This window comes from Eggerthella lenta DSM 2243 (assembly GCF_000024265.1).
GTDB classification, from domain to species: domain Bacteria; phylum Actinomycetota; class Coriobacteriia; order Coriobacteriales; family Eggerthellaceae; genus Eggerthella; species Eggerthella lenta.
In genome coordinates, this window is the sequence record NC_013204.1 from 752501 (window position 1) to 810171 (window position 57671).

The 57671-nt window shown below is 63.8% G+C and carries 43 protein-coding genes, 2 rRNA genes and 1 other RNA gene (2 of these 46 running past the window's edge); 40 read left to right on the plus strand and 6 right to left on the minus strand.

Annotated elements, in window-relative coordinates:
• The 6 genes from ELEN_RS02970 to hisS all read left to right on the plus strand — a co-directional run.
• Nucleotides 1-2129 (plus strand): 23S ribosomal RNA (locus tag ELEN_RS02970) (it extends 842 nt beyond the left edge of the window).
• Nucleotides 2130-2249: 120 nt separating this feature from the next.
• Nucleotides 2250-2364: ribosomal RNA gene (rrf, locus tag ELEN_RS02975) — 5S ribosomal RNA — on the plus strand.
• A gap of 344 nt (nt 2365-2708) precedes the next feature.
• Nucleotides 2709-3122 (plus strand): PadR family transcriptional regulator, encoded by a 414-nt coding sequence (locus ELEN_RS02980; protein ID WP_009609487.1) that lies wholly within the window; start codon nt 2709-2711, stop codon nt 3120-3122.
• A gap of 34 nt (nt 3123-3156) precedes the next feature.
• Complete coding sequence (locus ELEN_RS02985) at nt 3157-3537, plus strand: NifB/NifX family molybdenum-iron cluster-binding protein (protein ID WP_015760050.1); 381 nt, start codon at nt 3157-3159, stop codon at nt 3535-3537.
• Nucleotides 3538-3654: 117 nt separating this feature from the next.
• Entirely contained in the window at nt 3655-6345 is a 2691-nt protein-coding gene (locus tag ELEN_RS02990; protein WP_009305175.1) for a hypothetical protein, read from the plus strand.
• 66 nt (nt 6346-6411) lie between these two features.
• A complete protein-coding gene (hisS, locus tag ELEN_RS02995) occupies nt 6412-7785 on the plus strand; it encodes a histidine--tRNA ligase (RefSeq protein WP_009609493.1) in 1374 nt (457 codons plus the stop codon).
• Between the two features lie 93 nt (nt 7786-7878).
• Here the strand turns inward: hisS and ELEN_RS03000 are convergent, their stop codons facing one another.
• On the minus strand, nt 7879-9645 hold the full coding sequence (locus ELEN_RS03000; RefSeq protein WP_009609476.1) for an FAD-dependent oxidoreductase: 1767 nt from the start codon (nt 9643-9645) through the stop codon (nt 7879-7881).
• Between the two features lie 239 nt (nt 9646-9884).
• Between ELEN_RS03000 and ELEN_RS03005 the strand changes: the two genes are divergently transcribed.
• The 4 genes from ELEN_RS03005 (at nt 9885) to aspS (ending at nt 14280) form a co-directional block, all read left to right on the plus strand.
• Entirely contained in the window at nt 9885-11366 is a 1482-nt protein-coding gene (locus tag ELEN_RS03005) for a helix-turn-helix domain-containing protein (protein WP_009609499.1), read from the plus strand.
• A gap of 178 nt (nt 11367-11544) precedes the next feature.
• Nucleotides 11545-11937 (plus strand): ribbon-helix-helix domain-containing protein, encoded by a 393-nt coding sequence (locus ELEN_RS03010; protein ID WP_009609486.1) that lies wholly within the window; start codon nt 11545-11547, stop codon nt 11935-11937.
• Entirely contained in the window at nt 11934-12347 is a 414-nt protein-coding gene (locus ELEN_RS03015; protein ID WP_035577846.1) for a type II toxin-antitoxin system VapC family toxin, read from the plus strand. Before ELEN_RS03010 ends, ELEN_RS03015 begins: the two co-directional genes overlap by 4 nt.
• A 154-nt stretch (nt 12348-12501) precedes the next feature.
• Complete coding sequence (gene aspS, locus ELEN_RS03020) at nt 12502-14280, plus strand: aspartate--tRNA ligase (RefSeq protein ID WP_009609490.1); 1779 nt, start codon at nt 12502-12504, stop codon at nt 14278-14280.
• A gap of 85 nt (nt 14281-14365) precedes the next feature.
• Here the strand turns inward: aspS and ELEN_RS03025 are convergent, their stop codons facing one another.
• Nucleotides 14366-15826: a radical SAM/SPASM domain-containing protein gene (locus ELEN_RS03025; RefSeq protein WP_009609472.1), complete on the minus strand. Its 1461-nt coding sequence runs from the start codon at nt 15824-15826 to the stop codon at nt 14366-14368.
• Nucleotides 15827-16149: 323 nt separating this feature from the next.
• On the opposite strand from ELEN_RS03025, the gene ffs reads away from it, so the two are divergent.
• From ffs to ELEN_RS03090, 14 genes are all read left to right on the plus strand, one after another.
• An RNA gene (gene ffs / locus ELEN_RS15830) (signal recognition particle sRNA small type) lies at nt 16150-16245 on the plus strand.
• Nucleotides 16246-16281: 36 nt separating this feature from the next.
• Nucleotides 16282-17121 carry a VTT domain-containing protein gene (locus ELEN_RS03030; RefSeq protein WP_009305167.1) on the plus strand — a complete coding sequence of 280 codons (840 nt, stop codon included), beginning with the start codon at nt 16282-16284 and terminating at the stop codon, nt 17119-17121.
• A gap of 20 nt (nt 17122-17141) precedes the next feature.
• Complete coding sequence (dnaX, locus tag ELEN_RS03035; protein WP_015760051.1) at nt 17142-19349, plus strand: DNA polymerase III subunit gamma/tau; 2208 nt, start codon at nt 17142-17144, stop codon at nt 19347-19349.
• A gap of 66 nt (nt 19350-19415) precedes the next feature.
• On the plus strand, nt 19416-19757 hold the full coding sequence (locus ELEN_RS03040) for a YbaB/EbfC family nucleoid-associated protein (protein WP_009305164.1): 342 nt from the start codon (nt 19416-19418) through the stop codon (nt 19755-19757).
• Between the two features lie 24 nt (nt 19758-19781).
• Nucleotides 19782-20378 (plus strand): recombination mediator RecR, encoded by a 597-nt coding sequence (gene recR / locus ELEN_RS03045; RefSeq protein WP_015760052.1) that lies wholly within the window; start codon nt 19782-19784, stop codon nt 20376-20378.
• A gap of 145 nt (nt 20379-20523) precedes the next feature.
• Nucleotides 20524-22044: a response regulator transcription factor gene (locus tag ELEN_RS03050; protein WP_009305162.1), complete on the plus strand. Its 1521-nt coding sequence runs from the start codon at nt 20524-20526 to the stop codon at nt 22042-22044.
• A 224-nt stretch (nt 22045-22268) separates the two neighbouring features.
• The gene (locus ELEN_RS03055) at nt 22269-25001 is read left to right on the plus strand and encodes a molybdopterin-containing oxidoreductase family protein (RefSeq protein WP_015760053.1); all 2733 of its coding nucleotides are present in this window, start codon (nt 22269-22271) and stop codon (nt 24999-25001) included.
• Entirely contained in the window at nt 25001-25582 is a 582-nt protein-coding gene (locus tag ELEN_RS03060) for a 4Fe-4S dicluster domain-containing protein (RefSeq protein WP_009305160.1), read from the plus strand. Before ELEN_RS03055 ends, ELEN_RS03060 begins: the two co-directional genes overlap by 1 nt.
• Before the next feature lie 2 nt (nt 25583-25584).
• Entirely contained in the window at nt 25585-26400 is an 816-nt protein-coding gene (locus ELEN_RS03065) for a dimethyl sulfoxide reductase anchor subunit family protein (RefSeq protein ID WP_009305159.1), read from the plus strand.
• Between the two features lie 65 nt (nt 26401-26465).
• A complete protein-coding gene (locus tag ELEN_RS03070; RefSeq protein ID WP_015760054.1) occupies nt 26466-27095 on the plus strand; it encodes a 4Fe-4S dicluster domain-containing protein in 630 nt (209 codons plus the stop codon).
• A 20-nt stretch (nt 27096-27115) separates the two neighbouring features.
• Nucleotides 27116-27997, plus strand: coding sequence for a 4Fe-4S binding protein (locus ELEN_RS03075; RefSeq protein ID WP_231566146.1), 882 nt, complete (start codon nt 27116-27118; stop codon nt 27995-27997).
• Entirely contained in the window at nt 27994-28650 is a 657-nt protein-coding gene (locus tag ELEN_RS03080; protein ID WP_009305156.1) for a hypothetical protein, read from the plus strand. The genes ELEN_RS03075 and ELEN_RS03080 overlap by 4 nt, the downstream gene beginning before the upstream one ends.
• Nucleotides 28650-29327: a TorD/DmsD family molecular chaperone gene (locus tag ELEN_RS03085; protein WP_015760056.1), complete on the plus strand. Its 678-nt coding sequence runs from the start codon at nt 28650-28652 to the stop codon at nt 29325-29327. Before ELEN_RS03080 ends, ELEN_RS03085 begins: the two co-directional genes overlap by 1 nt.
• A gap of 195 nt (nt 29328-29522) precedes the next feature.
• On the plus strand, nt 29523-30641 hold the full coding sequence (locus tag ELEN_RS03090; protein WP_009307321.1) for an IS256-like element ISEle1 family transposase: 1119 nt from the start codon (nt 29523-29525) through the stop codon (nt 30639-30641).
• A gap of 269 nt (nt 30642-30910) precedes the next feature.
• On the opposite strand, the gene ELEN_RS03095 is transcribed toward ELEN_RS03090, so the two are convergent.
• On the minus strand, nt 30911-32299 hold the full coding sequence (locus tag ELEN_RS03095; RefSeq protein ID WP_015760057.1) for a helix-turn-helix transcriptional regulator: 1389 nt from the start codon (nt 32297-32299) through the stop codon (nt 30911-30913).
• A gap of 285 nt (nt 32300-32584) precedes the next feature.
• Between ELEN_RS03095 and ELEN_RS03100 the strand changes: the two genes are divergently transcribed.
• Nucleotides 32585-34441, plus strand: a complete 1857-nt coding sequence (locus ELEN_RS03100; protein ID WP_009305152.1) for an FAD-binding protein — start codon at nt 32585-32587, stop codon at nt 34439-34441.
• Nucleotides 34442-34520: 79 nt separating this feature from the next.
• On the opposite strand, the gene ELEN_RS03105 is transcribed toward ELEN_RS03100, so the two are convergent.
• Nucleotides 34521-36038: a helix-turn-helix transcriptional regulator gene (locus ELEN_RS03105; RefSeq protein ID WP_015760058.1), complete on the minus strand. Its 1518-nt coding sequence runs from the start codon at nt 36036-36038 to the stop codon at nt 34521-34523.
• Between the two features lie 228 nt (nt 36039-36266).
• On the opposite strand from ELEN_RS03105, the gene ELEN_RS03110 reads away from it, so the two are divergent.
• The 5 genes from ELEN_RS03110 to ELEN_RS03130 all read left to right on the plus strand — a co-directional run bounded on the left by ELEN_RS03110 (nt 36267) and on the right by ELEN_RS03130 (nt 43638).
• Nucleotides 36267-37505 (plus strand): cysteine desulfurase family protein, encoded by a 1239-nt coding sequence (locus tag ELEN_RS03110; protein WP_114513659.1) that lies wholly within the window; start codon nt 36267-36269, stop codon nt 37503-37505.
• A 25-nt stretch (nt 37506-37530) separates the two neighbouring features.
• Nucleotides 37531-40266: a molybdopterin-dependent oxidoreductase gene (locus tag ELEN_RS03115; RefSeq protein WP_015760060.1), complete on the plus strand. Its 2736-nt coding sequence runs from the start codon at nt 37531-37533 to the stop codon at nt 40264-40266.
• A 24-nt stretch (nt 40267-40290) separates the two neighbouring features.
• On the plus strand, nt 40291-40896 hold the full coding sequence (locus ELEN_RS03120) for a 4Fe-4S dicluster domain-containing protein (RefSeq protein WP_009305148.1): 606 nt from the start codon (nt 40291-40293) through the stop codon (nt 40894-40896).
• A gap of 234 nt (nt 40897-41130) precedes the next feature.
• Nucleotides 41131-42468 (plus strand): molybdopterin-guanine dinucleotide biosynthesis protein B, encoded by a 1338-nt coding sequence (mobB, locus tag ELEN_RS03125; RefSeq protein WP_015760061.1) that lies wholly within the window; start codon nt 41131-41133, stop codon nt 42466-42468.
• 24 nt (nt 42469-42492) lie between these two features.
• Nucleotides 42493-43638, plus strand: coding sequence for a 4Fe-4S binding protein (locus tag ELEN_RS03130; RefSeq protein ID WP_015760062.1), 1146 nt, complete (start codon nt 42493-42495; stop codon nt 43636-43638).
• Between the two features lie 92 nt (nt 43639-43730).
• On the opposite strand, the gene ELEN_RS03135 is transcribed toward ELEN_RS03130, so the two are convergent.
• Complete coding sequence (locus ELEN_RS03135; RefSeq protein ID WP_227101377.1) at nt 43731-45029, minus strand: IS256 family transposase; 1299 nt, start codon at nt 45027-45029, stop codon at nt 43731-43733.
• Nucleotides 45030-45336: 307 nt separating this feature from the next.
• On the opposite strand from ELEN_RS03135, the gene ELEN_RS03140 reads away from it, so the two are divergent.
• From ELEN_RS03140 to ELEN_RS03160, 5 genes are all read left to right on the plus strand, one after another.
• The gene (locus ELEN_RS03140) at nt 45337-45801 is read left to right on the plus strand and encodes an RrF2 family transcriptional regulator (RefSeq protein WP_015760063.1); all 465 of its coding nucleotides are present in this window, start codon (nt 45337-45339) and stop codon (nt 45799-45801) included.
• 9 nt (nt 45802-45810) lie between these two features.
• Entirely contained in the window at nt 45811-47148 is a 1338-nt protein-coding gene (locus ELEN_RS03145; RefSeq protein ID WP_015760064.1) for a redoxin domain-containing protein, read from the plus strand.
• A 208-nt stretch (nt 47149-47356) separates the two neighbouring features.
• Nucleotides 47357-49045 (plus strand): FAD-dependent oxidoreductase, encoded by a 1689-nt coding sequence (locus ELEN_RS03150; protein WP_015760065.1) that lies wholly within the window; start codon nt 47357-47359, stop codon nt 49043-49045.
• A 4-nt stretch (nt 49046-49049) separates the two neighbouring features.
• The gene (locus ELEN_RS03155; protein ID WP_015760066.1) at nt 49050-49427 is read left to right on the plus strand and encodes a cytochrome c3 family protein; all 378 of its coding nucleotides are present in this window, start codon (nt 49050-49052) and stop codon (nt 49425-49427) included.
• A 147-nt stretch (nt 49428-49574) separates the two neighbouring features.
• Nucleotides 49575-50231 carry a TetR/AcrR family transcriptional regulator gene (locus ELEN_RS03160; RefSeq protein ID WP_009609474.1) on the plus strand — a complete coding sequence of 219 codons (657 nt, stop codon included), beginning with the start codon at nt 49575-49577 and terminating at the stop codon, nt 50229-50231.
• Between the two features lie 81 nt (nt 50232-50312).
• Here the strand turns inward: ELEN_RS03160 and ELEN_RS03165 are convergent, their stop codons facing one another.
• Nucleotides 50313-52112, minus strand: a complete 1800-nt coding sequence (locus tag ELEN_RS03165) for an FAD-binding protein (protein ID WP_015760067.1) — start codon at nt 52110-52112, stop codon at nt 50313-50315.
• A 282-nt stretch (nt 52113-52394) separates the two neighbouring features.
• Here ELEN_RS03165 and ELEN_RS03170 point away from each other — a divergent pair, with 282 nt between their 5' ends.
• The 5 genes from ELEN_RS03170 to ELEN_RS03190 all read left to right on the plus strand — a co-directional run.
• Nucleotides 52395-53876, plus strand: coding sequence for a helix-turn-helix transcriptional regulator (locus ELEN_RS03170; RefSeq protein ID WP_227110638.1), 1482 nt, complete (start codon nt 52395-52397; stop codon nt 53874-53876).
• A 279-nt stretch (nt 53877-54155) separates the two neighbouring features.
• Nucleotides 54156-54860, plus strand: a complete 705-nt coding sequence (locus ELEN_RS03175; protein WP_015760069.1) for a sugar transferase — start codon at nt 54156-54158, stop codon at nt 54858-54860.
• Between the two features lie 35 nt (nt 54861-54895).
• Nucleotides 54896-55960, plus strand: coding sequence for a glycosyltransferase (locus ELEN_RS03180; protein WP_226844230.1), 1065 nt, complete (start codon nt 54896-54898; stop codon nt 55958-55960).
• The gene (locus tag ELEN_RS03185; protein ID WP_009306541.1) at nt 55957-56958 is read left to right on the plus strand and encodes a glycosyltransferase family 2 protein; all 1002 of its coding nucleotides are present in this window, start codon (nt 55957-55959) and stop codon (nt 56956-56958) included. Before ELEN_RS03180 ends, ELEN_RS03185 begins: the two co-directional genes overlap by 4 nt.
• A gap of 47 nt (nt 56959-57005) precedes the next feature.
• Nucleotides 57006-57671 carry the 5' portion of an O-antigen ligase family protein gene (locus ELEN_RS03190; protein ID WP_229079642.1) on the plus strand. The gene runs 531 nt beyond the window's last position, so the window shows 666 of its 1197 coding nt (coding positions 1-666); the start codon lies at nt 57006-57008; the stop codon falls past the right edge of the window.

A 57671-nucleotide genomic window follows, 5' to 3' on the forward strand; every position in this document is an offset into this window, starting at 1 on the left:
AGGGGATGACCCGTGGATAGGGGTGAAAGGCCAATCAAACCCGGAGATATCTCGTTCTCCCCGAAATAGCTTTAGGGCTAGCCTCGGCCGTTCTCCGACGGCGGTAGAGCACTGGATCGTCGAGGGGGCTTCACCGCCTACCGACACGAACCAAACTCCGAATGCCGCCGGATCAGAGGCCGGGAGTCAGAACATGTGGGCTAAGCTGTGTGTTCGAGAGGGAAACAGCCCAGACCGCCCGCTAAGGTCCCCAAATCCATGCTGAGTGGCAAAGGATGTGCGTTTGCCTAGACAACCAGGATGTTGGCTTAGAAGCAGCCATGCATTTAAAGAGTGCGTAACAGCTCACTGGTCAAGTGGACATGCGCCGACAATTCACGGGGCTAAGCATGGTACCGAAGCGGCGGACTAATCTATATTAGTGGTAGGGGAGCTTTCCCCGCAGCGGAGAAGCCGAGAGGGCGACCCTCGGTGGAGCGCGGGGAAGTGAGAATGCTGGCATGAGTAACGAGAGCGGCGCGAGAAACGCCGCCGCCGTAAGCCTAAGGGTTCCTGGGCAAGGCTAATCCTCCCAGGGTCAGTCGGGAGCTAAGGCGAGGCCGAGAGGCGTAGCCGATGCGCAACAGGCGGACATTCCTGTACCGCCTGCGGACCGCTATCACCGACGGGGTGACGGAGAAGGGTAGCCGAGCGGGGTTCTGGACGTCCCCGTGAAAGCGCGTAGGGAGCATCGCATGGAAATCAGCGGCGCATATATCCTGAGACGCGAGACGAAAGCTTATGCTGAAGTCGGCGAGCCCATGCTTCCGAGAAAAACCTCTAGGAAGGGACGCAGGCGCCCGTACCAAAACCGACACAGGTGGGCAGGTAGAGCATACCGAGGCGATCGGGAGAACCATGGTTAAGGAACTCGGCATACTGACTCCGTAACTTCGGGAGAAGGAGTGCCCCTGGCGGTGACGGGACTAGCTCCCCGAGCGGCCGGGGGTCGCAGCGAAACGGCCCAAGCGACTGTTTATCAAAAACACAGGACTCTGCAAAGCCGTAAGGCGACGTATAGGGTCTGACGCCTGCCCGGTGCTGGAAGGTTACGCGGATGGGTCAGCCGCAAGGCGAAGCTCTGAAGCCAAGCCCCAGTAAACGGCGGCCGTAACTATAACGGTCCTAAGGTAGCGAAATTCCTTGTCGGGTAAGTTCCGACCTGCACGAATGGCGTAACGATTTGGGCGCTGTCTCAACCATGGACCCGGTGAAATTGTATTATTCGTGAAGATGCGAATTACCTGCGGAAGGACGGAAAGACCCCGTGAACCTTTACTGCAGCTTGACATTGATCGTTGGCTCGGCGCGTAGAGGATAGGCAGGAGGCTGCGAAGCCCGGGCGCCAGCCCGGGCGGAGCCGACCTTGGAATACTGCCCTCGTCGCGTCGGCGATCTAACCCCCGGCCGTGATCCGGCGGGGGGACCGTGTCAGGCGGGTAGTTTGACTGGGGCGGTCGCCTCCCAAAACGTAACGGAGGCGCGCAAAGGTCCGCTCAGAACGGTCGGCAACCGTTCGCAGAGCGCAAGAGTACAAGCGGGCTTGACTGCGAGGCCCACAAGCCGAGCAGAGACGAAAGTCGGTTCTAGTGATCCGGCGGCACAGAGTGGAATGGCCGTCGCTCAACGGATAAAAGGTACTCCGGGGATAACAGGCTGATCTTGCCCAAGAGTCCACATCGACGGCAAGGTTTGGCACCTCGATGTCGGCTCATCGCATCCTGGGGCTGAAGTCGGTCCCAAGGGTATGGCTGTTCGCCATTTAAAGCGGTACGCGAGCTGGGTTCAGAACGTCGTGAGACAGTTCGGTCCCTATCCTCCGCAGGCGCAAGAGGATTGAGGAGGTCTGCCCCTAGTACGAGAGGACCGGGGTGGACGGACCTCTGGTGCAGCAGTTGTCGACCAACGGCACGGCTGCCTAGCTACGTCCGGCACGGATAACCGCTGAAAGCATCTAAGTGGGAAGCCGTCTCCAAGATGAGTCCTCTTTCCGGTAAGGGCCCAGGCAGAACACCTGGTCGATAGGCCGCAGGTGCAAGGCGTGCGAGCGCCTCAGCCGAGCGGTACTAATAGCCCGAGCTCTTCTTCGCATGCATATCCCTCGGGTTGCGCGATCGAAAGTCACGAGCGCTGTGCAACCGCCAGGGTGGCGCGGGGGGATCCCGCGGCCCTGACGGGGCCATACAGGCCCGCGCGGGAACGCCCTGCGCGAGCGCGACCATGGAGGCGGGGATCACCCGGTCCCATTCCGAACCCGGCAGTTAAGCCCGCCATCGCCGAAAGTACTGCAGCGTCAGGCTGTGGGAGGATAGGGCGTCGCGCTCGCGGAGGGCGTTTCGGCATGCGGAGGCCCCGCCCCCCTCGGGAGGCGGGGCCTCCGCGCGTTCCGGGGCTCCGCTCCCCTAGGAGGCGCGTGGCGTTCCGTGTCCGGGGTCTTGAGGCTCATCCCGCTCGGGAGCTGGATCGCGAAGCCTTCGAGTAATCCGTCTCCGGCCTTATTCGCCCTCTTCTTTCTCCCATTGTCTACTGCTTCCCTTTTCCTTGCGTTCCGCATGCGCCGAAGCGCCGTTGGGACAACTCGCTTGCTATATATGTTGACAACATGCATGCTTAAGGAGTATAGATGTTATTAGCATATAGAGGCGAGCTTGCGGAAGGAAGTGGGGCCTATGCCGAGAGACGATTGCGGCGGAGAGGGTGCGGCGCGTCAGCCGTGTTGTCGACGCCGCGGAGGCGGCGGCGGGGCGTTGGTCGAGCCTGCCGCCCTTGCAGCATTGCTGTATGCGGGCGGATATGGCTACGACATGCGCAAGGCGATCCTCGAGCGTACGAATGGCGAGGTGGATGTCGACGTAGGCGGCTTGTACCGGTCGCTCAGACGGCTCGAGGACGAAGGTGCGGTGGCATCTCGATGGTGCGACGAGGACGTTGGGCCGCGCCGTCGCGAGTACGAGCTGACGCAGCAGGGAGTCGAACTGGCCGAACAGTGGCTCGATGCGCTTCGGGCGCGACGGCGCCTCGATGATTTGCTGGTCGAGTTGCTGGAAGGCGGCTTGGCGGAGCTGAAACGAAACGACGTTTGAAGTATTATCCGGACATGAATGAAAGAAGGGCGAGATGGGCGAGACGATGAAGCTTGCGGTGCCGACGATGGGCGAAGCGGGGTTGGAATCCGAGCGCGCGGGGCATTTCGGCCACTGCGACTGCTTCACTGTGGTGGAGATCGCCGATGGCGAGATCACGGGTACGAGCGAGGTGGCCAACCCTCCGCACGAGGAAGGCGAGTGCATGCGTCCGGTCGGCTTGTTGGCCAAAGCCGGAGTGGACGCTATCGTGGCGGCGGGCATGGGCATGCGCCCGCTCACGGGCTTCAACCAGGCGGGCATCACGGTGTACTTCGAAAACCAGACGCCGATCGTGGGTGATGCGGCGAAGCTGGTGGCTGCGGGCAGCGTGCCGGTGATGAGCGCGGACAACGCGTGCAACCATCACCACTGATCACCTGTTTGACGAGGTCGTTCGAACACCCTCGAAGCTTGGGCTTCGAGGGTGTTCTTCTTTGCGCGTTTGAAAGGTCATGCTATGCTGCAAGGAAGCGAATGAAAGGACGAAGCGGTGCGGCAACTCGATGAAGAAGGCAGATATCGTCTCGGGGCAGCGGACCTTCTGACGTCGAAGCGCTGCGTGCTGGAAGGGGCGGTGCCTCCGATCGCTATCACGCAGGAGGAGCCTGTTCGGTCGTACGGTTGGGTGAGCAAGGGGCTGCCGACGCCCGCCACGGGCGGACTCTATGTTGTCGAGTTCTTCGGAAAAAGCGATATCGCGATCTTGGCTTATATCGATCCGTTCGGGCGCGTGTTTTCGACGAGCGAAGCGTCTGCCGTGCCTCCGGCGAGGACTCCCGATCTGACGTTCGCGAGGGTTCCCCAGCAGGCTGCCGGAGAAGAGCTGGGGTGCGTGTACGTCCATGAAAGCGACGGGTCGAAAAAAGATGTTGCCCAGTACCGCTGCGCAAGCGGCCGCTATGCGCTGTTCGATTCTTGGTACGACTTCGGCCCGTACGACATGAACTTGACGTACGAAGACGCGATGGCTCGGGCGTATTTGGCGTTCGTGCTGCGTCCTTCGCTCGGAGCGCCGTCGGTACCCGAGCGCGGCATCGGCGGCGTGTTCGAGCGGCTGAAGGGTGACAAGCCCTTGACGGCGATGCGATCCATCGTGGAGGACGCGCGCTGTGCCGAGGACGATCCGGTGTGCAAGCCTCCTGCGCTCGTCAGCTGCTTGGCGCACTGGCTGACCGAGGCGGGGCTGGACAAACTGGCAGGGGTCAAGGACGAGGCGCTGCGCTTGGTTCGCACCGTGCGCTACGCCAACACCTATTATCTGGGCGTGGAAGACGGGGAAGCTCCTATCACGATCGAGACGGTGTGGGCGATCGAGGCTGCGCTCAATCGGTTTCTGCTGGTAAGCGAGGCGTTCGGCGATCGCGCCTCGATGGCAACGGAGGCGGATTGCGCTCGGTGGGACGCCTATCTGCTGGAAACGGTGGCTGCGCAGCGTCCAGTGATGGACGGGCCTGCGGATGCGCCTGCGGCAGAGCGGGCGGGCGAATGGAGCGTGCGGTGCGCGATAGGGGCGATGCTCGAGCGGTTGCGGCTTCCGGTGCGTTTGGACGCGTCGATGCGCTTCGACGTGGAGGCGGGGGCGGCGGCGTTCGATCTGAAGGTTCCGGGCGCGTCGCTCATGCCGTCGTGGGCGTGGCGGGAGGAAAGCGGCTGGGTGCAGGCGAGCGAGCGCGATCGGGACGCGCAGGCGCATCGCTACGCGCTGCATCTGGGGCTGGTGCTGGCTGCTGCTGCATTCGACGCTTCGTCTGGAATCCGACGCGTCGACATCGTGGCGCGGCCGTGCGAGAACGCGGCGCCGAGCTCGAGCGACGAAAGTAAGGGAGAGTTTCCGCGCGAGTCGTCTGCGCGGGCGTTCGTGCAGACGACGTTCGCTCGGGAAACGTACGAGGCGTTCGGACGCTTCGAGGATGCGCGCGCCGGCGACCCGTTGCCGCCGTATGCGGCGAGCGGGGCGATCTTCGATGTGGAGGCGGCCGAAGCGTTCGCGTACGTCGACGCCCTTCCGTCGCACGAGCTGCGTCTGCAGATGCCGGAAGTGGTCGACGGGGCGTTGGCGGACGACATGCGCGTCCAGCTGGGCGCCGAGCGATGCAAGGACATGCGCATCACCTTTCATGCTGCGCGTCGCCGCATGGCCGAAGGCCTTGCCGACGAGATCGTGCGCGCTTCGAGCACGGCGGACGCCATCCGGCTCGTTCGCGCGGCGCAGGAGGAGGCGGCAGTCCAGGACGACGACCGTACGGTAGCGTCGTGCACGCGGCTCATGGCGGCGCTTGCCGAAGGCGAGATCGGCTTGGGCGATCAGAACGCAGTGGTGGCGCGCTTCCTCGGAGAGGATCGGTGCCTTGCGGCGCTCGGACGTGCTCGGTCGTTGTCTACGAGCGGCGACCAGGAGACGGCGGTGCAGGTGCTCATCGATGCCGTAGGGGAAGCGGCGGCCCTCGACGGGTTCGTGGACGGCGCGACCACCGTGTACCGTTCGTTCGACTCGTACGCGTCGCGCGTGCTGTACAACCGTGCGCGGGCGGGTGCGGGCGCTCCGTCGCGCGCTTCGGCGGATGCGGGCAAGCGGGTGGAGGTGGTCCCCGATTCCTACTACCTGTGCCATCTGGAGATCACGCAGCTTTTGGAGCACTCGTTCGAGCGTACCGAAGAGGCGTTGCGGTTCGGCCAGCGCGCCATCGAGCTGGGGCCTGCGACGGCAGCCGGCTACCGTCAGCTGGGTCGCGCTTACATGTTGGTGGGCGACATGGAGAACGCCGCCGCGGTGCTGGAGGAGGGACTGCTGATCGCCGTGCAGCCCAGCGACATCGCCATGGCGTACTACCAGCTTGCGTACGTGCTGTGGAAGGCGGGACGGCCGCAGGCGGGCGCGGCATGCTACCTTAAATCGCTCATGACCTCGTCGTCGATGGCGATGCAGGCCACGGCCGAACTCCAGGAGCTGGTGGAGGAGACGGGCGTGGCGCTGCCGCCGAGGGAAGTCGTCGACGAAGAACTGGCGAAGCATGCGGTGCCGGTGGCGCCTACCGCCGAGGTGCTCGAAGCGTTGGGCTCCGGCGCGTCCGCTGCCGTCGATGTCGGGATGTTCCCCGTCGCACGCAACCTGCTGGCCCTGCGCCTGCGCTACCGTCCGGACGACGCGCTGGTGAACGTGCTCCGTTCGTTGGGCGAGTGATGGCGGCTTCGCGGGTGTTTGCGCTACAATAGACCGATTCAGAATGCGAGAGACGAAGGATACGCCATGGCTTTGCAAGCTCCCGAAGGAACGAAGGACCTCCTGCCCGACGAGGCGAAATTCTGGGCGCACTTCAAGGCGACGGCCGCCGACATGTTCGGTCGCTACGGCTATGTGACTATCGAGACGCCCGTCTTCGAGCAGACCGAGCTGTTCGTGCGCGGCATCGGCGAGGCTACCGATGTCGTGTCGAAGGAGATGTTCACGGCGATCTCGGGCGAGAACCTGAACAAGCTTCTGGGCGGCGGCACCATCAAGGGCAAGAGCCGCCTGTCGCTGCGTCCCGAAGGCACGGCGGGTGTGGTGCGCGCGGTGGTGCAGCACGATCTGGTGCCGCAGGGCGCGGCTCCGGCGAAGCTCATGTACGCAGGCCCGATGTTCCGCGCCGAGCGTCCGCAGAAGGGTCGCCAGCGTCAGTTCAACCAGGTAGGCGTCGAGTGCCTGGGCGCCGAAGATCCCAGCGTGGACGCCGAGGGCATCATCATGCTCATGCGCTTCTTCGCCGCCATCGGCATTCCCGTGGACGCCACGCGCCTTCTGGTGAACTCTATGGGCTGCGAGCAGTGTCGCCCGGCGTACCGCGATGCCGTGAAGGCGTACATGGACGCGCATGCGGACGAGCTGTGCGACGAGTGCAAGCGCCGCGCGGAGATCAACCCGCTGCGCGCGTTCGATTGCAAGAACCCCGACTGCGCCGCCGTGATGGCCGATGCGCCGAAGATCACCGAGCACCTATGCGACGACTGCCGCGAGCACTACGACACCGTGAAGGCGTACCTCGGCGGCGCGGGCCTTTCCTTCGAGGAGGATCCGAAGCTGGTGCGCGGCTTGGACTACTACACGCGCACGGTGTTCGAAGTGCAGGTGACCGAGGGTATGGGCAGCCAGAACGCCATCGGTGGCGGAGGGCGCTACGACAAGCTGGCCGAGGAGGTGGGCGGGCGCCCCACGCCCGGCTTCGGCTTCGCGCTGGGCTACGAGCGGTGCGCGTTGGCGCTGCAGGCGGCGGGCTACGAGTTCCCCGCGGCTCGGCGCTGCGACTTCTTCGTGGCCTGCGTGGACGACTCGGTGCGCGCGGAGGCGTTCTCGCTCGTTCAGGCTTGCCGCGACGCGGGGCTCATCGGCGAGATGGATCATCAGCATCGCAGCTTGAAGAGCCAGTTCAAGCTGGCCGACAAGCTGGGTGCCGTGGTCGTTGCGGTGCTGGGTCCCGACGAGCTGGCCGCCGGCCAGGTGAAGGTGCGCAACATGCGGACGCACCAGGAGAGCGCGGCGGATCTCGCCGCGCTGAAGAAGCTGCTGGCGCATTTCGGCGGCGAGCCGTTCGGTGGAGAGGCGGATTCCCTCGAGGCTGTGCTGGGCAAGCTGGAAGCCCGATAGCCGTCAGCGTGCGGGAGGGGCGATAGCGAGCAAGACGACGAAGGCGGCCGAGAGGCCGCCTTCGCTTGGGAGAGGGAGGATCTTGTTAGAGGCTTACCATTTCCCGGCGCTCAGGTTCTTGCCGAGCAGGTAGCCGAAGGTGGTGCAGGCCCCGCCCAGGTTGATGCCGGGCACCTTGTAGTCGTACACGTCGCCGTACATGTCTCCCACGACGGTGCCCACGCCGTACAGGCCGGGGATGGGGTCGTTTTGGTTATCGCACACGTGCATCTGGATGTCGGTGTTGAGGCCTCCTGTGATGCATAGCGTGTAAGGCTCGTTTTTGATGCCGTAGAACGGGGGCTGCTTCACTGGCAGCAGGAAGCGCTTGTCCTTGTGGAACTCGTCGTCGAGGCCCGTCTCGCAGTACGAGTTGTACCGTTCGACCTGGGCGAGGAACTCCTCGCGCGGCAGACCCAGACCGTCGGCCAGCTCTTCGAGCGTGTCGGCCTTCACGGCGTTCTCGGCCATCGTGGCGTCGAAGCCGGCGTACTCGTCGGTGGTGGTCCAGTCGGTGTTGGGGTCGAACAGCGCCTGGATGGCGTCGTAGACCTCCTGCGTGTCGCGCGGCTCGCCGCCCACGCGGTCGCTCTGCCAGGGGGCGGAGTCCTGCACCCAGTTCTCGTCCCAGATGAGGAACGCGCATCCGTCGGGCTGCACGCGCTGCGGATAGGGCATGTAGCCGTACGTGCAGTTTTCGTTGGAGTAGCGCACGCCCTTCTTGTTCACCAGCAGGCCGGGGAACGTGGTGAGCGCGCCTTCCGCCCACCAGCGGCAGGGCAGCACTTCGTCGCCCATCGTGGCCAGCATGGGGGCGTTCGGCGTGTACTTCTGCCAGGACGCGCCGATCCACAGCGCCAGCTTGAGGCCGCTGCCGTCGTAGACGCCGCCGTAGCCGAAGGGCAGCGCCATGGGGCAGTACTTCGCCACCATGTCCTTGTCCTGCGAGAAGTCGCCCGTGGCCAGCACGACGCCCTTCGTGGCCTTGTAGCGGGTGTACTCGCCGTCGCGCTTGGCCACGCAGCCGGTGACGCGGCCGGTGTTGTCGCCCTCGCGGTCGAGCTGCACGGCGGTGGTGCTGAAGAAGACCTGGCCGCCGCCCTTCTGGATTTCCTCGGTCAGCGCTTCGACGACGATCTGCTGCGACGCGCCGGCCGCTTGGGCACCCTCGGCGACGAAGGAGTGGGATACGTTCAGCGTTTTGAGCGGGCCGCCGTCCCACCAGTCGGTGCCGCCGTCGCGCTGGTTGTTCTCGATGACGGCGGAGATGCCGTAGGGCTCCATCTTGTCCATGAGCCAGTTCATGGCGTTGCCGGACTCGTTGTAGACGAGCCACCACTTCTCCTGGTCGAGGCGGAAGCTGTTCGACGCGAAGATCTCCTGGAAGATGGGTTCGATCTCCTCGCGGGTGAAGTCGAGGCCCAGCTCGTGGGTGAGGCGCGTGTTGAACGCCGCGTTGGAGCCGCCGCGCGACACGGGGCCGTCGCTCGAGGCGATTACCACGACGTCGGCGCCTTCCTCGACGGCGGACGTGGCGGTGACGAGGCCGCCCACGCCGGCGCCGATGACGAGGATCTCGCATTCCACGGTGTTTCCGATCTTGCTCTCGTCCACGGGCTCGGGCGGAATCTCGAAGTTCCACTTCGCGTTCGTGAATTTCTCGGCGTCGAGCACGAGGTCGCCCGATGCGGCGGCGACGGTTTCCTTATCCTGCGGCGCGCATCCGGCCAAGCCGAGCGTGCCCGCTGCGGCCGCGGCGGCTCCGGCCACCGTGGCGCCCTTCAGGAAGCTGCGACGATCCATCGACCTTGCTGTTCCCATGTTCCCTCCTTCGTTCGGATGATCCCCTGCCGAGCGCTGCGGCGACGTCTTTCGCTTCGTCTTGCGCGACGCTCGACGGGATGTAGCGTATGCCCGATCGGGCCGGCGCGCGTCACTCAAAACGTGGCATTGGCGGGTTCGAAGGCATGCGGGCGCGCATCTCACTCGAAATGCGTTATTCCTTGGCGGCGCTGTCATTTATACTGGCACCATGGCATCGCGTCCATGGAAGGGGAATCATGGAAAAGGGGAGGGCCGATACCGAAGGAGGCTCCACGCTGTTCGTCCGCCCGACGGTGCTGGACGCAGGAATCGGGGTGCTGTACTTCTTCACGTCGCATATGGTCATCCGGGCGATGTACTCGATCGGGGTTGATCGCACGTCGACGGAGCTGTCCGTGTTCTTCCTCGTGGTCATCGCATCGGTCATCGCGGCGCATCTGCTGTCGAAGCCGCTGCTGCGGGCGCGCCGGTTCGCGGAATCGGCTTTGGGGATACCGGCGGTCAGCGTGACGGCGGCGTTGGGAGCCACGCTCGCGCTCGTGTCGATGCTGCCGGTGGTGGGCGTGGGGCTGTTCTATGCGTCGGGCGCCTTGCTGGGGCTTGCGTGCGGGTGGATCATCGTCATCTGGACGTCGACCATCCACGCTTCGCGGCCCGAGAGCGCCTCGTTCTACCTCGATCCGGCGCTCGTGGTGGCCGTCGTGTGCTATTTTCTGTTCCGCTGCGTCAGCTCGTTCTCGGACACGATCGCGCAGGGGTTCCTGCTCGCGCTGCCGCTGGTGACCATCGCGTGCATCATCCGCGCCGCCAAGCCCGCCGACGAGGGCGATGCGCCCGCGCTGGGCGAGGGGACGCAGGCGCTGCAAGTGCTGGTGGCGGTTGCAGCGGCGTTCGCCATCGGCTGCAGCGTGACCGTGTACTTGGCGGGGCGCGAGAACGACGTGTTGTCGTCGGGGCTTAACTACATGGTGCTGTTCGAGGTGCTGGCGGTCATCCTCATGGCGTTCTGCTGCTGGCTGATGAGCCGGTTCTCGCAGCAACGGGGCGCGCTGTCGCCGCGCGGCACCGCGGTGCTTTCGTTTTGCGTGTGCTATCTGCCCCTGTTCTCCATCGGGCTGGTGATGGGCGGGGCGGCCATCCCGTCGAACGCGCCGGACGCGCTGTGGGAGAGCAACGTGTGGGTGCTGCTCATCGCCATCTTCGCTTACGACATCCGCGATTCGGTGTACGCCATCCGCGGGTTGGCCGTGGGGCTGATGTTCGAGGCCATGTGCATCGGCCAGCTGATCGCGCGCGTGTCCACGCTGAGCTTCTCATCGTGCGCGCTTGCGGTGGCCGGGGCGCTGACGGCGCTGTACTTCTTCAGCGTGGGAAGGCAGCTGCTGCGCGGGGTGCCGAAGAGGAAGCAGCCGCGCGAGGAGGAGAGGCGGGCCGAGGAGCCGCGGGCGCGCGCCGAGGCGGAGACGGAAGACGAGGCGATGCCGTCCGAGATGCTGGCGTACTGCCGCAAGCTCGCGCTGGAGAACGGCTTGACGCCGCGGGAGGCCGAGATACTCGGGCTCATCGCCATGGGGCGCAGCGCGAAGTACATCGCCGAGGAGTTGACGATCTCGCACAACACGACGCGCACCCATATCAAGCACGTGTACGAGAAGCTGAACATCCACTCGAAGCAGGAGCTGCTCGACCTCGTGCTGTTCGGGTCGGGATTGATATGAGGCGCGCCCGCGCCGCCGGGGCGGGCGGCGTGTTCGCGAGGGGCGGGATAGGCAAACGTCTTAAAAGGCGGCTGCCCCTATTTACGGCATTGATCGGTGTCGCGTGGGGCGCCGGTGGCGTTTGAGTGCTCGGTCATGTATACTACATGCATATCGCAGTTTCATGAAAGGAGCCCTCATGCCGGCGTTGCAGGTGCGAGATTTTCCCGACGATTTGTACGAGCAGTTGAAGGCGTATGCGGCCAGCCAGCATCGCAGCATCGCGCAGCAGACCATCGTGGCGGTGGAGCAGATGCTGGAGGCCGCCGACGCGCAGCATTATTGGGACGGGCATGACCTGCACCGCCTGGAGCGGCGCCCGCGTTACTTCGACTTCGACACCGAGGCGAAGCGAGCCGTGCGCATCGAGAAGCGCAAGGAGCTGTTCGCGGAGATCGACAAGCTGCCGAAATTTGACGTTCCGGATGATTTTCCGGACACGGTGGAACTCATACGCCAGGGTCGCGAGGAGCGGGATGCGATTATCGACGCGATGATTGCTGCCGAGAAGCAGAAGGCGGTCGAAGCATGATAGTCCTTGATTGTTCTGCGGCGGTTGACATGGTAAGGGAGACCGAAGCCGGTCGAGCTCTGAGGCAATTGATGCTTGAAGGAGAAGAGGTAATCAGCTCTCAGCTCTTTCTCATTGAGGTGTCGAATGCTTTTTGGAAATACCATAAAGCGGGTCTTCTTGATGAGAAAACGGTATGCGCCAACATCGAGAAAGCGATCGCTCTCGTAGACGAGTTCTGTGATCTTGATAAAACCCAGTGCTGCGAGGCCACGAAAGAAGCGATGCGCTTGCGCCATCCCGTTTACGACATGCTGTACTTCGTGCTCGCGCGGCGCAATGCGGCCACGTTGTTCACGCTGGATCGCAAGCTGCAGCAGCTGTGCTTGGACAACGGGGTGGACTGTGTGCTGACCGATACGAACTTCTAGCGGGTCGTTCGCGCGCATTTTGCATGAAACCGGATACCTGTTTCGACCCGCGCGCCTTCGATACTGTACAATGGCTAAGTTTGAGTAACGTTTGCCGCGTCACGGAGGGGCGGCGAATGCAGATAGCAGTGCTGAGGAGCAAGGAACCAACGTTATGACGGACTTCATGAACGAATACTGCATGCACACCGCCACGTGCGGCGAGCTGCGCAAAGGCGACGTCGGCCGCGAGGTCGTGCTGTGCGGCTGGGCGTGGCACAACCGCGACCACGGCGGGCTCATCTTCGTCGACCTGCGCGACCGCGCGGGCTACACGCAGGTGGTCGTCGATCCCGACTGCGTGAGCGCCGACGACTTCGCGAAGGCCGAGCACCTGGGCCGCGAGTACGTGCTGAAGATCGCCGGCACCGTGCGCGAGCGCGGGGCGGAGGCCGTGAACCCCAACATGGCCACGGGCGAGATCGAAGTGCTGGCGAAGTCCGTCGAGGTCCTGAACACGAGCGTGACGCCGCCGTTCTCCATCGAGGACGGCATCGAGACGGACGAGACCACGCGCATGAAGTGGCGCTACCTGGACATCCGCCGTCCCGAGATGTATCAGGCCCTGCACTTGCGCCACAAGGTGGCCCAGGCCATGCGCGGCGCGCTGAACGAGCGCGGCTTCCTGGAGGTGGAGACGCCCATCCTGGCGAACTCCACGCCCGAGGGCGCACGCGACTACATCGTGCCGAGCCGCCCGAACCCGGGCCGTTTCTACGCGCTGCCTCAGAGCCCCCAGCAGTTCAAGCAGATGCTGATGGTGGGCGGCATCGAGCGCTATTACCAGATCGCCCGCTGCTTCCGCGACGAGGACCTGCGCGCCGACCGTCAGCCCGAGTTCACGCAGGTGGACATCGAGATGGGCTTCGTGCAGGGCGAGGACGTGATGAACCTCATGGAGGACGTCATGGCCGAGACGTTGGCGGCCGTGGGCGTGGAGCACGCCTTCCCGCTTCAGCGCATGCAATACCGCGAGTCCATGGACCGCTTCGGCAACGACCGCCCCGACACGCGCTTCGGCATGGAGCTGGTGGACATCACCGACATCGTGAAGAACACGGGCTTCAAGGTGTTCTCGAGCGTGGCGCAGTCCGGCGGCGTGGTGAAGGCCATCAACGCGAAGGGCGCGGGCGACTGGAGCCGCGGCGACGTGGAGAAGCTGGCCGACATCGCAGCCGAGAACGGCGCGAAGGGCATGGCCTGGATCGCGTTCACGACCGACGGCAAGGAGAAGAGCCCCATCATCAAGTTCTTCAGCGACGAGGAGTTCGCCGCGCTGAAGGAGGCCATGGACGTGGAGCCGGGCGACCTTCTGCTGTTCGCCGCCGACACCTACGAGGTGGCGAGCGCCGTGCTGAGCGCTCTGCGCCTGCACATGGCCGATGCGCTGAACGTGCCGCGCGAGGGCCATCAGCTGCTGTGGGTGGTGAACTTCCCCATGTTCAAGTACGACGAGGACGAGAAGAAGTACGCCGCCGAGCATCATCCGTTCACCCACGTGCTGGACGAGGACGTGGACAAGATCGAGAGCGACCCGCTGGCATGCGGCAGCTACAGCTACGACCTGGTCATGGACGGCTTCGAGGTGGGCGGCGGCACCATCCGTATCCACAACGCCGACGAGCAGCGCGCCGTGCTGCGCACGTGCGGCTTGACGGACGAGGAGATCGAGGAGAAGTTCGGCCACCTCATCCACGCGCTTGAGCTGGGCGCCCCGCCGCATGGCGGCATCGCGCTGGGCCTCGACCGTCTGGTCATGCTGCTGGGCGGCAAGGCGTCCATCCGCGACGTCATCGCCTTCCCGAAGACGAGCTCCGCGAGCGATCCGATGACCGGCGCCCCGAGCGCCGTGACGGGCCGCCAGCTCAAGGAAGTCAATCTGCGCACGCTGTAGGGAAGCGAGCGAAAGAACGCATCGAGGGGCCCGTTGATCTCAACGGGCCCCTGTTCTATCCGAATGCGTTGTCGTCTGCGCCGGACTACGCCGCTGGTTCGCCGGTCTGGGCCTTGTCTTCCAAAGGCTTGCGCTGCCGGTTCAGGCGATCGAACTTGTTCTTATCGGTTTCGGCCATGCCTTGGCCGGGATCGTGACGTTTATCGAACAGCGGATCGGCGGGGTCGGTCCAGATGCGCTCGGCCACAGGTTCCCATTCCTCGATGGAACGCGTGCACTTGGCGCACAGGTCGCGCGCGCTTTCCTTCGCCTGCAGGTCGGTGGAGTGGGCGCCGGCGGTTTCCACCATGTCCGCCAGCACGTCCCGGTTCTCCAAGATGGGGCAGGGACGCAGCAAGTTGTCGTTGAACGGCTGCCGCTCGTAGTACTGCATGAAGATCGGAGATTTCAGGGCATCGAGCAACGTCGTCTCGCGTATGTTCGCGTTGGCGTAGTGCGCGAACACGCACGGCTCCACGTCGCCGGCGGCGTTGATATGCAGATAGCGTCGTCCGCCGGCGATGCATCCGCCCACGAACTCGCCATCGTTTTGGAAGTCGAGGGTGAACAGCGGTTTCTTGCTGCGCATCTCGCGGACGAAGCGGTAGAGGCGTTCGCGCTGGTCGGCTTGCACCATGAGTTCGACGGGCGCGTCCACGCCTACGGGCATGTAGGTGAATATCCAGGCGAATAGGACGCCCTGGCCGATCATCCAGTCGAAGAACTCCTCGGAGGCGATGGAATCGGCGTTGGCTGACGTGTAGCAGCACGAGACGCCGAAGGGGAGCCCGTGCTGTTTGAGCAGGCGCATTGCCCGGACGACCTTTTGGTACGTGCCCTCGCCGCGGCGTCCATCGGTTGCTTCCTCGAAGCCTTCCACGCTGATGGCGGGGATGAAGTTCTTCACGCGCAGCAAATCTTGGCAAAACTCTTCGTCTATGAGCGTCGCGTTGGTGAACGAGAGGAACGAGCAGTCGGAATGCGCTTCGCAGAGCGCGATGAGATCCCGCTTGCGCACGAGCGGCTCGCCGCCGGTGTAGATGTACACGTAGGTGCCGAGCTCGGTGCCTTGGCGGATAATGGAGTCCAGTTCGTCGTAGGAGAGGTTTTCCTGGTGACCGTACTCGGCGGCCCAACAACCGGTGCAGTGCAAGTTGCAGGCGCTCGTAGGATCCATGAGGATGGCCCAGGGCACGTTGCAGCGGTGCTTCTCGCGCATGGTCTCCTGCTTTGGCCATGCCATGAGGTTGCCGTCAACGAGGAACGTCTTGATGAAGTCGTTGCGCATCACGGGATTCAGCTCGAGCAAGCGCGTGATGAGCTGGTACCAATTGCTCTGCTGGTCGATAGCGTTGCGGAAGGCGGTCCTCTGACTGGGGAACAAGTCGGCAGGTGCTACCTTGTCCAGCATATCCATGATCTTGGTGGCGTTGCGCTCGGGGTCTTCCAAGAGATAATCGAGCGTCTTCTCGAAGGCCGCGTGCTTGATCTGATCGGTTGCCTTCATCGCTTCCTCCTCTAATGCATTGATTGTTCCACGAATGCCGAATAATCATCTTACGTAGATTCCGGTAACGAAATGAAGAAGGGCGATCGCCAAGTTGGAAACGAATGGATCTATCTGGGTGTTCTGCAGAGGATCGGGTTCGATCAACTTAGCTGGAAAGACGACGGCTTGCGACGGCGCGGCACCGCAAGGCAAAGGATTCCTGCGGTCTCGACGGCGAACGCGATGGTCGAGACTGTGTGCTTTTGGTTGCTTCAGAGGGTTGGGGTTCGACCGGATTTTGCGCTTCCTTTATACTGGAGCGGTTGTTGTTTTGAGTATCTCGAATGGGCCGGGGCGGCGCCATGTTCCGAACCTGGTCAGGTCCGGGAGGAAGCAGCCATAAGGGACCGCTGGCGAGCGCCCCTGCCTATTCGAGATACTTTTTTGTATCGGGCTGTGACCGCGAGGACGACATGGACATCATCAATTTCTTCGTCAACCTGCTCTCGGATCCGCGGGGGGCTATCGCGGGCTGGATCATCGCGCTGGGGCCGCTGTGGGTGTACTCGCCGCTGTTTCTCATCGTGTTCGTGGAGACGGGTCTTGTGTTCTTCCCGTTTTTGCCGGGCGATTCGCTGTTGTTCGCGGCGGGCGTGTTCTCTGCCGACGGTGGAGGGTTGAACGTCTGGGCTACGCTCATCGTGTTCTACGTTGCCGCTATCTTGGGCAACACGTCGAATTACTGGATCGCGCGGTTCTTCGGCGCGCGCATCATCGATTCCGGCAAAGTGAAAGCGCTCACGCCTGAACGCATGAGCAAGCTCGACCATTTCTTTGCCAAATACGGCGGGCTCACCATCGTCATCACGCGCTTCATGCCGTTCTTCCGCACGTTCGCCCCGTTCATTGCGGGTACCGGCCATATGAACTTCGGCAAGTTCACGCTGTTCAACTGCATCGGCGGCATAGCCTGGGTCAGCCTGTTCGTTTTGGTGGGATACTTCTTCGGCGGTATTCCGCTCGTGCAGGATCACTTCGAGGTCATCGTGCTGGGCATTGTCGCCGTGTCGGTGGCTCCGGCTATCATCGGCGCCGTCAAGGCCGCTATGAGCTCGCGCAAGAAGAAGACGGCTGACGGACGCACGCAGGCCCAAGCCGGGATCGATGCCGAATTGGTCGAGGAGCTCGAGCTGCGCGGCGCTCATGCGGCAGTCGAAGAAGGGCTCTCCGGCAAGCATGCGGCCCCTGTCGCGAAGGCGGTTCAGGAGATGCCGCACGGCGCTCATGCGAAGGCGGAGTCCGAAACGGAGTAGCAGGGAAGAGGGCGTACGCGATGGCAGAGGCACTTTACCGTAAATACCGGCCGCAGATCTTCGAAGACGTCGTCGGTCAGGAGCATATAGAGCGCACGATCAAAAACGCGATCGAACAGGACAAGGTGAGCCACGCCTACCTGTTCACGGGTCCGCGCGGCACCGGCAAGACCACCACGGCTCGTCTGCTGGCGAAAGCCTTGCTGTGCGAATGCGGCCCTACCCCCGAGCCTGACGGCACGTGCGATGACTGCGTGATGATTGCGAACGGCGAACATCCGGACGTCTACGAGCTGGACGCCGCGTCGCGTACGGGCGTGGAGAACGTGCGTGAGGAGATCATCGGTCGCGTCCAGTTCGCTCCTACGCGCGGGCGCTATAAGATCTATATCATCGACGAGGTTCACATGCTTTCGACGGCGGCGTTCAACGCGCTGTTGAAGACGCTCGAGGAGCCGCCGAGCCACGTGGTGTTCATCCTGGCCACCACCGATCCGCAGAAGGTGCCCGAGACCATCCATTCGCGTTGCCAGCGGTTCGACTTCCGCCGCATCTCGGCCGAGTCCATCGTGTCGCGCCTGGGTGCCATTTGCGTGTCCGAGGACGTGGAGTTCGAGGGCGAGGCGCTCGATCTGATCGCCCATCGCGCCGAAGGCGGCATGCGCAACGCGCTGACGTCGCTCGAGCAGCTGATCGCGTTCGGCGAGGGCAAGGTGACGATGGAGGTGGCCGAGAGGCTATTGGGCTCCATCGACACGAACGACCTGGCCGAGATCGTGCGCGCAATCGGTACGCGCGACGTGGCCTCGTGCTTCCGCTGGACGGCGGAGTACGTGGAAACGGGTGCGGATCTGGCGCAGTTCGTGCGCGATTTGGCCGAGCATATGCGCAACATGTACGTGCTGTCGCTGGCGGGCGCCGACGTGGCGCTTGAGGTGAGCGAAACCGTGCGGCGCGAGCTTGCGAGCGAGCTGCCGCTGTTCGGCCCTGACCGCCTGGCGCGCCTGCTGGGCGTGCTGGGCGACCTGTCGGCCGAGTTGAAGACGTCGACGAACCCGCGTCTGTCGTTCGAGATCGCGCTCACGCGCATGGTGCGGCCCGATTCCGACTTGACGCTGGAGGCTCTTGCCGAGCGCATCGAGGCGCTGGAGAGCGGGCACTCCGCGGTTGCGCACGTGATCGGGGGAGGGGCTGCTGCGGTTGCCGCCCCTCAGGTTGCGGCGGCTTCGGCTCCCCAGGTTTCGGTTGCGCCCGCGCCGGCTTCTCCGCCTGCATCCCCTGCGACCCAGGGGGCGCCGATGCCCGCCTCCCAGCCTTCCGCGGCTCCCGCTTCCGCTCCTGGTCCCGATCGCGCATCGTCGGCCGAACGCGCTGGGGCGGTGCCTGCCGCGCCGGTGCAACCCGTCGCTGCTCCGCAGGTTGCGGCGCCGTCGCGCGAGGCGGGCGGCGTCCCGCCGCAAGGGGCGGAGGGCGTTTCGGCTCCTCGACCCGCATCGCCCGTGACGCAATCTCAGGCTCCGTCCGCCGCGGCCCCCTCCGACCAGCTCAAGGCCAGCCTGCAGAATCCGGCCGCCTTGCAGCGCGTGTGGCAGGCGGTGCTGGCGACGCTCAAGAAGAACAAGGCTGCTTACGGCGTGCTGTTCCTCAACACGAAAGCGGTGTACGACGCGGGCAAGGACACGTTGATCATCGAGTTCCCGGCCGAGAACTCGTTCGCCTTCAAGGCGGTGCAGAAGCCCGACGTGCAGGAAGCGGTGTCGGTCGCGCTCAACCAGGCGTGCGGCGAGTCGTTGCACTTCGCGTACGCGCAGGGCGGCGCGGTTGCCACGGCGGCGGCTCCGGCCGCGCGTCCTGCCCCGTCGCCGACGCCGCGTCCGACGCCTGCTCCGGCCCAGCGCCCGCAGCAGCCTCAGCAGACGGCTCCGGCGGTTTCTGCTCCCGCGCCGCGCCCGAAGCCCGTGCCGGACTACGACATACCTCCGTACGAGGACGAGGTGGTTCCGTACGACGACGGTTACGTCTCGTCCGCGCCGACGCCCGCGCCTGCTCCGGATCCAGCTTCGGCGCCGACGCCTGCTGCCGTCCCGGCTCCCGCGGCTCCGGCTCCGGTGGATGCTCGCACGTCGGCGACGCCCGAGCCTGCGGTGCAGCAATCGCCCGAAGAGCTGCAGGCCATTCTGGCCGCCGGTTTCGGCGATGGCGTGCGCGTCGAAGAAGTGAGAGAATAGCGCGACAGCTAGTTCGCCGCACGTATGCGGCTTGTTCGAAACGACCATGACAGATAGGAGACGACGATGTCGAAACGAGGCGGTTTTCCCGGCGGCGGCGGTAACATGGGCGCCATGATGAAGCAGGCGCAGAAGATGCAGGCCGAGCTTGCGCGCGCCCAAGAGGAGATCAAGGACATGACGTTCGAGGCCACCGCCGGCGGCGGCATGGTGAAGGTGGTTGCGAACGGCGACATGACCGTGGACAGCATCGTCATCGACCCCGAGGCCGTGGATCCCGAGGATGTCGAGATGCTGCAGGACATGGTGGCCGCCGCGGTGAACGAGGCGCTGCGCGGCGTGTCCGAAATCAGCTCCCAGCGGTTGAACGCCGCGACCGGCGGCTTGAACATTCCGGGCCTTATGTAACCTGGTTCGGATAGAATCGCGATCATGTACGCTGCGCCGTCCATTCAGAAACTGCTCGACGAGCTTGAGCGCTTGCCGGGCGTGGGGCCGAAGTCGGCGCAGCGTATCGCGTACTGGATCCTCAACGCCGACAAGGCGACGGCGCTGCGCCTGTCGGAGGCCATCGCCGAGGTGAAGGAAACGGTGCGCTTCTGCTCGCGCTGCTTCAACTACGCCGAGGACGACCTGTGCGAGATCTGCCAGTCGTCCAAGCGCGACGCGGGCATCATCTGCGTGGTCAGCGAGCCGCGCGACATCCCGCCCATCGAGCGCACCGCGGTGTACAACGGCGTGTACCACGTGCTGGGCGGCGCCCTTTCCCCGATGGAGGGCATCGGCCCCGACGAGCTGCGCATCGCCCAGCTTATGAAGCGCCTCGCATCCGACGAGGTGCGCGAAGTGGTGCTGGCCACGAACCCCAACGTTGAGGGGGAGACCACGGCGACCTACCTCGCCCGACTCATCAAGCCGCTCGGCATCGCCGTCACCCGTCCCGCCAGCGGCCTGCCCGTCGGCGGCGACCTCGAGTTCGCCGATGAGGTTACCCTCGGCCGCGCTATCGAAGCCAGACGGCCGCTGTAGGGGAGGCGGGCAGGGGAGTTTACTCCTCTCGCTTGCGAGTTTAATCTTGCCGCGAACGTATCGAAGCGAGCGTATGAAGTACTATGGGACGTATGGCGACGGCATTGACGGGTGATGTCGGGTGCCGAAGGGGCGAGGGGGACGTATGAGGGCTTGGCCGGCGGCGAAATACCTGACGTACTGTTTCTGGCGTTCGTGGATCCTCGTGGTGTATACGGCGCCGATCTGGAGCTACGTAGCGAACGGGACAGGGTCCGCATCGTGCTCGTTCTCCATGTATGCTTGGTCGACCGTTGCATTCGCGCTGGTCGCGGCTCTGTTGGCGTTGTTCCATGAAAAGGCTTCTCTCGTTTTGGCGCGCAAGGGCGTTATGTGCCTTGCGGGCGTAATCTCGTCGGTCGGCATGTTGATGGAATATGCGGGCGCGTTTCTGTTCTTTGACGGAGCCAACCTGCTGTTCGTGTCGGGAGCGCTCCTAACGGGCGTCGGCACCGCGTTCATTGCCGTACGCGCCGGTCAGATCTACGCGGCGACGCGTCCGGTGGTGGCCGTGACGAACACGGCGCTGTCCGAGTTGGCCTCCGGGCTCGTCTTCTTCTTCGTGGTGGGCACTGTGCCGCAGATCGCGCTGTTGGTGGCGGCGCTATTGCCGTTGGCCGCCGCGTTGATGACGCTGTTCGAGTCCGACGCGGACGCGACGCGCGGACTTGTGCGTCGCCGCGCGGCCGACATCGATGCGGCCACGCGTCGTGCAAGCGTCTTCGCGTTCGCGCGCTTCCTCGTAGTGGTGTTCCTGCTCACGTTCATGGCGAACCTGTCGAAGGGCGCTTTCGCCCTGCAAGATGCCGAGGCGTCGTTAGCGAGCGGCACGATAGGCGTGTCGCTGGTCATTTTGGTCAGCTTCGTGTTGGTGCTGGTGAGCAGCTTGCTCAAATCGTTCGATTTCGGCGTGGCGTATTACCCGCTCGTGCTCATGCTCGTGCTGGCCGTGGTGGTGGTGTTCTCGTCGGATGCGGGCAATATGGCCGCTGCGGCGGTGATCGTGCTGGTGTACTGCTTGTTCTCTCTGTTCATGTGGTGCTTGCTGACGTATTTGGCTCGCAGCGATTATTGGAGTTCGATTCAGGTGTTCGGGTACGGACGCTCGGTTTTCGCGCTCGGTTCGTTGGCAGGGCTCGTCGTGGGGCAGGGTTACCCGCTTGCCGAGATGGATGGCTCTGAGTCGTTCATCGTCGGCTTGGTGTTGGCGTTTTTGCTGGTGGCAGCATCCATGCTGATTTTCAGGGAAAGCGATGTGCGCAAGATCACCAGCGCGGGATGGCTGGCGGTCGAAGCGGTGGCCCCGAAATCGTCGGTATCGGACGGGCTCGATGTCGTTCGCGATGCCGTCGTCGCAGACGACTCTCGCGACATGTTTTCCGAGGAGGTGATCGCCGAGATGGGGTCCGGGGTCGATGCCGATGGGTTCGCGGCCGATCACAACCTCACTGCACGCGAGCGCGAAGTGTTCGAGCTTATGCTGCGCGGCCGCGATGCGAAGTCCATCGGCGAGGCGCTGGTCATCTCCGACAACACTGCGAAGGCGCATATCCGCAGCATCTACGCCAAGACGGGCGTGCACACGCGTCAGGAGTTCATCGACGCCACCGAGCATGTGATGCGCTGAGCCGTTAACGATCTCGCCTCCCCTCGATGGCCGCCTCTGCGGCCATTGCTTTGTCTAAGGGTTGTTTCTCCTGATGAAAAGACAGTTTACTCCTGCAGTCAGCCGGTTTAGCCCTTCCAGGCGATAGGCGAGCGCCTTCGTCGCGCGCACAATCTCTCTCGTGAAGGTCGCAGGAACGTTCTACCCCTGCGGCCGTAAGGAGACGAGAGAGAAAGGCGATGTGTATGAGTCAGCTCAACATGTCGAGGCGCGGGTTCGTGAAAGCCGCAGCCGCCACCGGAGCGCTTGCCGCATTCGGCGCGACGGCGGTCGACGGCGCGACGTTCCGCGAAGCGCATGCCGACGAGACGACCTCCCAAACAAAGAAGGTCTACACCTCGTGCCAAGCGTGCATCTGCAGCTGCGCCGTCATCGCGACGGTGCGCGACGGACGCGTCATTCGGCTCGAAGGCAATCCGGAAAGCCCCATCAGCCGCGGAGGCCTGTGCGCGAAGGGCCTTTCGGGCATCCAAGCGCTGTACAACCCCTGTCGCAACAAGTACCCCATGAAGCGCGTGGGGGAGCGCGGCACGAACAGCTTCGAGCGCATCAGCTGGGATCAGGCTATCGAGGAGATCGCGCAGAAGCTCACGCAGGACTTCTTCAAGTACGGCGGCGAGTCGCTGGTGACCTCTACGGGCGGCGGCGGGAACCCGCACTTCAGCTCGCCGTGTCGCTTCACGCAGGCGTTGGGATCGCCGAACATCTTCGAGCCGGGCTGCGCGCAGTGCTTCCTGCCGCGCATGGCCACGTTCTCGCTCATGTACGGCGGCAGCAAGTCGGGCACCACGTCGATGGCCGATTCCAAGTACGGCGGCTGTTCGTCGCTGTACTTCCCGGAGGACAATCCTATCCAGACGCTGGTCATGTGGGGCACCTGCACCAGCTACCACGCGCCCAGCGGTTCGGGGCGCGCCATTGCCGAGCTGCGCGCACGCGAGCAGGGGCTCAACATGGTAGTGGTGGACCCTCGCTTCACGCCCGATGCGGCTATGGCCGACGTGTGGCTGCCCATTCGTCCCGGAACCGACGTGGCGCTTATGATGACGTGGATCCGCTACATCATCGAGAACAAGCTGTACGACGAAGATTTCTGCAAGCGTTGGACGAACCTGCCGTACCTCATCGACACCGATACGAAGAAGATGCTGCGCGCCTACGAAGTGGGCCTGGGCGAAGCCGATGCGGAAGATGCGGAAAAGACGTTCGTGGTGTGGGATCAGAAGACGAACTCCGCGAAGGCGCTGCCATGGCCGTACGACGAAGCGCTGGACCCCGCGTTCTTCGGCACGTACGAGATCGACGGCGTCGAATACCCCACGGCGTTCACGCTGCTGCAGGAGCGCGTGGACGAATGGACGCTCGAAAAGGGCTGCGAGGTATGCTGCCTTGAGAAGGACCAGGTGGAGAAGGCCATCCGCATCTACGCGGAGAACGCGCCGTCCGGCCTGGTTCTGGGCGTGGCCACCGACATGAGCCCTCAGTCGGCCCAGGGTACGGAAGGCGCCTGCATCCTGGAGTTCTTGCTGGGCAACGTGGAGAAGCCGGGCGCGCTGCTGCAGCGTTTCCCCGACCCGCCGAACAAGGTGGATCTCGGCACTATGAACACGCTGGTCACAGGCGATATGCTGGAGAAGCGCCTAGGGTATCGCGAGCACAAGGGCCTGGGCATCTGGTCGCATGCGCACATCCCCACGGTGTTCAAGGCCATCACCACAGGCGAGCCGTACCAGCCGCGCAACTGGATGGAACGCTCTGGCAACAAGCATGCGATGATCGGCAACGCGGGGCAGCTGTCCGAGATCATCGACAAGATGGAGATGATCTGCCATCTGTACATGTACCCCACGGCCTTCACCATCGAAGCGGCCGATTACGTTCTGCCCACGCAGGAGTGGCTGGAGAGCTATTTCACCATCGCCCATGCGAACAAGATCATCATCCGCCAGCCGGTGGTGCACTTGTACGAAACGGTGAACGAGGGCGTCATTTGGTCGGAGATCGCGCATCGTTGCGCCGAGCTGGGCAATCCGTTCGCTCAGAAGGCCTTCGACAAGGAATACCTGGCAACGCTGGGCACCGATCTGGTGTACTGGCGCGGCCAGCAGGAAATGATGGACTTCCATATGGGCTCGCTGCCTATGAGCTGGGACGAACTGGCCGAGATGGGCGCGTACGAGTGGATCTCCAAGGAAGACTACCTGACGTATTACACCTACAAGACCATCGATCCGAAGACGGGCAAGGAGAAGGGCTGGAACACGCCGTCCAAGAAGGTCGAGCCGTATTCGGAAGGCACGCTCATGCTAGGCCGCACGGGCGAGCCGTGGGCGAGCGCCGAGGGCAAATCCTACGTCATGCCGCCGGCCGACGAAGATTACGATCCTTTGATCTACTATCTGGAGCCCGAGGAGACGAACCTCACCGATACGGAATATCCCATCATGCTGACCCAGGGACGCATTCCGCACTACCATCACGGCACGTTGCGCAACATTCCGTATCTGCGCGAGCTGTATCCGGTGCCGCTGGTCAGCATCCATCCCGAGACCGCCGAGAAGTACGGCGTGGAGGACGAGCAGTGGGTGTGGGTGGAAAGCCGTCGCGGCAAGGTGCGCGGGAAGGCGCATGTGACGGCGGGCATCGCAAAAGACGCCGTGCACATGGAACGCTTCTGGAATCCCGAGTACCTGGACACCGACACGCCGAGCAAGGCCTGGACTGAGATGAACGTGAACATCCTCACCAAGACCGACGGGCGTTACAGCCCCGAGCACGGCACGTACACGCTGCGCGGCTTCACGGTGAAGGTGTACCCGGCTCCCGAAGGCGCGCCTGAAGGCGCATGGATCAACCCGACCGATTTCGAACCGTGGATGCCTGAATTCAGCGAATCCACTGAGGTGGTGTTCAAATAATGGCTCATTACGCTATCGTCGTCGATCTCGACCGCTGCATCGGCTGCCACGGCTGCGAGATCGCCTGCAAGAACGAGAACAATATCGCATTGGGCGAGTACTGGAACAAGGTGGTGGAACGCGGGCCTTTCGGCGAATATCCCGATTTGGAGATGTATTTCCTGCCCACCATGTGCCAGCAGTGCCAGGATGCGCCCTGCGTGAACGTGTGTCCCACCGGGGCCAGCTATCGCGACGCCGACGGCATGGTGCTGGTGGACAAGGAGAAGTGCATCGGCTGCAAATACTGCATGATGGCCTGCCCGTACGGCGTGCGTTCATGGAACGCGGCCGAGAGCGTGGTGGAGAAGTGCACGCTGTGCGCGCATTTGTCCAAGAACGGCGAGCTTCCCATGTGCGTGCGCACGTGCTCGGCCGGCGCCCGGTTCTACGGCGATATCGACGACCCCTCGTCCGATGCGTCGAAGGCTCTTGCCGCGGCCGATCCCGCCAGCATCCACACCCTGCAAGATGTGGGGAACCATCCGGCGACGCACTACATTCTGTCGCCGAAACGCGCCGCTTGGAAGGAAGGTGAGTAGCCATGACGATCCAGTGGTCTTTGGTTCTGTTCACGGTGCTGTCGGGATGCGGTGCCGGACTGTTCGCCTGCACGGCCCTCGATGAATTTCGCGGAGGCGCGGCGTCGAAGGTGCGCTTGCCGGCATGCGCGGTGGCGGTGGCGCTGCTGGTGGTGGGCGGCATCGCGTCGGCTACGCACCTGTCGCACGTCGATCGCATGATGGCGGTGCTGGCTCATCCTACGGCGGGCATCTTCCTGGAAGCTTTGCTGCTGGGCCTGCTGGCGGTTTGCATCGCGGTATACGCGCTGCTGGTGAAGCGCGAGGCATCATCCGGAGCCCGCAAGGCGCTCGCCGCGACGGGTATCGTGCTGGCCGTGGCGTTCGCGTTCGCCTGCGGCGTGTCGTACATGATGACGTCGCGCCCGGTCTGGAACACCGTCGCGCTTCCGTTGGCCTACTTGGGAACGGCGCTGGCGACAGGTGCGGCGTTGTACCTGGTGATGTGTGCGGCGCTCAAGGTTGACGAGGGCGACGTGAAGAAAGCCGGCGTGTACGCGGCGGCGGGCGGTGCGCTGTCGCTGGTGTTGACGGTGGCGTTCGGCCTTGTCAGCGGTACCGCCTTCGGCGATCAGGCCGCGCTCTTCTGGGTGGCCGTGGTGCTGTGCGGTTCTGCGGCGCCGGCGGTTTGCGGCGTGCTGGTCGCGCGTAAATCCGGCGGCGCGCTTTCGTTGGGCGTGGTGGCGCTGGCGGGCGCCCTGGTGGGCTCCGTCGCCGTTCGCGCGGTGATGTGGCTGGTAGGCACGGCAGTGGCGAACTACTTCGGGTTCGCGTTGTAACCGGAGATCCCCCGAGCGCCGTATCGCGCGGCGCCCGGGTTCGAGGATGAAAGCAAGGCGAGAGTATGGCTGACTACACAAGGCGAGCCTTTCTGGGATTCACCGCCGCCACGGCCGCGCTCGCGGGCGTGGGCGCCTTGGCGATCGCCTTCGCGGGCGAGGGCGGGCTGCTGCGACCGCCGGGCGGCCAGGACGAAGGCGCGTTGGTGGCTGCATGCGTGAAGTGCGACCGCTGTCGCTCGGCATGCCCGACGAACGTGGTGGGGGTAGCGCATGTGGAGGATGGGCTGCTGCAAGCTCGCACCCCCGTGCTCGACTTCCACAAAGGGTACTGCGATTTCTGCGGAAAGTGCCAGACGGCCTGCCCGACCGGGGCGTTGGGGTCGTTCGATCCCCAGCGCGACAAGCTGGGCGTGGCGGTGGTGCAGAAGGACCGCTGCATCGCGTACTTCGAAGGATGCGTCGAATGCGAGAAGGCGTGCCCGTACGAGGCGATCGCGTTGGACGATGTCGGGCATCCGGTGATCGATGCAGCGAAGTGCAACGGTTGCGGCGTGTGCGAGAACGTGTGCCCCGCGCTCGTGTACCGTTCGTTCGCGGGCGGGTCTCGGCGGGGCGTTGTCGTGGTGGCGCCCGAGCGCTACGAGCGTTTGGGGAGGACGACGGTTGAGGGCGAGAGCGAGATGATCGTATGAAACGGGAAGGGAAGCGGCGCGTGAGGGCGTCGACGTTGCGCGTGCTGAGCGCGCTCGGCGTCGCGGCTCTCGTGTGCTTGGGGCTGGCGTTGCACACCGGCACCGGAACGCCCAGCTCGTTCGGCATCGCGGACATTGCGGCGCTCTGCCCGCTCGGCGGTGTCGAGGCGGCCATTGCTTCGAGAACGGTTGTCCCTCCCCTGCTCATCGGGCTGGCGATGGTCATAGTGCTGACGCTGCTGTTGGGCCGGGCCTTCTGCGCCTGGGGCTGCCCCGTCCCGTTGTTGAGGCGGGTGTTTCGAGGAAAGAAGGCCTCGAAGCGCGATGCTTCTTCACGGGATTCCGGGCCTCTCGATGTCCCGGCGTCCGAGCGCGGGGGTTTGCACGATTCGCGCAACTGGGTGCTGGGCGGGGCCATCCTCTCGACGGCTGCGTTCGGGTTCCCGGTGTTCTGCCTTGTGTGCCCGGTCGGTTTGACGTTCGGAACGCTCGTCGTGGTGTGGAGGGTGTTCCAGTTCAACGAGGTCACCTGGTCGCTTCTGGTGTTTCCGGCCATGCTCGTGCTGGAGTTGGCAGTGCTGCGGAAATGGTGCCATCGGTTCTGTCCGCTGGGAGCGCTGCTGTCGTTGGTGTCGCGCGGCAACCGCACGTTCCGGCCGCAGGCGAACGTCGGGACGTGCTTGCATGCGGCTCACGGCGAGCGCTGCCATCGGTGCGCCGACGCGTGCCCGGAAGGCATCGACTTGCATGATCGGGCGGCTTCCGCTCCGCTCAACGAGTGCGTGAAGTGCCGCGAGTGCGCCGACGCGTGTCCCGTGCACGCTATCACGTTTCCATTCCTGTCCAAGAAACCCCTGCTCGAGCCTTCTGCGGCCGAGCGCGATACGAAGGAGGAGCAATGAGCGTCGAAGAGGTGTTCAAGGCTGCACCGGGATGCCAGAAGGTGCTGATGGCCGCGTTGGAAGCGTGTCGTACGCCGCGCACGCCCAGCGAGCTGGACTCGATCATGGACGAGGTGCTCCGATGTAACCGTTCGGTCTATCGTCCGGCGGAGCTGCGCGCGCTGCTGGAGCGCTACGGCGCGCTGGCATACGAACCCAGCGAGGAAGAGCAAGCGGCGCAAGCTGCCCTTGAAACGGGAGGGGAACCTGAACTTGTTGTAGACGAGGACGGCAACTTCGTGACGACTGCGCCGACCGAGGGCGTATGGGCGATCACCGAAGCCGGCGCTGCGTATCTCGATTCCGATCCTATCGGCGCGAAGGCGCAGGCGCTGCTGGCCAAGGACGCGGTCTACCTGCCGGTGTATCGCGCCTTGCTGGAGTTCGCCGCCGAATGCCCACGCGACAAAAGCGCCATCGACGCGGTGATCGACCCTCATCCGCTCGTGCAGAATCCGCGCTTGTTCGCCGGATATTTCCTGGGCGAGCTGGAGCGCATAGATGCAATGGAGTGGGCCGATGCCTGGCATGTCACGGAGCGCGGTCTCGACTTGCTGGAAGCGCTGCGCGATGGAGAAGACGACGAAAGCGGCGTTGCCGCGAAGGAGGCATGATGATTGACGAGGGAATGCGCGCCTTGGCCGAGGCGCTCCGGCAGCAGAGTGCGGCGTACGGGTTCGTGGCGCGTTTGTTGCGCACCGAGGTGGATGACGAGGCTCTCGGGAGGCTGCGCGCGATGAGGTTTCCTGCCGCGAGCGGCAACGATCATCTCGATGCGGGCTATCGAGGGTTGTGCGCTTATCTGAACGCAGGCGGAGAGCGCCAGCACGGCGATTTGGCCGTGGACTTCCTGCATACGTTCATCGGCGTGACGCAGGATCGAGAGCAGGTGGCTTTTCCGTACGAGTCGGTATACACCTCGCCTGAGCATCTGCTGATGCAGGATGCACGCGACGAAGTGCTGGCGGCGTACCGTGCGGCGAAGGTGGTGTTGGTGGACGAAGCGTGCGAGCCCGAGGATCATCTGGCGTTCGAGTTGGAGTTCATGCAGCTGTTGGGAGAGCGCGCCGCCGAGGCGCTGGAAGCGGGGGACGATGGATCGTGCGCGAACCTTTTGGAGGCTCGCCGTGCGTTTCTCGAGGAGCATCTGCTGAACTGGGTTCCCGATTTCGCCGACGACGTGCAACGCGTTGCACGCACGGGATTCTATCGGGCGTTGGCCGACATCGTGTTAGGGGTGCTTGAAACGGATCAAGCGTTCCTGGAAGACGTGCTGGACGATGCCGCGTAGCGCGAGCTGCGGGTTATAGGCAAGAAAGTGTGTCCGTTTTAGGGGTGTAAGGGCAGGTCAAACCCTCGATAAACCATCGTTTAAATTTCGGAGGCAGGTTTAAGTGCCTGGCAAGAATGTGTGTCCGCTTTCGACTTGACACCGCAGGTCAGAGGCCGTAAACCGCCCTCTTAAATTCCGTGGTTCAATCACGGGATGAAGAAGATACTGTGCCCTGCGTGCGGGGGCGACACGAAACGCAACGGGAAGACCTCGTCGGGGGCGACTCGTTGGCGCTGCAAGGCATGCGGCGCATCCACCACGCAACGTTACGACAACGAGCCTAAACTGCTAGAGCTGTTCCTGAGGTGGCTGCTCTCGAAAAAGACCCAAGGCGAGTTCGGCATGCCCGGACGCACCTTCCGGCATCTCACGAATAAGTTCTGGGACCTGTGGCCCGTGGCTCCTGTCTGTGACGAGGTCCACCACGTGGTGGAGGTGGATGGCCTTTGGCTGGGGCGCGACGTCGTGATTATGATCGCCTGCACCGAGAAGCACGTGATCGGCTGGCATCTAGCGAGAAGCGAGAACGCGCAGGCGTGGGCGGCGCTCATGGCGCGCATAGCCCCTCCCGACGTCGTGATTACCGATGGCGGAAAGGGGTTCGAGAAGGCGAGACGCGCCGTGTGGCCGAACACACGCGTGCAGCGCTGCGTCTTCCATGCGTTCTGTCAGGTGAAGCGCCAGACCACGACCAGGCCGCGGCTCCAGGCGGGCGTTGAGCTCTATGGCATCGCCAAGAAGCTCATGCGCATAGGTAGCCTCAACGAAGCTGCGGAGTGGCTTGCGGGCTTCTCTAATTGGTGCACGGCATGGGAAGGATTCCTAAAGGAAAAAGAGGTGGTTGACGGGCGGATCCGCTACAAGCACGAGAGGCTGCGCACTGCGCGCGGCGGGCTTCTGAAGCTTTGTAGGGCCGGTACCCTATTCACCTATCTCGACGAAGGCTTGCTCGAGGGAGGACCTGTTCCGGCGACTACGAACAGGATCGAAGGCGGCGTGAACGCCCAGATCCGCCACATGCTGCGAGAGCATCGGGGATTGAGGCTGACGAGGCGCGTCAAGGCGGCGTTCTGGTGGTGCTATATGGACCTTGAAGCCCGTGCAAGCCCGAAAGAGATCCTGAAGGAAATGCCGACGGACGTCCTGATTGCTGAGTTTTATCGAGCAGCTGCCGAAGCTAGCGAAAAAGATGAAGCGGTGGGGCGCTGGGGCACTGCTGTGCAATGGAATGACCTGCATGCAAGCGGCCCTTATCGCATGGATTACGATTAGGCTCTGGACACACTTTCTTGCCTATAACCCCGAGCTGCAGGCATAAAAAAATGGGACGCGAACGTCCCAAAGAAAGACAAAGGGTTCTGCCCCCTCCAAAAAACAGAACCCTTATCTTTACCGAAGCATCAAAGCCTCTGTAAATGCACGGATTATTATACCACCCCTCTTCACGAAATCACAACATATATTTTCGGCGAGCAACGAGCGGGGAACTGAGCTGGGGCGACGATGCCGACGAGCTCGTATTCGGCTTGGTGTGACCGAGATCAACCCTTCGTCAGGCGCAGGATGTCCTCGCGCGAGGAGACGTCGAGCTTGCGATAGATGTTGTGGATGTGGGTGCGCACCGTGTTCGGCGAGATGAACAGCACGTCGGAGATGTAGGCGCCGCTGTGGCCTTCGGCGAGGTAGGCGAGGATTTCCTGCTCGCGCGCCGTGAGGTTGTGCGCGTCCGCCAGCTGGGCGCAGCGGTCGGGCGAGCTTGCGGGCGTCGCCTCGTCCTCGGCGTGCTCGGCGGCGCGCTGTTCGTCGTGCGCATCGCGGGTGCGGCGCATGTACGACGAGAGCACCATGACGAACGCGTACAGCGTGGTGGTGACCGTCACCGCCACATGGACGAGGTCGTCGTCGAGCACGCTCGCGAAGCTCTGGCCGGCGAACGAGGCTGCGCAGAACAGCAGCACGGCGGTGGAGAACACGAGGTCGGCCGAGAACTCGCCCGCGTTCGCGATGGCGCATAGCGTGGCCAGCGTGAGGATGGCCGCCAGCGCGTACAGCGCGTAGGTCAGAAACGACACGAGTCCCGACCCGCTGCCCACCGATGCCGAGATGCTGGTGGCCGCCAGCAGCACCATGGCCATGAGCGGCAGGAACGTCTGGTGCATGCCGCCTCGCAGCGCGAAGCGCTTTTTGCGAAGGGTCGTGTACGCCAGCAGCGTCGCGGCATCGAGCGCGAGCGCGGCCAGGTAGGCGTTCTGGCTCTCGTTGAACGCGGTGCGCATGACGGCCATCGCGAACGCGAACACGAGCAGCCCCAGCCCGGGCGCGACGACCACGTCGGCCAGCGAGGCCAGGGTGGCGCCCGTCGTGCGGCCCTCGGCGCGTTCGGGGGCGGTCTGCTCGGTGCTGTCCGCCGTTCCCGAGAACGCGAGAGGGACGATGACGGCCGCGATGGAGCTGAGCACGAACAGCACCGTCACGCCCGGCAGGGGCAGCACGGCGTACAGAAAGCAGATCCCGGCCGACAGCATGCTGGCAAGGGAAACGGCGACGAGCGCGCGCTTGATTTTGAAACGCGCGCAGATGCGCCCCCACGTGAGCGCCAAGCACACGTCGCCGAGGGCGGCGGCCACGGCAAGCGCGATGAGCAGCGCCGTACCCAAGCTGCCGAACCAGGAGAAGTACGCGAACGCGAGCGCGCAGCACAGGTACAGCATGCCGCCCCCGGCGCCCAGCAGCATGGACGGCAGGCGCTTTCCCGCCAGCGACAAGCCGAGGAACAGCGCGCCGAACAGCGTGGCCGCCAACAGGGTGGTTTCGGCGAAGGTGCCCACGAACAGCAACGTATGCTCGAAGCGCAGAAACGAGATGACCGTTCCCGAATAGATGAGCAGCGTGGAGAACAGGCAGGCGACGCCAACGATGAGCGCTGTCATCGCAGGCAAGGAGAGCCCTTCGCCCGCTCGCCCGCGTTCGAGCTTGCCCGTTGTTTCGCGTTGCGTCTCGATAGCCGCCTCCTTCCCTCGCCGTGCGTCGCATTATAGCATTCGCGCGTCTCACCTGCGTAAACAATCGACGTTGAGGCGTCTACGTAAAATCGTTGAGAAGCATTCGCCATCTGCGGAAACGCAAATCAACGTTTTTTCGGATGGAAGCGTGCGTCGGTTCGGGCAAAGATGGGGTCGCAGGGTACGAAGCACAACGCAAAGGAGATGGGGAACATGGAACTTTCTCGCAGGAACTTCTTGGTGGGCGCCGCCAGCGCCGGCGTCCTCGGCGCGATGGCCGGGCTGACCGGATGCGCGCCGCAGGCGTCGTCCGCGTCGGCTAAGAACGGCGACGCGTCGTCCGCCGACGCGGCGGTCGCGCGTCCGACCTATTACATGTGCGACGAGGATTGGCTGGGAAGCGCGCCCGAGATCGCCGACGCCGACATCAAAGAGACGAAGAGCTTCGACGTCGTGGTGGTGGGCGGCGGCCATGCCGGCACGCAGGCGGCGCTTGCGGCGGCGCAGGAGGGCGCGAAGGTCGCCGTCATCGAGAAGCACAACGACGGCGAGATCGTTTACCGCGGCGACGACATCTGCTCGTACAACTCCAAGATGCTGGAGGCGTGGGGCTTCGGCCCGTACGACCTCGACGAGATCGTCAACGAGTACGTGCGCCGCGCCAACGGCCGCTGCAACACCGAAGTCATCCGCTCGTTCGTGTACAACTCCGGCGAGATGATGGACAACCTGGCCTCGCTGATCCCCGACACGTCGGACGTGTTCGACTACGAGGGCGGCCAGTGCATCGTGCAGATCGCCTACGACAAGCCCAGCGGTGCCGATTACCCCGTGGAGGTTTCGGGCTACAAGATGTGGGCGTCCACGGTGCAGACGGTGGGCACGAAGAACGAGCAGCCCGTGGGCAAGAAGCAGAAGACGGGCATCTCGCGCCTGTCCGAAATCGAGGAATACTGCCGCGACGCGGCCGAGGATCTGGGCGCCGAATGGTTCTGCGGGCAGACCGCGGCGCGCTGCGTGCAGGATGCCGACGGCGCTGTTAAGGGCATCATCGCCGAGGACGCCGACGGTAACTACGTGAAGTTCGAGGCGGCCAAGGGCGTCATCCTGGCCACGGGCGACTTCGGTGGCAACACCGACATGGTGTGGGAGCTGTGCTCCGAATGCGCCGAGAACGCCGAGCGCCACGGCGTGGACCGCGCCGAGCTCATGGGCATGACCGACTGCGACGGATCCGGTCATAAGATCGGGTGCTGGGCGGGCGGCGCCATCGAGAGCCATCCCCGCCCGGTTGCGGGCGACGCGCCCTCCATCTCGTTCGGCCCTTGGGGCTCCACGCCGTGTCTGTGGATGAACTGCAACGGCCAGCGCTTCATGAACGAATCGTTCGCGGGCCTCGTGCTGGCGCAGTCGTGCCGCCAGCCTATCAACCCGGAGGCCAAGATGGTGGGCAACTTCGCCATCATGGACAGCAAGTACATGAGCTACATCCAGGCGGGCGGCCTCGATCACGGCGCTCCCAACTGGGGCTTCCCCGAGGGCATTGAGGAGTTCCAGGCGCAGATGGCGGCGGCGGATCCCGCTGCCGGCACGGTGGAAGTGCGCGGTTTGGAGATCGCGAACCGCACGAGCCCGTTCGTGAACGAGATATTCGTGGGAGCCACGCTCGAAGACGCGCTGAAGAACGCCGGTCTCGAAGGCGAGGCGCTCGAGAACGCCAAGGCCAGCGTCGAGCGCTACAACGAGCTGTGCGCCGCAGGCAAGGACACCGACTTCGGCAAGCCGGAGAACCTGCTGATCCCCATCGACGAAGGTCCGTTCTTCGTTGCCACGCAGGGCACGAACAAGCTGTACGGCCCCGGCCTGAACACCCTGGCGGGCTTGTGCGTGAACGGCGATTACCAGGTGCTGACCGCTTCGAAGAACGAGGTGATCAAGGGTCTGTATGCCGTGGGCAACACGATGGGCGAGCGCTACGGCAACGCCTACAACTGCCCCTCGGCCGGCAACAACATGGGCAACGCTATGACCAGCGGCCGCGTGGCCGGCAAGCACGCCGCAACCGCGTAGCTCTTCAACCTGCCATACCCTCCCTCCCTCGGAAGCCGCGCCTTTTGGCGCGGCTTCCGGCGTGTTTGCGTGCGGGGGTTCAGTGGCAGTCGCCGTCGAGCTCGATCATGTCGAGGAGCGCCTGCTGGGAGTGCACGCCGAACTTGCGGTAGATACGCTTGATGTGGGTTTTCGCCGTTTCCTCCGAGATGACCAGCTGGGTGCTGATGAAGCTGCAGTTGCGTCCTTTCGCCAGCAGTTCGAGCACCTCGGTCTCGCGCGGCGACAGTCCTCTCATCTCGGCCAGCTTCTTGAGCGAGCGCCTGAACCGCGGGGCTGGTCCATCCTGGCCAAGCGGATCGAACATGCTCCATCCCGATTCGGGGAAAGGGCTTTCGAAGGCGAACAGCGACACGAGCAGGATCACGAACACCGAGCATGCGGCCACGACGGCCATCGTGTAGGGGTCGTCGGCAAGCAGCACGAGCTGGGCGCCTGCAATAGAGCCGGCCAGCTGGCCGGCCATGAGCATCATCATCGACAACGATGCGAAACGGGCCACCGGCTTGTCCAGCTTGCGCGCCAGCAGCGCCCATAGCGCCCAGATGATGATGTAGAAGTACTGGTAGCCCATCTGATGCAGCGCGAACCCGATGAGGTCGAGCGGATAAGTGAGCGAGAAGAAGATGAAGCCCGCCGCCATGAGCGGCAAGGCGACCTGGTAAGTCATGTGCCGGAAATCCATTCGGAACACGCTGGTGGTGACGAGGATGGCGGTAGCCCCCAGGATGAGCGCCACGATGTTGAGGTAGTCTCGCACGGTGATAAGGTTGTCGCTGCTCAGCGCGAAGAAGCCTTTCATGAGTCCGTATGAAAGGCCGAAGAACAGCGATATGCCCGCGATCTCCAGCAGCGCCTTGCGCGTCGTGGTGAGGCGGGGCTTGCGGCCGGATGGGGGCGCGTCGGGACCGGCGACTTCGTCGGAGGGCTGGCGCGCGGTCCGCACGATGCTCTGCTTGCGCGTGAACAGCCACATTTCCGCAGCGGGAAGTCCTACCGTCAGAAAGCGCGCAACCTGATCGGGCAGAAACGACAGCAGCAGGTAGAACGCGCTGCCGATGACGGTTGCCAGCATGCTGTACACGATGGTCTGGCGTGCGCCGAGTATGGTGAGAAGCTCGCCCCAGAGGATCACCTCGACGGCGCTTCCGACTCCGGTGATCAGCGCTCCGAACAAGTAGGCGAACGAGCTCGCTTCGTTGAACGAAGCGGCCGACGGATACGAAACGAGCAGCGTCCCCATAAGCGTAAGGGCTCCGGCTACGAGGGGGACGGCCGAGCTGCGTCCGAATACCGGCCGCTTGCGGCTCATGACGAACAGGGCGCCGTAGCCTAGCACGTTCGTTAAAAGCGAAAGCAGCCAGAGCGGTTCGAGGGGCACGCCTACCGTGGCCGGCCCTGGCGCGGGCGAGATGGAGTAGAAGGTCGAGCTCCAAAACGTTACCCAAACCCACGTCCAGTGCAGCGCGAAACCTAACGCGATGGTCGGCTGGACGTCGAAGCTGAACACGGAGAGCTTGATGCGCTTGCCCAGCGCAGCAAAGCCGAACTTTCCCATGCTTCCCCCTTCCCCCGTTCTCTATTGTATCGGGTTTGCCGGGGAAAGGCTGCAAGCGCAGGGGGCGATCCCCGCAAAACGTATCCCCCTGACAGGGGTATTTTCGGGTTGCCCCCGTTCCGTCGCGGTGAAACGGGTGTAAGGGCTGCTAGATTTCGACCAGAGCCAACGGGGAGGCCGGCCGCGCGAAACGGCGGCCGCCAGGGGACGGGGGAAGTTATGGAACGTATGCATGCAGATGAGAGCTCAGCGCATGGAGGCGCTGAAGTTTATTTGGACAACGCGGCGACCGCGCCTATGCATCCGCGCGTGATCGAGGCGGTTTCCGCCGTCATGCGCGATGCGTACGGAAATCCGTCGTCCCAGCATGCGAAAGGGCGTGCAGCAAGGGCGTTGCTCGACGAGAGCCGCGCGGTCGTGGCTGAGGCGGTGGGCGCGTTTCCCGACGAGATCTATTTCACCTCGGGCGGCACGGAGGCGAACAACCTCGCCATCACGGGATCGTGCTCTGCGTACGCTCGCGATCATGGCCGTGCGGGGGCGGTGGTCACGTCCGCGCTCGAACACCCTTCGGTCACGAAAACGGTGCGCGGCCTCAAGCGCGACGGCTGGACGGTGTTTTACTTGGACGCTCGCGACGGCGAGCTCGATCTTTCCGGACTTGATCGCATATTGGACGAGGTTCCCGACGTAGTGTTGGCCACGGTGATGAGCGTGCAGAGCGAATTGGGGTACCGCTTCCCGATCGAAGACGTCGTCCGGCGTTGCCGCGCCGTCGGCTGCGCGAGAAAAACGCGCGGGCCGCTCGTGCACACCGATGCGGTGCAGGCGTTCGGGAAGCTGCCCCTCGACGTGCACGAGCTGGACGCCGACCTGCTGTCGTTCTGCGCGCACAAGGTGGGCGGTCCGAAGGGCGTCGGCGCGTTGTACGTGCGGCGCGGCACCCGGCTGTTCACCACGGCGTTCGGCGGCGGACAGGAGCGCGGGCTGCGTTCGGGCACCGAGGCGCTGCCCCTTATCGCCGGCTTCGCCGAGGCCGCGCGCATCGCGCATGCCGAGCAAGCGGCAGCATTCGAGCGCGCTTCGACCTTGCGCGCGCATGTGGTCGGCGCGCTGCGCCACCGCTACGCCGACGTCATCGTGAACTCGCGCGACGGCGGGTCTCCCTTCATCGTGAACTTCTCGCTGCCGGGCACCGACAACCGCGCGGTGCTTGCGGATCTGAGCGACGCGGGCGTGTTTCTCTCGGCATCCATGGCGTGCAGCTCCAACCACACCACGGTGCCTCCCGGCACCTGGCGCGAGAAGCATCCGCTGGCATTGCAGCTGGCGGGCGTGCCCGCCTCGCTCACTCGGTGCACCTATCGCCTCAGCTTCAGCGACCGAACCACGGTTGCCGAGGTCGATCGGTTCCTGGAAGAACTCGAGGAGGTGGTGCCCGCCGATCAGGTTGCACGTTCTGCATAGTCATCGTACGAGGAGGAGGAAACCAATGGAGAACCGCTCCAATATCGCTGCACCGGGCGGCATCACCCGCCGCAGCTTCGTCAAGGGGGGTGCGGCGGCAGCCGCTATAGGCGCGACCGGCGCGCTCGTCGGGTGCGCCCCGCAGGGGGACGGCAAGGCGTCGGACGCCGCGGCGCCGGCCGAGGACGAGGGCGTGTGGCTGCCCTCGCAATGCAACATGTGCTTCAACGCTTGCAGCATCCTGGGCCATGTGGTGGACGGAAAGCTTGTGGAGATCAAGGGCGACGACCGCAGTCCTGCCGGCTGGGGCCATCTGTGCGGCAAGGGCACGGCGGGCATCATGCAGCTCTACGACGAGAACCGCATCACGAAGCCCATGAAGCGCACGAACCCGAAGAAGGGCGTCGGCATCGACCCGGGGTGGGAGGAGATCAGCTGGGATGAGGCGTACGATCTCATCTTGGAGAAGCTGGACGAGCAGAAGCAGAAGAACAAGCCCGTCATCGTGTTCGCGCTGATCACGAGCATCATCTCGTGGATCGACTCCATGAACTGGCTGGGCAGCAACGGCAACATTCCTATCCCGTTCAAGGCCGATATCTGCGGAGCGCCCACGCATCCCATTTCGGCTCTGCTGACCGGTTGCGGCAACGCGCTTCCCGACTACGCGCACTGCAAGTACCTCATGCAGTTCGGCACGCAAGCGGGCGTGGCCACGCGTCATGGCACCAGCATCACGGCGAAGGTGTTCGCCGACGCGCGCGCGAACGGCTGCAAGCTGGTGAACTTCGACCCGCATATGTCGGGCGCGGCCGAGAAGGCCGACGAGTGGGTGCCCATTCGCCCCGGAACCGATGCCGCGGTGGCGCTCGCCATGGCGAACCTGCTGGTGAACGAGTACGACCTATACGACAAGGAGTTCCTTGCCGCGCGCACGAACGGGCCGTCGCTGGTTGATCCGGCCACGCAGCGCATCGTGCGCGACGCGTCGAAGGGCAACAAGGCGCTGTACTGGGATCTGTCCGACAACACGGCAAAGCCCTACGACGAAGTCAAAGAGCCCGCGCTCGAAGGCGATTTCGAGGTGGACGGCATTCCGGTGCGCACGGCGTTCAGCATCTTCAAGGACTCCGTCGCGAAGTACACGCCCGAATACGCTGAAGAGGTCACGACGATCCCTGCCGACACCACGCGCCGCCTGGCCAAGGAGTTCGGCGAAGCGGCCTGTATCGGCCAGACCGTCGAGGTGGACGGGCTCACGGTGCCCTACCGCCCCGTGGCCGTGGACACGTTCTCTGGCATTGCGCGGCACAAGCATGGCTTCATCACGCACTGGGCCATCCTGCAGCTGAACACGCTCGTGGGCTCGACGTTCTCGCGCGGCGGCTACCTGGGCTTCTACACGCGTAACAAGTACGGGTTCTACGAGGGCGACAAGGATCACGCCTGGGAGTTCACCATTTGGGAAGAGGACGGCCTCATCGAGGACCTCAACATGGCGCACGGCTGGCCGTCGAACGGCTCGCATTACAAGCATATCCGCGAGGCCAGCTACACGCCCACGTCCGAGGCGATGGAGGAGCTGCAGCCCCTCACGATGGATCAGCATTTCGGCTACATCGCCCAGGTGCAGCCGGAGGTGTACGGCACCGAGCCGTCCGAGGTGGCGTTCTGCATGGCGTCGAACCCGCTGAAGAACTGGTGCAACCACGACTACCAGGCCAAGGTGCTGGAATCGTTCGACTGGATCTTCGGCATGGACATCTATCTGAACGATTCCTCCTACTACTACGACCTCATCATCCCCGAGCCGTGCTACCTCGAGCGCTTTGACCCGCTGCCGTTGTCGTTCAACAACCACCGCGTGCCCGGCCTGCCCGAGGTGCCCTATATCGTTGCCGGTCGCATGCCCATCGTTGAGGCCAAGGACAACTGCCCGTCGGCGCTGGACACGTTCGGCGCGCTCGCGGCGAAGGCAGGCAAGACCGCCGAGTACTCTGCAGCGCTCAACGACTACTACAAGCTTGCCGACGAGTACAAGCTTGACGGCAAGGAGCAGATCACGGCTGAGCGCGTGTGCGACGCCGCGCTCAAGTCGTTGGCGGGCAAGGATCGCGGCATCGACTGGTTCCGCGAGAACGGCGTGCTGACGCGCGAGCGCAAGGCCGACGAGGTGTACGTGTTCGCGGCGGGCATGGAAGGGCGCATCCCGCTGTACTTCGACTTCATGCTTGAAGCGAAGGAGAAGATCGAGGCCGAGGTTGACAAGCTGGGCATCTACTGGGAGACGGACGATTACATCCCGCTGCCCGAATTCATGCCGTGCCTCGACCACGAGGTGGAGGAGGAAGGCTTCGACCTGTTCCCCGTGTACTGGACGAACGCCATCAACACCGATACCTGGCAGGTGGAGAACGCCTGGATCAACGAGATCAACGAGCTGGACGATACCACGTACTTCTTGGAGATCAACGCGGCGACCGGTGCCGCCAAGGGCATCAAATCGGGTGACAAGGTGCGCCTGTCGAACCGCGACGGCGATGTGGTGGAAGGCGTGGCCGTGCTCACCGAGTTCGTGCATCCCGAATGCGTGGCGTCGGTGGGCGGCCATCTGAACGCGAAATCCGACTACCAGCCCATCGGCAAGACGAAGGGCACGGCGGTGAACCACTTGGTGCCCGCAGGCGATCCGAAGCGCATGGAGTACGTCGGATCCGGCGTGGACCAGTGCGTGCGCTGCAAGCTCGAGAAGATTTCCTAATCCCCGGAAAGGAGGATGAGTTTCATGGCCTATGGGTTCGTTATCGACCTTGAGAAATGCGTTGGCTGCCACGGATGCTCGGTGGCGTGCAAGGGCGCGAACGGCACGCCCCCGACGGTGACTCGCTCGCGCGTGGACCGCGGCACCGAAGGCTCCTATCCGAACGCGGTGCGCACCATCCGCCCCATGCTGTGCATGATGTGCGAGAACCCGCCGTGCGTGGCGGTGTGCCCGCAGGGCGCCACCACCATCCGCGACGAGGACGGCATCGTGGTCATCGACAAGGAGAAGTGCATCGGCTGCAAGAGCTGCATGGAGGCTTGCCCTTACGGCGCGCGTTACCTCGTTCAGAGCGAGGATGGCTATTTCGGCTCCGAGTTGAACGAATACGAGAGCGTCGCCTATGAGAACATGCCGAAGATGACGGTGGACAAGTGCGACTTCTGCATCGAGCATTCCGGCGACGGAAAGCCCGATCCCGTATGCGTGAAGGCGTGCATGGCGGAGGCGCGCTTGTTCGGCGACCTCGACGAGATGAAGAAGCTCGTGGCCGAGCGCGGCGGCGAGGCGTACCTGCCCGAAGAGGGCACGGAGCCCCGTGTGTTCTACCTGCCGACGATCACTGCGTAAGCGTTTCGCGTTTCCCTCCCTCCCTTGGAAGCCGCGCCTTTTGGCGCGGCTTCCGGCATGTTTCGTTATGCAACGCAAACGGTTTCGTTGTGTTGCTAAAAACAACGATTGCGGGATCGGCGCGGCTCTGCGCAGCGTTTTATCGACCTGGCGCTTCTGCGTGCGTCCTGCCTCTCCTTCCCGGTGCGGGCGGCGCTTCGTGCTATACTGTGCGCCGAACGAACGGGGGAGCGCATGGTCAACATACCGAGCCCCGCCCTGGCTATCGTCGGGCGGCATAATTCAGGCAAGACGACGCTCATTGAGCAGCTTATCGCCGAGCTGGTGCGACGCGGGCGCGACGTGGGCAGCGTGAAGCATCACAGCCACGTGGGTTTCGACATCGACTATCCCGGGAAGGATTCGTACCGCCACCGCGCCGCTGGCGCGCGCGAGACGGTGATCGCCGCGCCCGGGCAGATCGCCCGCATCAAGTCCGTGGAGGGCGAGATCGAGTGCTCGGACATCGTGCGCAGCATGCCCGGCCACGACATCGTGGTGGTGGAGGGGTACCGCAAAAGCGGGCTGCCCACCATCGAGATCATGCGCTCGGGCAACGACGCCGACGCGCGGGTGGCCGACGTGTTCGCCGAGGGCGCGCGCTGCGGCTGGCCGTTGGGCACCGACTTCACCCAGTTCACCCGCGGCACCGTGCCTCCGGCCGACGACGATGCGGCGCGCGAGGAGCTGAGCCGTGCCGCGCAGCGGGTCGAGAGGGCTTCAGGAGACCATTTCAAGACGCAGCATCCCGACTACGCCGACATATCGAACAAGCTGCCGACGTCGGACACGGTGGCCGTCGTCACCGACATCGAGGAGGCGCGCCATGCCGCCGAGCTGTACCACGTGCCGGCGTTCGCGCTCGACGACATTGCTGGCCTCGCCGACTTCGTGGAGCAGCGTTTCGTGCGGCCGCGCGTGACCGTGGTCATCCAGGCGGGCGGCGAGAGCAGGCGCATGGGGCAGAGCAAGGCGACCGTGCCGTTCGCGGGCCGCCCGCTGATCTGCCGGCTGGTGGAGCGTCTGGGCCCGGTTGCCGACGACCTCGTGATCACCACGAACGAGCCGGAGCGCCTGGACTTCCTGCACGCTGAGTTCCCGCAGTATCGCATCCAGCTGGTGCGCGACGCGTTCAACGTGCGCGGGGCGCTGCCGGGTCTGTACACGGCGCTGGAGGCTGCGCGCAACCCGTATGTGGCCGTGGTTGCCTGCGACATGGTGTTCGCTTCCCCGTCGCTCGTGGTGGCCGAGGCGCTGGCCATGAACGAGACGGGCGCCGACGTGGTGGTGCCGGTGAACAAGCACGGGTTCGAGCCGTTCCATGCGATGTACCGCCGCGCGGGCTGCCTGCCGGCCGTGAGCGCCGCGCTCGACCGCGGCGAGAAGCGCGCTCAAGGGTTCTTCGCGGACGTAGAGGTGTGCGAGTTCCCGCAGGAGCGCGTGCTGGAGGCCGAGCCCATGGGCGGCTGCTTCATCAACGCGAACACGCCCGAGGAGCTGCGCGCCATCGAGGAGACGTTTCTCGAGAAGTAGCGGAAGACGAGACGAGGAATTGGCATGCCGAACCTGGTAGACATCGTGGAAGTGGCCGAGGCGCTGGAGTCGAAGGCCGTGTACCTGGCGAGCGATCGCTGCGTGGTGGTGCGCAACCGCCATGCGTCGTGCGCAAAATGCGCGGACGCCTGTCCGACGGGCTCGGTGTTCGCGGCCAACAACGTGTTGGAGCTTGACGGCGAGGGATGCGTGGCGTGCGGCGCCTGCACCACGGTATGCCCGGTGGAGGCGCTCATCCCGTTGCGCCCGCTGGACGAGGACCTCGCCTCCAGCGTGGCGTCCGCCGTGGCGGCGACCGGCGGGAAGGCCGTGTTCGCATGCGCGCGCATAGCGTCGAAGCGCCTGGCCGACCCGGCGAAGTACGCCGAAGTGCCCTGCCTCGCGCGCATGGAGGAAAGCGTGCTGCTGGGTCTTGCGGCGCGCGGCGTGGAGGATATCGTGCTGGTGGACGGCACGTGCGCCACGTGCAAGTTCCGCTCGAACGTGCCGGGTATCGACGCCACGGTGGCTTCGGCGAACGAGCTCATGGCTGCGCAGGGCTCGGACGTCCGCGTGCGGCGCGCGTCGGCGTTTCCCGACGAGGTGCTGCTCGAAGACAAGCGCACGCTGCTGGGCGAGTCGCGCCGCGGCTTCTTCACCAGCGCTCGCACGCGGGCGAAGGACGCCGCGGGCAAGACGGCCGAGGTGATGGTGTTCAAGAACGACAACGCTGCGCCGTCGCTGCGCGAGCGGCTGCGCATGTCCAACGCTGGCACGCTGCCGCAGTTCAACCCGCAGCGACGCATGCTGGTGCTGGACGCGATGGACCGGTTGGGCGCGCCGACGGTTCCCGAGATCGACACGCGGCTGTTCGGCTCGGTATCCATCGACACGCAGGCGTGCAGCTCGTGCAACATGTGCACGGTGTTCTGCCCGACGGGCGCGCTGCGCAAAAGCGAGCTGGTGCCTGCGGAGGGGGAGGGCAGCTTCCTGGAGTTCTCGGCGGCCGACTGCGTGCAGTGCAACCTGTGCGCCGACGCGTGCTTGAAGAGCTGCCTGACGGTGAACTCGACGGTGTCCACCGAGGAGCTGTTCGACTTCGAACCGCGGCTGATCCATCTGCCGAACCCGCCCGCGCGGCCCGGAATATTGTCGAGCTTGAGGCGATAGCGGTCGGAAGGGCTCATCATCGGGCCGCGTCCCGAATCGTGGTGTATCAGGGCCATCGCCGGAGAATCGCCGGCACCCTTGCGAGGTGAATCTTAGCCTTCGTCCTCCTTCGGGTCAATGGCGCTCCCTATGATCTTGCGCGCCGCCTCGCGGGCGGCGAGCACCTCGGCCTCGCCGGGGGCCTCGCGCTCCTGGGCCTTCCAGGCGTGCGCGAGCGAGGGCCTGGAGATGACGCAGCGCGCCGACCACTCCTCGTCGGCCTCGATGAGCGCCGCTCCCACCAGGCGGATGAGCGACTCGCGCGAGGGGAACCCCTGCACGACGCGCGTCCTGCGCTTGATCTCGCGGTTGGCCCTCTCCTGGACGTTGTTGGTGCGGATCTTGGTGCGGTGCGTGGCCGGGAACGCCAGGTAGGCGAGCGCCGCCTCCTCGGCCTCCAAGAGCACGTTTCCGGCCGCCCTCGAGATCTTCAGCACCTCCTCGGTCGCCTCTTGGTAGCACGCCCGCACGAGGACGGGGCTCTTCTGCGCGAAGACGGCCTTCATGGCCTCGCGCGCCTTTCTCTGGTCGTCCTTCCTGTGGATGCGGCCCGCCACGTTGCGCATGAGGTGCGTGACGCAGCGCTGCCAGGCCGCTCCTTGGAACGTCTCGGCTATCGCCTTCGCGAGCCCTTCGTGGGCGTCCGAGACGACGAGGCGCACGCCGTCGACGCCGCGCGCCCTCAGGCCGGAGAGGAACGCCTTCCACCCGGCGTGGCTCTCCGTGTCCACGCAGTCCACGCCGACGAAGCGCTTGTGGCCCGTGTCGTCGAGCCCGATCGCGGTCACGACGGCCTGGGACGCCGAGCGCCCCTCCACGCGGCACTTCACGTAGGTGGCGTCGAGCCACAGGTAGGCGAAGCGCACCCCGTCGAAGCGCTGCCTCCTGAACGCGTCCACCTCGGCGTCCAGGCACTCGCACAGGCGCGACACCTGCGACTTCGACATCGACCTCACGCCGAGCTCGCCCGCGACGGCCTCCACCTTGCGCGTCGATATCCCCATGACGTACATCTCGGCCACCGCCGCGACGAGCGCCCGGTCCACCCTGCAGTAGCGCTCGATCAGGTCCTCGGGGAAGAACGAGCCTCGGCGCAGCTTCGGAATCTTGAGGGTGACGTCGCCCGCGGCGGTCGAGAGCCCCCGCTCCCGGTAGCCGTTGCGCGAGTTGACGCGCCCCTCGTCGCGCTCCCCGTAGGGGGCGTTGCACGCCTCGTCGGCCTTCGCCGACATCGCGGCGTTCGCCAGGAGCTCGAGCATCCTGCGCCCGAAGGCCTGCAGGTCGGTGCATTCCTCGAGGATCGCGAACGCGAGCCCCTTCACTTCGGGGTCGTTGAATAGTAGAGTGTCCATAGCGGGCATCGCCTTCCTTCGAATCTGTCTTTTGTGGTGATTGACGATTCTAGACGATGTCCGTTTTTCTCGGGCAGGCTTCGCCCGCCCTCCAGAAACGGATTGATACACCAACTTTCGGGACGCTACCCATCATCGGCCCAAAGACACGGAATTCGGCTCGGAAGCGTGTTTTCGGGCCGATGATTCGCCCTCGCCTGCTCTCTACGGGTTTTTCGGCTCGATTTCTCAACTGTATCTTTCTTTTGTACAAAAGTTACTGTATAAAGAAGTGAAACAGTTGATTTGTCGTAGACGGAGCAGCATCATGAACAGCGATTTCATTGTTGCGGTGCACGCGCTGGTGTATCTGAACCATAAGGCGGACATCGTTTCCAGCGAGGCTTTGGCCAAGAATATCTGTACGAACGCGGCGCGTGTGCGCAAGGTGATGGCTCCGCTCAAGCGCGCCGGGTTCGTGACCACGCGCGAAGGCAACGTGGGCGGCTACCGTTTTGCAGGGGACGCTTCGGCGGTCGACCTGCACATGGTGGCCGATGCGCTCAACATCAGATTTGTGCAATCCGGTTGGCATAGCGGCGATATGGACATGAAATGCCTTGTGGCATCCGGTATGGCGGGCGTCATGGACGACATATTCCTCGATTTAGACGAGCGTTGCCGTGAACGGCTTGCGCAGATATCGATCGCCGACATCGACGACCGCATATTCGGCTCCGACGGCGTCGTGCCTTTCGATGGTCGGCCGGCATCGTCCGGCGCAGAGGGCTAGGAGGAGATCATGGGCTTCTCCCTCGAAACGAGCATTCCCGTGCTCACCGTGTTCGTGCAAGGCCTGCTGAGCTTCTTCTCGCCGTGCGTGCTGCCTCTGATTCCGCTGTACGTGGGCTATCTGGCAGGCGGCGCAGGCGTTGCGAACGATGACGGGACCGTCGAGTACCCGCGTAAGAAGGTGTTCGTGAACACGCTGTTCTTCGTCGTGGGCGTGAGCTTCGCGTTCTTTTTGCTGGGCTTCGGGTTCACGGCGCTCGGCCAGTTCTTCACCGGCAACCAGCGCGTGTTCTCGATCGTCGCCGGCGTCGTCATGGCGGCGTTCGGCCTGTACATGCTGGGTGCGTTCGGCAAGACGAAGGCGGTGGAGAAGGAGCGTCGTCTGCCGTTTCGGCTGAATCGGTTCGCGATGAACCCGCTGGTGGCGCTGGTGCTGGGCTTCACGTTCAGCTTCGCGTGGACGCCGTGCGTGGGTCCGGTGCTGGCCAGCGTGCTGCTGATGGCGTCGTCGAGCGCTTCGGCCGCGGCAGGCTTCGGGCTGGTGGCCGTGTACACGATCGGCTTCGTGCTGCCGTTTTTGGCGGTGGGTCTGTTCACGGGCGAGGTGCTGCGCTTTTTCCGTACGCACGGCAACGTGGTGAAGTATACGGTGAAGGTGGGCGGCGCGCTGCTCATCGTCATGGGCGTGATGACCGTGACCGGGTGGATGAACGGCGTGACCAGCTATCTGTCGTCGTTCGGCGGCGCGCCCGCTGCGCAGGAGCAGCCGGCCGACCAGGGCGCGGATGAGGCGAAGGGCGACGGGGCGAACGGCGGTTCGTCCGATGCTTCCGATGCGGGCAAGGACGCCGGCTCGGGCGATGGCGCTGCGAGCAAGGCCGATGCGCAGGCGGCGCCGCTGGCCGACCTCAAGCTGGTCGACCAGAACGGCGAAGAGCACTCGCTGGACGAGTACCGCGGCAAGACGGTGTTCCTCAACTTCTGGGCCACCTGGTGCGGGCCGTGCCAGCGCGAGATCCCCGACATCGAGAAGCTGTACCGGGATCGTGGCGAGAACGAGGGCGACCTCGTGGTGCTGGGCGTGGCGAATCCTAAAACCGACAGCCGTCCCAACAACAGCGACGTGTCCGAAGCCGACGTGAAGGCGTTCATCGACGAGCGGGGCATTACGTATCCCGTGCTCATGGACACGACGGGCGAGATGTTCAGCGGCTATCGCATCTTGTCGTTCCCCACGACGTTCATGATCGACAAGGACGGCAACATCTTCGGCTATATCAGCGGCATGCTGACCCCCGACATGATGGACAGCATCGTCGAGCAAACCATGTCCGGTGTGAGGAAGTAGCGCTACGCCGCCCGCCCGCCGCTTCGCGCGGCGCCTCCGTAACGCGGATGTTTCACGTGAAACATCTGTTCGTAAAAGGGATCCTGCGGGATCCCTTTTCGCGCTCTGCTGCTCGACGCGGCGTATTCGCAAGCTCTTACTTTACAACGTAAATAAAACACGTTACCATTCACTTTACGTTGTAAAGAAAAACGAACAAGGAGGGACTATGGGAGAGTACGACGTATCGCGTCGCTCGTTCCTGAAGGGGATCGGCTTGGCGGGCCTTTCTGCTGGTACGCTGGGGACGCTGGGCGCGACGGGCATCGCCTTCGCCGACGATGCGCCCGTCGCCGAATCGGTGGACGCGTATCGGCAGCTTGCGTGCGAGACGGCGCTTGTGCCGGTGAAGAAGGCGGTATGCCCGGGGCCGCGCGGGCCGGTCGGCTTCGAAGACCGCGACATCGCCGCGAGCGACATCGCTTCGACCGAGGATTGCGACATCGTGGTGGTGGGCGCGGGTATCGCCGGGCTCATGGCCAGCCTCAAGGCAGCCGAAGAGGGCGCGAAAGTCATCTGCATCGAGAAGATGACGAAGGGCCGCGGCTGCTTCGAGTGCTTCGGCGCCGTGGGGGCGAAGTGCCAGGAGGGCACCGAGATCGACAAGGTGGCGCTGTTGGACGAGATGTACCGCAGCGCGTACTGGCGCGTGCGCCCCGAACCCATACGCACCTACGTCGACCGTTCGGGCGAGGCTACCGATTTCTGGCAGGCCGAACTCGACAAGGGACAGAACGGCTTCGTCATCTCGAAGGTGGAGCAGGCTCCCTCCACCTGCGGCATGCCGGCGCTGACCCCGCTCATCGACACGGAGCTGGGCTTCTACGACAGCCCCTCGCTGCCGCCCGACGCCGGAGTGCGCTCCGGCTATTCGGGCATCTACGTGTGCCTCGAGATGCAAGAGGTGGCGAAGGCCTACGACAACCTCGACCTGCGCTTCAGCACGCCGGGCGTGCAGCTGGTGCGCGACGGTTCGGGACGCGTGGGCGGCGTCATCGCCAAGAGCGGCGACGAGTACGTGCAGATCAACGCCGGAAAAGGCGTGATCCTGGCCACGGGCGGCTACGATGCGAACCCTGAGCTCATGGAAGCGTGGACGCGTCCGGAGGATTATGCCTCGTCGAGTTGGTGGAACCCCGGTTGGGGCACCACGGGCGACGGGCATCTCATGGGCATCAAAGCAGGCGCGCAGATGGATCCGTGCCCTCAGCCGGTGATGAACTTCCGCTGGGGCAATCCCGATTCGTTCTACGACGCGCGCACGTGGAACGCCGTGTACTTCGCCCTCATGGTGAACGGCGACGGCAAGCGCTTCGTGCGCGAGGATCTGCCCTTCCAAAGCGTGTCGAACGCGCAGAACGCCCAGCCCGACTTCGGGAAGAGCTGCTGGCAGGTGTTCGACGATACCATGTTCGAGGGCATGGAGGACGCGGTTGAGGAGTTCAAGCAGAAGGGCTGGCTGTTCGAGGGATCAACGCCCGAAGAGCTGGCCGCCGCCTGCGGCGTCGACCCGCAGGGCCTCGCCGACACCATCGCGCGGTACAACGGGTTTTTCGAGGCCGGCGTGGACGAGGACTTCGGACGCGACCTGGCGGGAACCATCCCGTTCACGGGCACGCGCTTCTTCGCGCTGACCACGAACAGCTGCGTGCTCGCCACGGTGGGCGGGCTCACCATCGACGGTTCGTGCCGCGTGCTCGATACCGACGACCGGGTGATCGAGGGGCTGTACGCCGTGGGCAACGCGTCGGGCAACTTCTTCGCCGGCAACTACCCCCGTCATATCCCTGGAACGTCCATCGGACGCGCCGTCACGTTCGGCTACGTTGCCGCCGAGCATGCGGTGAAAGGAGCGTAAAGCCATGTTGAACGTCAAACGATCCACGGTAGGCGCGTTGTCGACGGTTGCGCTTGTCCTTTGCCTGACCTTGGGGTTGGCGGCATGTGCGTCGCAGACATCAGAACCCGGCGCCGATGCGGACGGCTCGTCGGCCAAGACGACGCAGACCGCTGCCGGCGACGGCACCGGTGCGTATGTGTCCGACGAGCAGTGCTTGAGCTGCCATGGAGGCTCGTACGAGGCGCTGGCCGAGACCACTTCGTCCTACGAGCAGAGCAACCCGCACGACTCCCTCCACGGAGGGTACAACTCCTGCGTGAACTGCCATGCGCGCGACAAGGAGATCACCGACAACCAGTGCATGCACTGCCACGATTGGCCGCATAATCCCGCGGCGTAACGCCGATCGGCCTGTTCGGAAGAGGAGCCGGAGCGAGCGCGCTTCGGCTCCTCTTGGTTTTCGCATGCGAAGGAGGCGGGAGGGCTCGCGGCCGGGCATGCTCATGCTATGCTGGGCGAAACGAGGTGCTGGCAGGAGGGACGCGGCGTGGATGCGGAAACCGAAAAGAAGCGGAAGAGCGGGCTGACCCGGGACGTCATCGTGGATACCGCGTATCGCATGATCGATCGCGACGGCATGGGCGCATTCACGATGCGTGCCCTCGGCGCGGAGCTGGGCGTGTCGGCCATGGCGTTCTACGCGCACTTTTCCTCGCGCGAGGAGGTGCTGGTGGCGGTGCTCACGCGCTTCATGGAAACGCTCGACACCGATCCGGTGCCGGGAGAGCGGTGGGACGACACGCTGCGGCGCACGATGACCTCCATCCATCGGGAGTACTGCGCGCATCCGCACATGAACGATATCGACCTCGATCCGAACATCTCTTACGCGGGTTTGGCGGCCCACACCGAGAAGATCGTGTCGCTGCATCTCGACCAGGGTATGCCCGAGCCCGTGCTCACGAAGGCGTGGGCCATGGTGGACGCCTTTCTCACCGGGTTCAACGGAAGCGCGATCGCCGCCCAGAAGCGACGGCTGGCAGACGAGGCGGCGGGTGGCGCGACGCGCGACATGCCCGTGTGGCAGCGCATCGTGGATTCGGCGTACTCGGAAGAGTCGTTCGCGAACGGCGTGGAGATGATCATCATGGGTGTGCGTGGCTTGGCGGCACCCGACCCGTGCGAGTGGCATACCCCGAAATAATGCCGCGCCCCGGGGAGGTCGGGGCGCGGGTAGGATGCTGCGCGCGGGAGGGGAGGGCGCGCAGCTTATGAGGGGAACGCGTTACTTGGCGGCCACGAGCTTGACCACGTGCAGGGCCTCGGTCATCGTGCGGCCGCAGGCGACGCCGTGCATCTGGTCGGGGTAGTTGCCGCTGAAGAGCGACCCCGAGCAGTCGCCGGCGCAGTACAGGCCCTCGATGGGCTCGAAGTCGGTGTTGAGCGCCTGGCAGTCGGCGTTGATGCGGACGCCGTCGATGGTGGTGAGCAGCGTGCCGCCCAGCGTGGCGCCGAAGAACGGCGGGGTGCGCAGCTCGGAGAGGCGGTAGGGCTCCTTGCCGAAGTCGACGTCTTCCTGGTTGTCGTACAGCTCGTTGTAGCGCTCGCAGGTGGCGAGGAACGTCTTCTTGGCGTCGGCGTCGAAGCCAAGCTTGTCGGCAAGCTCGTCGAGCGTGTCGGCCTTCTGCAGGCGACCGTCGGCCAGCTCCTTCTCGAAGTACTTGTCCAGGTCGTACGTGCCGTCTTCCTTCTTCACGCCCAGCACGCCCGTGCGGGTGCCGGCCGAGCAGCCGAGGGTGTGGAAGCGCTGCACGTCGTCGCCGAAGTTGCCGTCCCAGACGCTGATGTACACGCCGCCGGGCTGCTGCGCGGCCGCATGGGGCAAGTAGTCGTAGTCGGCGGACTCGAGGGCGAAGCGCTCGCCGCGCAGGTTCACCTTGAGGAAGGGCTGCGTGCCGGGGTTGAACTGGCCGTTGCCCGGCCACTGCGGATTGCCGGCCTTGACGGACTCCTCGGTGTAGCCCGCGGTGGTGCCGGGCGCGACGAGGCCGCGGTCGAAGATCATCGTGGCGCTGGTGATGTCTTTCACCGCGCCTGCCCACAGCGCCGCCTTGATGCCGTCGCCCGTGTTGTTCTGGTTGTAGCCCAGCGCGGTCACCGACGCGGTGGTGATGGGGGACAGCGACGAGAGCATGGCGGGGTTCGCGGAGTAGCCGCCCGTGGTCAGCAGCACGCCCTTCTTGGCGTTGATCTGCGTGTAGCCGTTGTCAGTCTTGAAGATGGCGCCGGTAACCTTGCCGGAATCCTCGGTGACCAGCTTCACCAGCTCGTGCTTGTAGGAGATCTCGTAGCCGTTGTCGTTCATGACCTTCTCGAACAGCTCGTTGCGCACGGGGACGCCGTCGCGGCCGCCCTCGGCGTTGCCGTAGTGGTGCTCGCCGCAGGGGGTGTAGAAGGGGGTGGCGCCCATGCCGCCCGGCATCTCGAACTCGTCGGCGATGACCACGGCGCCGGCTTCGCTCATGTACTTGTCGACGTACTCGAACATGTCGTTGCTCTCGTTCATCCACATGTTGATGAGGTTGTGGTCGCACGTGCCGCTGGAATAGCGAGCCCACTCGCCGTGCAGGCGGGCGCGGTCGGTGTGGTAGCCCTGGTCGGTGAAGGGCTTGGTGTCGACGGCGTTGAACCAGTGGCGCGTGGCGCCCACCTCGGTGCCCTTCTCGCATAGGATGAAGTCCATCTTCTGGTCGGATGCGTACGCGCCGGCGATCATGCCGCCGTTGCCTGCGCCCACGATGAGCAGGTCGGTGTCCTTCGTCTCGGTGATGTCGCCGATCTCCGGCGGGGCGCCCAGCCAGTCGACCGTGATGGCGGCGCTGCCGTCGTCCACGGCCACCGCGTTGTTGTCGGCCACGCCCGTGGCTGCGCTGGCAGAGCTGGAAGCGCTCTCGGCTCCGGTTGTACCCGCGGCCTTGGGCGAGCAGCCGGCCAGGCCCATGGCGGCAAGCGCGCCGACGCCTGCGACGCCGCCCAGGAAGCTGCGGCGGGAGATGCCGCCTTCGTTCGTTACGTTCGTTCCCATGATGATCCTCCTAATGGTGCGATTTGTTTTGCGGCTCCGGATGAGGAGCCGCTTCCCTCGACGTGCACTCTACGGCGTTCGGCGAGGCTTGAAACCACCCCGTCGGGGGTGTTTCGGCTGGCGAAAGGCGAGTTGGCGCGCTCCCCCTGCGAGGGTGATTTGAGGGCGATAAGGCTGATGAACGTGGTGGATGCGGGGTGCCGTGATCGGATGGCGCAGGTTTCGCTTACAATGGGAGCAAGCGATGAGGGGGAGGGAGCCTTGCAAGCGATGGTGGAACGTATGCGCGATTCGAAGCACGGCGAAAGCGCGGCTATAGTGGTGTGCGTGATCGCCTTTGCGATCATGGGCTGTGTCGGCGGCATTCTGAACGCGAGCGTGTATTCTCGCGTGGCCGAATACTACGGCATCGCTCGGGAGATTTCCACGATGACGTCGGGCTTTCTGTTCTTGATCTTGTTTCTGATCGCCACGCGCAAGCCTTCGCTGCTCGATCGGCGCTTATTAACCGTGGTGGCGCTGGGCTGTGCGATCACGGCGGCGTTCGTGCTGGAGTTCGCTCTGCAGATGGCGAACGGTCCGCTGACGGTGGCGGGCTTCCTGTTCTACAACACGGCCTCCGCGTGGGCGTCGATCATGATGGTTTCCGCGTTCTCGTCGTTGCGTTCGTCGAAGGCGGCGCTTGCGGGGGTGGTGTGCGGCATGGCGTTGGGCGAAGTGGTGCGCGTGGCGCATCCTCCGGTTTCGTTCGAGCTGGGCATTGTCGAGGCGACGTGCTCGTACGCGCTGATCATCGTGATGCTGTATCATCGAGGCGGGCGACAGCTGGACGCGATCGCGCGCGAAGCGTCCCCGGCCAGCCTCGAACTGTCCAATCCGGAATCGTTCTTGCGGCCTGCTCACGCACTGTTTTTATGCGTAGGATTGTTCAGCGTTGCGACGGGTTACGGACTCACGCTCAACGAAGTGTCCCATGCTCCTATCAGCGTCGATGTTTCGGCGGTCGTGCTGGTGGGGGTGGCCGCATGGATGCTGCTGTCGCGCAGCGAGAGCAAGGAGGACATGCTGTTCTCGTTCGCGATGCTGCTGGTGGTGGCCGGCTTCATCATCGCGCCGTTCACATTTTTGACGGATCTGCCCTCGGCGAACGCGCTTTTGCGCATCGGCGTGCGCAGCTTTGACATGCTGGTGTGGCTTGTGGTGTTGGCAGTGGGGCGGCAAAACCTGTTGGCTTTGTTGCCGACGTTCGCGCTTGTGCGTTTCATGAGCGCGGTTGGAACCGACGTGGGCGCGATTGCCGGGCATACCACGAACGATATCGTGGGTACGAATGACGATGCAGCCATGCTCATCGCCGAGGTCGTTTTGTTCGCGTTCGTCGCGTTTCTGTGGTTGGGATTCAGGAAGTTCAGTTTCGCCGACACGATCCGAGGCGTGGTGAACGTGGGTGAGCGCGAGGCTGGGCCGGTTGGGGCTGCTGCTGCCGAGGCAGTCGGCGAGGTGAGGTTTGGCGGCGCTGGCGAGACGGTGCGGCAGCTCAGCATCGAGGAGCGGTGCGTTGAGCTGGGTGCGCAGCACGGCTTGACCGAGCGCGAGACGGAGATCTTCGCCATGTTGGCCCGCGGGCGCAACGGGCAGTTCGTCATGGAACACTACGTGGTGTCGCGCAACACGGTGAAGAGCCATGTCAAACATATCTACGCGAAGTTGGATGTGCATTCCCAGCAGGAGTTGATCGACCTGGTGGAGCGCGCGGGGGAGTAGTGCGGGGTAACGCTGTACTGATAGTGGTACATGCTGCAAGCGTTGTGCGCCGTCGCGAAGAAGCCTGTACGTTGTTTGCGGGGTCATGGTGACCCCGTAAGAATCAAGAGGTTAGCTAACCGCCCAATCGAGGTGTTGTCGGCAACATTGCTCGATAAGCGCGGTTATGGAAACCTAAGCGAAGGGGTCGGGGAATGCCGTCCTGAGAGGAGCGCCGCCAGGCGCGGAGTCGAAGGATCCTGTGCGGCGTCAGCGGAAAGCGCAAGCGACTCCGAGCCGATGGCCGCCTCCGACGTGGCGTTTCTGGCACCCGAGCTGGTGTCGGAGGCCGAGGACCCGGTGCCCGTCCCGGCTCCGGCGGAAGGGCGGCTGGGGTACCGCTTCGTCAAGCGGGTGTTCGATATCGCCTTCAGCTTGTGCGCCACGATCGTCGGCCTGATCCCGATCGCGCTCCTTTGCGTCGCTATCGGCCTGGAGTCCCCCGGATCCCCCATCTACCTCCAAAAGCGCGTCGGGTATCAAGGAAGGCCGCTACGCATCTTCAAGCTGCGTACCATGGTGGCCGACTCCGACGATGTTGAGAAGCATTTGGATCCCAAACAGCTCGAGCGGTGGAGGCGCGAGCGCAAGGTGGATGACGATCCTCGCGTCACCAAGGTGGGGCGCTTCCTGCGCAGGACCTCCCTCGACGAGCTGCCTCAGTTCCTGAACGTACTGGCTGGCCAGATGAGCGTTGTCGGCCCGCGTCCCATCGTTGAGGAGGAGCTGGCGGCTTACGGCGACGCGGCGGGCGAGCTCCTTTCCGTCAAGCCCGGCATCACCGGCTGGTGGCAGGTGCAGGCGAGAAACGATGCGACCTACGGCGACGGCAGCCGCCAGGAACTGGAGCTTTATTACGTCAGGAACGCCTCTCTTGCTATAGATGCGAAGGTGTTCCTGAGGACGTTCTCGATCATGTTCGGAAAAGGCAGGACGGGAAGATGAGTGAGCCTATCCGCGTAGCGCATGTTGTGGGCAAGATGTGCGGCGGCGGCGTCGAGGCCGTGGTCATGAACTACTACCGGCATATCGACAGGAGCCGCGTGCAGTTCGACTTCCTCGTGGACGAGGACTCCGCGCTCGTGCCGCGCGAGGAGATCGGGTCGCTCGGCGGCCGGGTGTTCGTGGTTCCTCCTTACCAGCGCCTCCTCGCTTACATGGGGCGCCTGGAGGGCCTGTTCTCGGACGAGGGTTGGTCCATCGTCCACTCCCACGTCAACGCGCTCTCGGTCTTCCCGCTGCGCGCGGCCGCCCGGGCGGGCGTGCCCGTGCGCATCGCCCACTCGCATTCGACGGCGGGCAAGGGCGAGCCCGTCAAGAACGCGCTCAAGCGCCTGCTGCGCACCCAGGCGAACCGCTACCCGACGCACCGCCTCGCGTGCTCCCGCTATGCCGGTGAATGGCTGTTCGGCAAGGAGGTCGAGCTAGAAGTTGTTCCGAACGCGATCGACATGAATGCATTCGCCTTCGACGAGCGTTGGAGGTCGAAAGCTCGCCAAATGTGGAACATCGAGGATGGCCAGGTGGTGATCGGGCATGTAGGGAGGCTTGCCCCTGTGAAGAACCAATCATTCCTGATAGAGGTTTTGAGTTGCCTAAGAAAGAGCGGCGTGGATGCTCGATTGGTCTTGGTTGGAGAAGGAAAGGATCGCATCGCCATTCAGAATCGTGCGGCCTGCCTAGGTCTTTCGGAGTATATGGTTATGCCCGGCCAAATGGACTCTTCGTTGGCGTATCAAGGATTCGATGCGTTTGCCTTCCCCAGTACGTACGAGGGGTTTGGCATGGCGGCGCTTGAGGCGCAGAGGGCCGGCTTGCCGTGCCTGCTGTCCGACGCGATCACCCGCGAGGTGGACGTGACGGGAGCGGTGCGCTTCCTGCCGATCGATGATCCTTCGGCCTGGGCGGACGCGCTATGCGCCTTGAGGGCCGGCGACAGGGTCCCTGTGCGTCCGGAGCGTTTCTCGTACTACGACATTGATGCAGCGGCGCAGAAACTTGCAGCGTTATACATCGCTCTCGATGGCGAAAGGGCGGGAAAATGAACCCGCTTGTCAGTGTTATCATCCCTGTTTATAACGTTGAGTCGTACGTGTCGGAATGCATAGAGAGCGTGATCGCTCAAACTTATAGCAATATCGAGATCGTTGTAGTAAACGACGGATCGACAGATGGATCGGGGTTTTCTTGCGATCAATACGCTTGTAGCGATTCCCGTGTGGTTGTGGTGCACAAAGAGAACGAAGGGCTGAGTGCTGCCCGAAACGCTGGAATAGCCGTTTGTCGGGGTGATTTCGTGGCCTTCGTTGACGGCGATGATTTCGTGTCCCCTGTTTTCATTGAGACGCTTATGCATGCTATCGAAGTGTGCGACTGTGAGATAGCGGCGATACCTTGTGGTACGGCATTCGAGGACGGCTCTTCATGCGAGCTTGTTGCGAAGGCGGCCTTTATTCCCGACGCAAGGGTTATGGATTCATATACGGTTCAGAAGTTGATGCTCTATCAAAGGCTCGATACGGGAGTTCCATGGAGGCTTTATGCTAGACGTATACTCGGCGATGCTCCTTTTGCTGTGGGGTTGTATTACGAGGACCTGGCAAGCGTTTACAAGTTCATTCATGATGTAGATCGTGTTGCGTTGGTTGATTGCAGGGCCTTGTATGCGTATCGTCTGCGGAAATCCGGAATCATCAGTCAGGCGTACAGTCCGATAAAAGCCTTATCTGCCATTGAGGTTTCACGACGACTTAGCTCGGATATGCAGGAATGGTATCCGGATCTAGCCGTTGCATCCGCATCGCGCTGTTTTTCTCTTTGCCGGATGGTTTATGCACAGATACCGGTAGAATACGAGCTTTCCAGTAAGTTCGAGAATGATCGTCGAGCTTTGTGGGGCGAACTCAAGGAGAGAAGAAAGATCGTTCTGAGTGATTCTTCGGCTCGGAAGAGGGAACGACTTGCTGCAGCCATTGCCTTGATCGGCGAAGCTCCGTTTGCTCTTTTTTGCCATGCGTGTAGAAAAGCCGGTCTTCTCAGATGAGGGTTTTGAGAAAAATCTCATTTTGTATGACTGCGAGAGAGACGGCCTTGTCAGCTCTGTTGATTTCTGCGTGTTTCCAGAACGTCGTTATCTTCTCTCTGGGTGGGGCGGCTATCAAGCCGTTTCATGTCATTGCCTTGATCTTGCTGGTTTTGTCCATTGTGGCACTTAGGACTTCCTGGTCTCTATTCAACAGGTGGTTTCTGATTTCCGTTTTATACGTGATTGGAATATCGCTGATTGACTCCATGCGTTTTGGGATAAATGTCGTTTTATTCAATTATGCGTTTTTCTTCGTCATGATAGCTTCTGTGATGAATTACGGAAGAGGCCTCCCCATGGATAGATGGGGCGTGATTGTTAGATCGTCGGCGTTATTTGTTATAGCTGTGGTAGCTATTAAGATTGTGCTCTACGGAGATGCTGTTATGGGGTTTGTTTCTTATGGGGGTAATGGGCACCCTTCCATCCCGTCCTTTTTTAGCGACAGCGTTAATTTGGAGGCATCATGGCTAGCATTGTTTGGAGTCTTCTTTAATAGGGATAGAGTTGGTCTGCTATACCTAATTGGAAGTTTGTCCATTTCGGCTCTTTATGCCTCTCGTGTGGGGATCATTCTTTCATTGTTGTCCATCGCCTACGTTCTGTTCGTGAAATCAAAGGATCGAATTGGAGTATCGAAGCTTGTTGGCATTGCCGTGTTGATTGCGGGT

Coding starts and splice junctions, on each gene's coding strand:
- ELEN_RS02980 (WP_009609487.1), top strand. CDS start 2,709: ATGCCGAGAGACGATTGCGGCGGAGAGGGTGCGGCGCGTCAGCCGTGT.
- ELEN_RS02985 (WP_015760050.1), top strand. CDS start 3,157: ATGGGCGAGACGATGAAGCTTGCGGTGCCGACGATGGGCGAAGCGGGG.
- hisS (WP_009609493.1), top strand. CDS start 6,412: ATGGCTTTGCAAGCTCCCGAAGGAACGAAGGACCTCCTGCCCGACGAG.
- ELEN_RS03000 (WP_009609476.1), bottom strand. CDS start 9,645: ATGGGAACAGCAAGGTCGATGGATCGTCGCAGCTTCCTGAAGGGCGCC.
- ELEN_RS03005 (WP_009609499.1), top strand. CDS start 9,885: ATGGAAAAGGGGAGGGCCGATACCGAAGGAGGCTCCACGCTGTTCGTC.
- ELEN_RS03010 (WP_009609486.1), top strand. CDS start 11,545: ATGCCGGCGTTGCAGGTGCGAGATTTTCCCGACGATTTGTACGAGCAG.
- ELEN_RS03015 (WP_035577846.1), top strand. CDS start 11,934: ATGATAGTCCTTGATTGTTCTGCGGCGGTTGACATGGTAAGGGAGACC.
- aspS (WP_009609490.1), top strand. CDS start 12,502: ATGACGGACTTCATGAACGAATACTGCATGCACACCGCCACGTGCGGC.
- ELEN_RS03025 (WP_009609472.1), bottom strand. CDS start 15,826: ATGAAGGCAACCGATCAGATCAAGCACGCGGCCTTCGAGAAGACGCTC.
- ELEN_RS03030 (WP_009305167.1), top strand. CDS start 16,282: ATGGACATCATCAATTTCTTCGTCAACCTGCTCTCGGATCCGCGGGGG.
- dnaX (WP_015760051.1), top strand. CDS start 17,142: ATGGCAGAGGCACTTTACCGTAAATACCGGCCGCAGATCTTCGAAGAC.
- ELEN_RS03040 (WP_009305164.1), top strand. CDS start 19,416: ATGTCGAAACGAGGCGGTTTTCCCGGCGGCGGCGGTAACATGGGCGCC.
- recR (WP_015760052.1), top strand. CDS start 19,782: ATGTACGCTGCGCCGTCCATTCAGAAACTGCTCGACGAGCTTGAGCGC.
- ELEN_RS03050 (WP_009305162.1), top strand. CDS start 20,524: ATGAGGGCTTGGCCGGCGGCGAAATACCTGACGTACTGTTTCTGGCGT.
- ELEN_RS03055 (WP_015760053.1), top strand. CDS start 22,269: ATGAGTCAGCTCAACATGTCGAGGCGCGGGTTCGTGAAAGCCGCAGCC.
- ELEN_RS03060 (WP_009305160.1), top strand. CDS start 25,001: ATGGCTCATTACGCTATCGTCGTCGATCTCGACCGCTGCATCGGCTGC.
- ELEN_RS03065 (WP_009305159.1), top strand. CDS start 25,585: ATGACGATCCAGTGGTCTTTGGTTCTGTTCACGGTGCTGTCGGGATGC.
- ELEN_RS03070 (WP_015760054.1), top strand. CDS start 26,466: ATGGCTGACTACACAAGGCGAGCCTTTCTGGGATTCACCGCCGCCACG.
- ELEN_RS03080 (WP_009305156.1), top strand. CDS start 27,994: ATGAGCGTCGAAGAGGTGTTCAAGGCTGCACCGGGATGCCAGAAGGTG.
- ELEN_RS03085 (WP_015760056.1), top strand. CDS start 28,650: ATGATTGACGAGGGAATGCGCGCCTTGGCCGAGGCGCTCCGGCAGCAG.
- ELEN_RS03090 (WP_009307321.1), top strand. CDS start 29,523: ATGAAGAAGATACTGTGCCCTGCGTGCGGGGGCGACACGAAACGCAAC.
- ELEN_RS03095 (WP_015760057.1), bottom strand. CDS start 32,299: ATGACAGCGCTCATCGTTGGCGTCGCCTGCCTGTTCTCCACGCTGCTC.
- ELEN_RS03100 (WP_009305152.1), top strand. CDS start 32,585: ATGGAACTTTCTCGCAGGAACTTCTTGGTGGGCGCCGCCAGCGCCGGC.
- ELEN_RS03105 (WP_015760058.1), bottom strand. CDS start 36,038: ATGGGAAAGTTCGGCTTTGCTGCGCTGGGCAAGCGCATCAAGCTCTCC.
- ELEN_RS03110 (WP_114513659.1), top strand. CDS start 36,267: ATGCATGCAGATGAGAGCTCAGCGCATGGAGGCGCTGAAGTTTATTTG.
- ELEN_RS03115 (WP_015760060.1), top strand. CDS start 37,531: ATGGAGAACCGCTCCAATATCGCTGCACCGGGCGGCATCACCCGCCGC.
- ELEN_RS03120 (WP_009305148.1), top strand. CDS start 40,291: ATGGCCTATGGGTTCGTTATCGACCTTGAGAAATGCGTTGGCTGCCAC.
- mobB (WP_015760061.1), top strand. CDS start 41,131: ATGGTCAACATACCGAGCCCCGCCCTGGCTATCGTCGGGCGGCATAAT.
- ELEN_RS03130 (WP_015760062.1), top strand. CDS start 42,493: ATGCCGAACCTGGTAGACATCGTGGAAGTGGCCGAGGCGCTGGAGTCG.
- ELEN_RS03135 (WP_227101377.1), bottom strand. CDS start 45,029: ATGGACACTCTACTATTCAACGACCCCGAAGTGAAGGGGCTCGCGTTC.
- ELEN_RS03140 (WP_015760063.1), top strand. CDS start 45,337: ATGAACAGCGATTTCATTGTTGCGGTGCACGCGCTGGTGTATCTGAAC.
- ELEN_RS03145 (WP_015760064.1), top strand. CDS start 45,811: ATGGGCTTCTCCCTCGAAACGAGCATTCCCGTGCTCACCGTGTTCGTG.
- ELEN_RS03150 (WP_015760065.1), top strand. CDS start 47,357: ATGGGAGAGTACGACGTATCGCGTCGCTCGTTCCTGAAGGGGATCGGC.
- ELEN_RS03155 (WP_015760066.1), top strand. CDS start 49,050: ATGTTGAACGTCAAACGATCCACGGTAGGCGCGTTGTCGACGGTTGCG.
- ELEN_RS03165 (WP_015760067.1), bottom strand. CDS start 52,112: ATGGGAACGAACGTAACGAACGAAGGCGGCATCTCCCGCCGCAGCTTC.
- ELEN_RS03170 (WP_227110638.1), top strand. CDS start 52,395: ATGCGCGATTCGAAGCACGGCGAAAGCGCGGCTATAGTGGTGTGCGTG.
- ELEN_RS03175 (WP_015760069.1), top strand. CDS start 54,156: ATGGCCGCCTCCGACGTGGCGTTTCTGGCACCCGAGCTGGTGTCGGAG.
- ELEN_RS03180 (WP_226844230.1), top strand. CDS start 54,896: ATGTGCGGCGGCGGCGTCGAGGCCGTGGTCATGAACTACTACCGGCAT.
- ELEN_RS03185 (WP_009306541.1), top strand. CDS start 55,957: ATGAACCCGCTTGTCAGTGTTATCATCCCTGTTTATAACGTTGAGTCG.